The sequence below is a fragment of the Crenobacter oryzisoli genome (assembly GCF_030385785.1).
In the GTDB taxonomy this organism is placed as follows: Bacteria; Pseudomonadota; Gammaproteobacteria; order Burkholderiales; family Chromobacteriaceae; genus Crenobacter_A; species Crenobacter_A oryzisoli.
Genome location: NZ_JAUEDK010000012.1, coordinates 1 through 56594, shown reverse-complemented (window position 1 = coordinate 56594; position 56594 = coordinate 1). Strand labels below are relative to the sequence as shown.

Genomic DNA, 56594 nt, shown 5'->3' with positions numbered 1-56594 from the left:
CAGGTCAACCAGCTGATCATGGTGATCGCGCGGATGGCGACCGGCTCGGCCTTCGTCGGCTGGAGCTTCTTCCTGCCGCCGCTGGTCGGCGCGCTGCTATGGCCGCTGCTGACCAACCTGCTGGTGCTGCCGTACCGCCAACGTTCGCTGTAAGGCTGTCCGGATGCCGCGCCCTACCCGCCTGAAAAATACCCGTTCGGACGACGAACAGTTCGAGCTGCGCCTCATCGTCGCTTACGGCTTCATGATCCTGATGTTCATCGTGCTGGTGGGCCGCTTCGTCTACCTGCAAGTGATGCAGCACGATCACTACATGACATTGGCGCAGAACAACCGCATTTCTTTGGTGCCGACGCTGCCCAACCGCGGCCTGATCGTCGACCGCAACGGCGTGGTACTGGCGCAGAACTACTCGGCGTACACGCTGGAAGTGACGCCGTCCAAGACCGGTGGACTCGACAGCACCGTCGAGGCGCTCGGCAAGCTGGTCGACATCACCCCGCGCGACATGAAGCGCTTCAAGAAATTCCTGTCCGAGTCGCGCAACTTCGAGCCGGTGCCGCTGAAGATGAAGCTGACCGAGGAGGAGGCGGCGCGGGTCGCCGCCAACGGCTGGCGCTTCCCCGGCGTGGAGGTGAAGGCACGGCTGTTCCGCGACTACCCGTTCAAGGAGATGACCAGCCACGTGCTCGGCTACATCGGCCGGATCAACCAGAAGGATCAGGACCGGCTCGACGACGAAGGCAAGACCGCCAACTATCGCGGCACCGACTACATCGGCAAGACCGGCCTCGAAGCCGTGTACGAGGACGACCTGCACGGCACCTCGGGCTTCGAGGAGGTCGAGACCGATGCCGGCGGCCACGCGATTCGCACCTTGCGCCGCACCCCGCCGATCAACGGCAACACGCTGAAGCTGGCGCTGGATATCCGCCTGCAGGAAGTGGCCGACAAACTGTTCGGCCAGCGTCGCGGCGCGCTGGTGGCGATCGACCCGCAGACCGGCGGCGTGCTCGCCTTCCTGTCCAAGCCGGGCTTCGACCCGAGCCTGTTCATCGACGGCATCGACAGCGCTACCTGGAAAACCCTGAACGAAGACTGGCAAAAGCCGATGGTGAACCGTGCGCTGCGCGGTGTGTACCCGCCGGGCTCGACATTCAAGCCGTTCATGGCGATGGCCGCGCTCGAAACCGGCACGATCGGCTACAACGACGTGCGCGCGGCGCCGGCGTTCTTCACCCTGCCCGGCTCCAGCCACCAGTTCCGCGACTCGAACAAGCACGGTAACGGTTCGGCCAACCTCGCCCGAGCGATCCAGGTATCGAGCGACACCTTCTTCTACAAGCTTGCGTGGGACATGGGAATCGACAAGATCCACCCGGTGCTGTCGCAGTTCGGCCTGGGAAGCAGGACCGGCATCGATCTCGACGGCGAAGCCACCGGGGTACTGCCGTCCAAGGAATGGAAGGAAAAGCGCTTCGCCAAGTACAAGCCGGAGGTGCGACGCTGGTACCCGGCCGACGTGGTCAGCATCGGCATCGGCCAGGGCTTCAACGCGTACACGCCGCTGCAGATGGCGAATGCGGTGGCGATCATGGCCAACGACGGCAATGTGTTCAAGCCCCACCTGGTGCAGGAAGTGGTCGACGCAAAGAGCGGCAAGGAGCGTCGCATCGAGACGCAACCGACCCGCCAGCTGCCGTTCAAGGAAACCAACTTCGAGTACATCAAGCACGCGATGGAAACCGTGCTCAAGCCGGGCGGCACCGCTGCGCGCATCGGCGTCGGCCTGCAATACACGATGGCCGGCAAGACCGGTACCGCGCAGGTGGTCGCGATCAAGCAGGGGGCCAAGTACAACTCGGCGGCGATCTCCGAGCAGCAGCGCGACCACTCCTGGTTCGTCGCGTTCGCGCCGGTGGAGCAGCCGAAGATCGCGGTGGCGGTGATCGTCGAGAACGCCGGCTGGGGTGCCGCGGCTGCCGCGCCGATCGCCCGCGCACTGACCGACTTCTACATGCTCGGCAAGGTGCCGGCGGACCTGGTCGGCCAGCTGACCACCGTCAAGACCGGCACCGCCGACCCGAACGCCGCCGCCCGCGCCCAGGCCGAGCGTGCCGCCGCTGAACAGGAAACCCCCGATGCAACCCCATCCCCTTAAGCGCCTGTGGGACTTCATCAAGGAGCCGCTCGACGGCTGGCTGATGCTGTTCCTCGGCCTGATCTACGTGCTGAGCCTGTTTGTGCTGTTTTCAGCCGACAACCAGGAATGGGGACGGCTGACCGCCAAGTTCGGCTACACCGTGCTGGGGCTGGTAGTGCTGTGGAGCCTCGCCTACCTGCGCCCGCAGCTGGTGATGAACTTTGCGCCGCCGATCTACGTGACCGGCCTGCTGCTCTTGATCGGGGTAGCGCTGTTCGGTGTGGTGGTGAACGGCTCGCGACGCTGGCTGGAACTCGGCATCACCCGTATCCAGCCGTCCGAAATCATGAAGATCGCGATCCCGATGATGCTGGCGTGGTTCTTCCAGAAGTATGAACTGTCGCTGTCCTGGCGCCACTATCTGGTTGCCGGCCTGATGATCGTGGTACCGGGCGCACTGGTGCTCAAGCAGCCTGACCTCGGCACCGCCACGCTGATCATGGCTGCCGGCTTCTTCGTGATGTTCTTCGCCGGGCTGTCATGGAAGCTGATCATCGGTGGCCTGGTCACTTTCCTCGGCAGCCTGCCGGTGATCTGGAACTTCATGCACGACTACCAGAAGAAGCGCATCCTGACCCTGATCGACCCGATGCAGGACCCGCTCGGCGCCGGCTACCACATCATCCAGTCGATGATCGCGATCGGCTCGGGCGGGCCGTGGGGCAAGGGCTGGCTCAACGGCACGCAGACTCACCTCGACTACATCCCGGAGCGCACCACCGACTTCATCTTCGCGGTGTACTCGGAGGAGTTCGGCCTGGTCGGCAACGTGATCCTGGTGATCCTGTACCTGCTGGTGATCAGCCGCGGCATGATGATCACCGCGCGCGCGCCGACCTTGTACGGTCGTCTGATGGCCGGCGCGATCACGCTGACCTTCTTCGTGTATGCCTTCGTCAACATGGGCATGGTGTCGGGCATCCTGCCGGTGGTCGGCGTGCCGCTGCCGCTGGTTTCGTACGGTGGCACCGCGACCCTGTCCATCCTGGTCGGACAGGGCATGCTGATGGGCATCGCCAACCAGCGCAAGTAGCGCCCCGACGCGCACCCACCCCACACTCAGCCGTGCCTCCGGGCACGGCTTTTTTTGTACCCGGCGCCGATGCTGCGCTGCAACCGGGCGCAAATGCGACAACGTTGGCCGAATCACCCCGCGCCGTGCGATTCCGGTTGAATTCAAACAAGTGCTTGATTAGTATTCCCGGGCAACACAACAAGAGAGCCGGCAAACGGCCAACACGAGGAAGAGGGGCGATGGGGTTTGACGTAGAGCTGATCCTGTTGGCGCTTGCGCCGGTATTCGTCGGCTGCATCGCGTGGGAGTGCATCTGGTGGCGCCGTCGCGGCAACACCAGCGTGTACAGCTGGCGCGATACGCTGTGCAACACCGGCCTCGCCCTGCTGCACCAAGGCGCCGACAAGCTCGCCTGGCTGTTCGTCATCCCCGTCTACTCCTGGGTCTACACCCACTGGCGCATCCACACTTTCGACAGCTCCTGGACGAGTCTCGTCGCGCTGTTTCTCGCACAGGACTTTCTCTACTACGGGTTCCACCGCACCAGTCACCGGGTGCGCTGGCTATGGGCCGCACACAGCGTGCACCACAGCTCGGAGCGGATGAACCTGTCGACCGCGTTCCGCCAGAGCCTGATGTACCCGGTCGCCGGCATGTGGCTGTTCTGGCTGCCGATGGCCTGGCTCGGCTTCGAGCCGCGGCTGATCGTGGCGATCGTGCTGCTCAACCTCGCCTTCCAGTTTTTCGTGCACACCCAGGCCATCCCCAAGCTCGGCCCGCTCGAATGGGTGCTCAACACCCCGTCCGTCCACCGCATCCACCACGCGCGCAACCCGCGCTATATCGACCGCAACTACGCCGGCGTACTGGTGATCTGGGACCGGCTGTTCGGCAGCTACGTCAAGGAAGACCCAGCCGTGCCGTGCGACTACGGCACCATCAAGCGGGTCACATCGTTCAACCCGCTGACCGTGACGTTCTGCGAATGGCACGACATGCTGCGCGAGCTGTTGCGCGCCAGAACCTGGAAGGAACGCGGCACGCTGCTGTTCGCCCCACCCGAGGTCGCGGAATCGGTCGCCGCCCGGCAGGCCGCCGAGACCGAACCGCAACGGCCGGCCTCGTTCCGGCTCTAATCAGGGCGACGCCAACACCTCACGAGTGAGGCGCGCGAGCAGCTCTACCGCCGCCGGATCGGCATCCTCGCTCCGATGCAGCACCACTGCCATCGGCGGCAGCTCGGGCAGGCCGGAGAGCCTGGGCAGATTGCGCGGCGCCAGTCGGTCGGCCAGCACCGTCACCGCGAGGCCCGCACGCACGGCCTCTGCTTGTGGATCGTTGCCGACAATATCCGCAAGGGCGCGGCGCTGAACGCGGTGCAGATCGCCGAGGCGCTGATCGCCCGGCCGGACTTTGTCGCCGACCGCCAGGCGCGCCGGAGCGTCGTGGCCTGAATACGCACAGCCCCGCCTGTCATACAGGACGGGGCTGTGCGCGCTAGCGCCATACCATGCGACACGAAACGGCGGGAACGACAAGGGCCGACAAGCACAGCCCCGCGCCGACCACGCCAGTTGTCCAAAAGCCATAACCGGCGTCGGTCGGCCTGTGGATAAGCTTGTGGACAAGCTGTCAGCCCATGCTTGGCAAGCTGTGGGCTGCTGGCGGATTACAGCAGCCACTTCACCGCGCCGTAGGCGATGAAGCCGACCACGATCGCCGCCAGGGTGTTGCGGCTGAAGAACGCCACCGCGCCGGCCACCAGCGTGCCGATCAAGTAGGGATTGCTCGGTGCCAGCCAGATCTCGCCCTGCGGCGCCAGCGCCATCGGCACCACCAGCGCCGGCAGCACCGCCACCGGCACGTAGCGCAGCGCCCGCTTCACCAGCGGCGGGAAAGTCAGCCCCTGGCCGAACACCAGGAAGCTCGCGCGGATCAAAAAGGTCAGCACGGCCATGCCGATAATCGTCAGCCAGTGGTTCATGCGGCGACCTCCTCTTGCCGGCCCGACAGGCGCTCGGCCAACAGCCCGGCCACCACGCCGGCGGCGGCGGCCGCCATCAGGTCGAGCTTGTACGGCAAGTGGCGCGCCACGAGCGCCACCGTACCAGCCGTACAGGCAGCGGCCAGCGAAGGACGGTGCTTCAGCGCCGGAGCGACGATGGCGACGAAAGTCGCCACCATCGCGAAATCCAGCCCCCAGCCGGCCAGGCCCGGCACCGCCTCGCCGATCACCACGCCGACCACGGTCCACAGCAGCCAGTTGCTGTACATCGCCAGCGAGGAGCCGAGCCAGTAGGCGCGGCCGCCCTCGAGCAGGCCTTCGCGCAGCCGGTGCTCGACCACCGCGAAGGTTTCGTCGGTCAGCCAGAACGACAGCATGGCACGCCAGCCAAGCGGCCAGTCTCGTGCATAAGGCAATAGCGTGGCGCTATACAAAGCGTGGCGCAGATTGACAACAAAGGTGGTCAGCCAGATCACGGGCAGCGCCGCGCCACCGGCGAACAGCGTCGCGGCAACGAACTGCGAGGAGCCGGCGAACACGATCAGCGACATCGCCAGCGTCTGCGCCGAACTGAGGCCGGAACCGAGCGCCAGCGTACCGAAGATCACGCCGAACGGTGCGGCACCGACCAGCATCGGCACGCTGTCGCGAGCACCGGCGAGAAAAGGGGAGGAAGCAGCCATGACATCGAATCAAATGAGTGTTGAATAGATGTTGGCCGAAAGCGGCAGGCTTGTCTTGAACGATCTTGCGCCGTTCAGCTGCCGGCCTGGGCGCGCCTCGGCGCAACGCCCAAGCCCTGCTGATACGCCGCCGGCGTGATGCCGAGCGCCTGGCGGAACGCACGGGTGAAGTGCGGCTGGTCGGCGAAACCAAGCCGGCTCGCCACCTCGCCGGCCGGTACGCCCTGGCCCAACAGCGTCCGCCCTCGGACCAGCCGCAACTGGTTGCGCCACGCGATCGGCGGCAGGCCGTAGGCGGCACGGAAGCTGCGGTTGAGGTGATAGGGCGACAGGCCCACGACAGCAGCCAGTTCGGTTAGCGACAGGTTGTCGGCGAGCCGGTCGGCCAGCATCTGGCGCACCCGCTCGACGTTGTGACGTGCCTGTACCGCTTGCGGTGCATGGCCGAGCATATGGCGCGCCACCACGTCGCCGAGCACCGCGTGCAGCCAGGACTCGCGCAGCAGCCGGTCGTCGCTGTGGCGCAGCAGGTGGTGAAGCCGCGCCAGCCGCACCGACAGATCCGGGTCGACTACCACCGTGTGGCGGAAGAACGGCTCGGTGGGCCGGCCGGTCAGCTGTTCGGCCAACTGGCGCATCAGCGTCACCGAGGGGAAATAGCCGCAGTAGGCCCAGCCGCCGTCGCTACCAGCCTCGCCGGTGTGCACCGCGCCAGGGTTGACCAGCACCAGCGCGCCGCGCCCGGCCCGGTATTGGCCGCCCTGGTAAGCGTAGGACTGCACCCCGTCGAGCAGGGTGTTGACCACGTATTCCTCGTGGAAGTGCGGCGCGAAGCTGTAGTCGACATAGCGCGCCGCCTGGCACTCCAGCGCGCCGATGTCGTCGGCGCGGAAGAAGCGGGTGAACTCGGAGGCAGCAGGGGTGGGCATAACGGGAAGGACTGATGAACTCACCCCATTCTGCGCGGCCGTCGCAGCCTCGACAAGCTCGCCTGGCCAGGCACCGCTAGTCTGAAACGACAACGCCGCCCCGAAGGGCGGCGTAACGGAGAGCTGCGGGACAGGGGCTCAGGAGCCGGCCATGAAGGTCCGCACGCCGGATCCGACAAACTGCACACCGACGCAGATCAACAGGAAGCCCATCAAGCGCGTCATCACCTCGCGGCCGGAGCGGCCCATGCGCTGACTGATCATCGTCGCCGAGCGCAGCACCAGCCACATGCCGACCGAGGTGCCGGCGATCGCGAGAAAGGTCATGAAAAACGCCGCCGCACGGCCCGGCCAGGTCGGCTGTTCCATGATCTCGGTGGAGATGCCGATCACCACTGCAATCGTGCCTGGGCCGCTGATGCCCGGCATCGCCAGTGGAAAGAACGAATAGTCTTCGCGCTCGTTACTCGGCCGCGGCGTCATCTGCGGATCCTGGGTGAGGAACAGCATCCGGTAGCCGAGCACCGCCACCACGAAGCCACCGGCGATGCGCAGCGCGCCGTACGAGATGCCGAACACCGCCAGGATCAGGTTGCCGGCCATCAGGCACACCAGCATGATCGCCGCAGCGTAAATGCACGCCATCTTGGCCTGATGATCACGGCGGCGCTCGCTCATATGCTGCGTCAGCGACACGAACAGCGGGATCTTCGATAGCGGGTTAGTGATGGTGAGCAGGCTCACCAGGCCGCCGAACAGGAACTGCAAGGACAAATTGAGCATGAAAGGAAGGGGGAACGACCAACAGAGCTGCATTCTAGCGGCTTCTACCGCTGCAGCCATGACGCCGTCGTGTTCCGGTAAGCGAGTGTCTCCTCGGCGCAACCTTGCTGCGACATTCGGTCGCATTGTGCCGCACGGCTTTCGTGCTAGGCTCACGGCAACGCTGTTTCCGAAAGATCAAAGTCGCATGCTAAACCGCCTTCTCGCCACCGCCTGCCTCTGCCTCGCGTTACCTGCGCTTGCGCAAGACTTCCATGCCGGCAACATCGCGATCAGCCACCCGTGGAGCCGCAGTACCGCACCGACCGTCAACGTAGGCGGCGCCTATCTGGCGATCAGCAACCACGGCAAGCAGCCTGACACCCTGCTCTCGGCCAGCAGCCCCCGCGCCGGCATGGTCGAGCTGCACCAGAACCTCAACCAGAACGGCGTGTTGAAGATGCGCGAGCTGAAAGACGGCCTCGTGATCGCACCGGGCCAGACGGTGGCGCTGCAACCGGGTGGCGCCCACCTGATGCTGATGGAGCTCGCCAAGCCGTTGAAGAGCGGCGAGCACTTTCCGCTGACGCTCACCTTCAAGCGTGCCGGCAAAGTGACCGTCGAGGTATCGGTCGACGACGGTGCGGCAGCAGGCGACGCCCACCAGCATTGACCGCACGGCCAGGCCGGTTGAGAGCCCCCAACGCGGGGGCTTTTCTCAATTTTTAATTCATAAAACCTGTTAACTCATAAACCTGATGTCGTTTATTTTCTGTCGGGTCGGCTTATGATTCTGATACTCAATTTCTACGTTCATTTGTCAAAGAATGTGTCATTGGAATCGAACAACTCGTTACAAACCATTCATTGACCCTGGCACGCCGCACTACCTAAAATTCAAATGTTTCGTAAAAAGAGGTTTCACTGCCTTGGACAGTCATAGTCGTCAACAGGACATGCTTTTCCATTAAGTCTGGCAAGACCTCTGCTTTTCCCAAAGCCGCCGTCTTGCTCCAGGCAAGCGGTGCGCGCATCTCGTTTCTCCGTGCACTCCGTTTAGAACAAAGCCGAATCTAGGCTCGCCCTGTGATTCGTGGCTGCCGTGCGTGTTTTATCTGCCCGGCGGGCCAGGCTTTGCGCGTCCTCTTGCACGCCCTGCCCGTGGCAGTGATGTGAATGTCGTCCGCTCCTGCCCCAGGAGAAGGAGGTGTCATGTCATCCGATTGTTGTCGAAGTCGATCACCCCATCCGGAGTTTCCCGTTTCCTCGGGAGGCGCCTGATCGCGGCGGATTGTCCGTTTCGTCAGCCGGCAACGGCCCGATCGTGCGCTTCCCTCTGGCTTACCCAGAGGAGTTGAACCATGCACTACGGCATGCTGCTGGACGCGAACCCGCAGGCCCACCGGGACCTGCCCGACCATTTCGACGAGATGATTGACACCGCCAAGGTCAACCGCGGCGTCCTTTCACACGTTGTTGATTACTTGCGGCATAAGGCATTGGCCGCTTTCTTAACCAAGGAGCCATTAATCCATGGACCCCAGTCCTAGTTGGTCGGTCACGTCGGCCAGAGTGGCTCCACCGGATAGGAGCAGATAAAGACCGCGCGCTTTATCACCCTCCCATCCCTCCCGCCCTCTATCTGGCGTGACCGGCGATAACCCACCGGCACCGTTCTTAAATGGCTCGCCGGGCAATCGATTCACGCCGATAGAGTGACCACATGGCTATTTCGACCAAATAGCCATATTGTCCCCCCACCGGCCCGCGTTCACCCATCTTTATCAATGCGGGAGTATGTCCCATGGCCAATCAAAAAGTGGAAACCGCCGTTCTGGATACGGCCCACGTTGGCGATATTCGCGGTGCGCTCGGCACCATCCGCCACGACGACATCGAGTTGCGTCAAGGCTGGAAACAACGCTTCAAGACCCTTCTGGCGATCCTCGGCCCAGGCCTGATCGTGATGGTCGGCGACAACGACGCCGGCGCGTTCAGCACCTATGCGCAGGCCGGGCAGAACTACGGCACCTCGCTGTTGTGGACGCTGTGCCTGCTGATCCCGGTACTGTATGTGAACCAGGAAATGGTGCTGCGCCTCGGCGCGGTCACCGGCGTCGGCCACGCCCGGCTGATCCTGGAACGCTTCGGCAAGTTCTGGGGCGCGTTCAGCGCGATCGACCTGTTCATCCTGAACGCGCTAACCATCGTCACCGAGTTCATCGGCATCAGCCTCGGCATGGACTTCCTCGGCGTGCCCAAGGTGGCCGGCGTGTGCCTGGCCGCTGTGTTCATCATGCTGTCGGCCAGCACCGGCGATTTCCGCCGCTTCGAGCGCTTCTCGCTGATCCTGGTGGTCGGCAGCCTGGTGCTGGTGCCGATCTTCGTGATGGTGCACCCGCCGCTGACGCAGGTGTCGCATGACTTCCTGGTGCCGCAGATGCCGACCGGCGGCAAGCTGTCGGACGTAATGCTGGTGATCATCGGCATCGTCGGCACTACCGTGGCGCCGTGGCAGCTGTTCTTCCAGCAAAGCTACGTGATCGACAAGCGCATCACCCCGCGCTTCATCAAATACGAGCGCGCCGACCTGTGGCTGGGCATCGTGCTGGTGGTGATCGGCGCGGTGGCGATGATCTCCTTCACTGCCGCCTTGTTCGGCGGCCGACCGGAGCTGGGCCACTTCCAGGACGCCGGTGCCGTGGCAACGGGCTTCGCCAAGTACTACGGTCGCGTACCGGGCGTACTGTTCGCGATCGCGCTGATCGACGCCAGCATCATCGGCGCGATGGCGGTGTCGCTGTCGACCGCGTACGCCCTCGGCGACGTGCTGAGCCTGAAGCACTCGCTACACCGCAAGCCGGGCGACGCCAAGGGCTTCTACGCAATGTACTGCGGCCTGATCGCGCTGGCCGCCGCGCTGGTGCTGCTGCCTGGCGTGCCGCTGGGCCTGCTGACCAATGCCGTGCAGACGCTGGCCGGCGTGCTGTTGCCGAGCGCCACCGTGTTCCTGCTGATCCTGTGCAACGACAAGGACGTGCTGGGCCCGTGGGTGAACAACCGCGTGACCAATCTGTTGACCGCAGTGGTGGTCGCCGTGCTGGTGCTGCTGTCGATCATCCTGACCGCTGCCGTGGTATTCCCAGACATGTCCGGCGAAACCATCACCGACATCCTGATCAGCGGCGGTGTGGTGGGGCTCGTCATCGCGATCGCGGTGAACGTGCTGCACGCTCGCGAGGAAGCCGACCGCAGCATCCCGAAACAGGAGCGCAAGATCGACCTGAAGGCGCTGTACAGCTGGCGGATGGCCCCGCTGACGAAGCTGCCGACCATGGTGCTGTCGCAGCGTAACCGCCTGTGGATGGGCGTGCTGCGCGTCTATCTGGTGGTGGCGATGGGCATGGTGATCTACCGAGTGATCCAGGTAGCGCTGATCTGATGCACCGCTAAGAACCTGTTTACGATCTAGCGAACGAAGGGGCAGCCAAAGCGAAAGGGCGCGAAACAGCGGAATGTACATAGAGTACATGAGCATGTTGAGCGCCATTTCAACGCAGGATCACCCGAGTGCAGCAGATCGTAAACAGGTTCTAAGTACGGATACCGACACCGGGCAGCGCCCGGTGTCGGGCTGTTAAGCGAAGCCGTTCGGCCAAGGCCGGGCGGCTTCGCTTAACAGCCCGCCCCCCGGGGCCGAGCCATTCGGGCAAACTTGCCCACCCTCCATGAGACGACTATGGCTGCACCTCCGCGACCAGACGACCTTCCTGTCGCCCCGCCCGCGCTCCTTGGCGCGCTGCGTCGGCAGTTCGACTACTACCTGCAGCTCTTCGGCCTCCAGGGCCGGGGGCTGGCCCTGTTGTCGGGGCTGATCGTCGCAGCCTGGTTGATGGCCGGCGTGTACCGGGTGCAGCCGGACGAACAGGGGGTGGTGTTGCGCTTTGGCGCCTGGGTGGACACCACCGAGCCGGGCTTGCACTACCACTTGCCCTGGCCGATCGAGGCGGTGCTGCTGCCCAGGGTGACCCAGATCAATCTGATCCGGCTCGCCAACCTGTACGACGACATGCCGACCGACGTCACCGACCCGCGCGAGAAGCAGATGCTCACCGGCGACGAGAACATCGTCGAGGCCGATGCGGTGGTGTTTTGGCGCATCAAGGACGCCAGCCAGTTCCTGTTCAGGGTGAAGGACCCGGAAACCGCGCTGCGCATCGCCGCCGAGAGCGCGCTACGCGACGTGATCTCGCACACGCCGATCCAGGCCGCGATGTCCAACCGCCGCCAGCAGGTGGCCGACCAGACCCGCACGCTGTTGCAGCAGATGCTCGACGGCGAGCAGTCCGGCATCCTGGTCACCCAGGTGCAGCTGCAGCGGGTCGACCCGCCGTCGGCGGTGATCGATGCGTTCAACGACGTGCAGCGCGCCCGCGCCGACCAGGAGCGCGCCCGCAACGAGGCGCAGGCGTACAGCAACGACATCCTGCCCAAGGCGCAGGGTGAGGCGGCGCGTATCGAGCAGGAGGCCGAGGCGTACAAGAGCCAGGTGGTGAACCTGGCAGAAGGCGAGGCCAAACGCTTCGATTCGGTCTACCACAGCTACGCGCAGGCCAAGGACGTCATCGCCTGGCGGCTCTATCTCGACAGCATGGACGAGGTGCTGAAGAAGGCCAGCAAGGTGATCGTCACCGACTCGACCGGCAAGGGCGCCGGCGTGGTGCCCTACCTGCAGATGCAGGATAACCAGGCCAAGGCCGCCGCCAAGGGAGGCGCGAAATGAAGCGATCGTTGCGCGGCATCGGCGTGATCGGCGGCTTTGCGCTGCTGTGGCTCGTCAGCTCCACGCTGTACACGTTGCCCGAGGGGCAGAAGGCGCTGGTGATCCGGCTCGGCGCGCCGGTCGATGTCAACGAGCAGCCGGGCCTCAAGTGGAAGCTGCCCATCGTCGACTCGGTGCAGTTCTTCGACACCCGGCTGCAGACACTGGCGCCGGCGCCCGAACAGGTGATCCTCGGCGACGAGAAGCGCCTGGAGGTGGAGACCTATACCCGCTACCGCATCGTCGACCCGCTACGCTTCTACCAGTCGCTACACACCGACCTGCAGGCCCGCCCTCAGCTGAACCAGCTGGTCAGCACCTCGCTGCGCCGGGAGCTTGGCAAGGTGCAGCTGAAGGCCTTGCTGTCGACCGAGCGCAGCCAGATCGTCGCGCGCATCCAGGCGGAAGTGGCCGAACGCGCCCGACCGCTCGGCGTGGCGGTGACCGAGGTGCGGCTGCACCGCGCCGACCTGCCGCTGGAGACCAGCCAGGCGATCTACGACCGGATGAAATCGGCTCGCCAGCAGGAGGCGAAGGAGTTGCGCGCGCAGGGTGCCCAGTGGGCGCAGCAGATCCAGGCGAAGGCCGACCGCGACCGCACCGTGATCCTGTCCGAAGCAGAGCGCCAGAGCGCGATCACCCGCGGCGAGGGCGATGCCGAGGCCAACCAGATCCTGGCGCACGCGTTCAGCAAGGACCCGAAGTTCTACAAGTTCTACCGCTCGATGCAGACCTACCGCCAAGCACTGGCCGGGTCGGGCGCGACGCTGGTGCTGTCGCCCGACTCGGCGCTGCTGCACGACTTCCGGAGCGGCCCAGGAGGCCAGCGCTGAGATGAATCACAGCCATCCGCTGTCGCTTTCCCGTCTGAAGCACCTGGCTGCGGCGCTGGGACCGGGTCTGGTGGTGATGCTCGCCGACACCGACGCCGGCAGCGTGATCACCGCCTCGCAAAGCGGGGCGCAGTGGGGCTACCGCCTGCTGCTGCTGCAGTTTCTGATCATCCCGCTGTTGTTCGTGGCACAGGAACTGACGGTGCGCCTCGCTCTGTGCACCGGCAAGGGCTACGGCGAGCTGATCCTGCAGCGCTTCGGCAGCGCCGCGGCGCGGCTTGCCACCGCGACGCTGGTGGTCAGCTGCTTCGGCGCGCTGGTGACGCAGATGAGCGGTCTTGCCGGCGTCGGCCAGCTGTTCGGCGTGCCGGTGTGGCAGACGATCGCCGTGCTGGCACTGCTGATCTTCGCGATGGTTTGCACCGGCAGCTACCAGTCGGTGGAGCGGGTGGCGATTTGCCTGGGCGTGTTCGAGCTGGCTTTCCTGGTGGTGGCGTGGCGGGCCAATCCCGACTACGGTCAGCTGGTCGGCCAACTGCACCACATGCCGCTGGGCAACCGCGACTACCTCTACCTGCTGGCCGCCAACCTCGGCACCAGCATCATGCCGTGGACGGTGTTCTACCAGCAGTCGGCGCTGATCGACAAAGGCCTGGAACAGGCCGACCTGAGGGCGGCACGGCTCGATACCCTGATCGGCGCGGTGCTGTGCCAGGTGGTCACTGCTGCGGTGCTGGTAGCGGCGGCGGCGGCGTTCGAAGGCCGCGGCAGCATGGCGCTCGATAATATCCCGCAGATCGCCGAGGCGTTCACCGCCGTGCTCGGCCCGCATACCGGCCGGCTGCTGTTCGCGGTGGCATTGAGCGGCGGTGCGCTGGTCGCGACTATCGTCGTGTGCCTGACGACCGCTTGGGCGCTCGGCGAGGTCAGCGGCAAGCACCACTCGCTGGAGAACCATCCGCGCGAGGCGCCGTGGTTCTACACCGCGTTCGGGCTGATACTGGCGGCCGGTGGCATGCTGGTCTCGTCCGGCATCAACCTGGTGCGGCTGTCGATCGCCACCGGCGTGGTCAACGCGCTGCTGTTGCCGGTGGTACTGGGCTTCCTCTATTGGCTGGCTCACCGCGAGCTGCCCGAGGAACATCGCCTGAAAGGCTGGTACGGCGCGGCCGTCGCCACCGTGTTCACGCTGACCGCCGGCATCGGCCTTTATTCAGGCATCGCCGGAGCGCTGGGATGAACGGGCACGGCGGCGAGCATGGGAAAACATAATGGGTTTTGACAGTTTCGGCCACGCCATCGGCATGGCGTTTCAGGTGTTCTTCCTCGACCTGCTGCTCAGCGGAGACAACGCGCTGGTGATCGCGCTGGCCTGCCGCAGCCTGCCGCGGCCGCTGATGAAGCGCGCGGTGCTGATCGGCACCGGTTTCGCCATCCTGCTCCGCGTACTTCTGACCACCGTGGTCAGCTTCCTGCTGCAGGTGCCGCTGCTGCGGCTGATCGGCGCGGCACTACTGATCGCCATCGCGATCAAGCTGCTGCTCGGCGACCTGGAGCCCCCCACGGGCAAGGCGGACGACGCGTCTAGCGAGGTCGACCGGCTCTGGTCGGCGGTAGTGGTGGTGGTCAGCGCCGACCTGGTGCTGAGCCTCGACAACGTGGTGGCGCTCGCCGCCGCCGCGCAAGGCAGTGTGCTGTTCCTGGTGCTGGGCCTGCTGTTCAGCGTGCCGCTGTTGATGTACGGCAGCCTGTTCATCACCCGGCTGCTCGACGACAACCCCCTCTGGGTGCCGGCCGGCAGCGCGATGCTCGGCTGGATCGCCGGGCGCATCGGCGTGTCCGACCCGCTGGTCGCCCCGTGGATCGCCACTCAGGCCCCGGCGCTGTCGCTGGCGATCCCGCTGTTGTGCGTGGTGTTCGTGCTAGCGGAGAGCCGCATCATCCGCCAGCAGCGCCCGACGCTGATCGCGCCACCGCCGCTCGGCCTGGCTGCCGGGCTGATGAAACGGCTGGCAAGCTTCGGCGCGTCGGCCGAAGAAACGGAGGCAACAGCCAGGCTGGCGGTGCCGGCCGTGGCGCTGGCCCCCGCCAGCCCTGGGTTCGCCGCCCCGGTCGCGACGGTGGCACCAGCGGCCGAGGCGGAGGAGGAAGCGGTGGAGCAAGCCGACGTCGTGCCGGTCGAGCCGACGAGCATGCCGGCACCGGATCCCGACGCCGACCCGGTGCAGAGTTCGCGCCTGCTGTCCTTGTCGTTGCGCGTGCTGGTCGGCGCGGCGGCGCTGCTCGGCGTGCTGGCGATAGGCTGGCTGCTGTTCCACCTGGCAAGCCAGGGGGTGCTGCCGACGCCGGAACACGCGCACGGCTAGCCCTCCGTGAACGGGCGGCGGCGAGACACTGCGTTGTATCCTCGTCACAACGATAGGCCCCGATGAAAATAGGGCTTTACCGATCGCGAAACTCCGGGCAGACTGCGCAGCGGAGATGGCCGGATTGTCGGACAAAAAATGCATCGCCAAGTCTACAGCGATGGAGGAGACAAGCCGCACAACAAACTATCAAGACCGCACCGGCCATCCCACTTCCGCCCGTATCGGTTATGCTTGGCTTTTACGCATGACCCGCACCATGAACACCGCATCCCCCCGCATTACCATCCGCTACTGCACCGGCTGCCGCTGGCTGTTGCGTGCCGCCTGGTACGCACAGGAACTGCTCACCACCTTCGAGAAGGAGCTGGGTGAAGTCAGCCTGCAACCCGGCAGCGGCGGCATCTTTCAGGTCTGGCTCGACGGCGAACGGCTGTGGGACCGCAAGGAAGACGGCGGCTTCCCCGACATCAAGACGCTGAAGCAAGCGGTGCGCGACCGCGTCGCGCCGGACAAGACACTCGGCCACAGCGACACGCCGGCCTGACCCACGCCGCCCCTCAACGTTGACCGAATCGATGGACGCGCCGCAGCGCAAGATCATCCACATCGACTGCGACTGCTTCTACGCCGCGATCGAGATGCGCGACGACCCGTCGCTCGCCGACATCCCGCTCGCGGTCGGCGGCCGCCCCGACGCGCGCGGCGTGATCGCCACCTGCAACTACATCGCGCGCCGCTACGGAGTGCATAGCGCAATGGCATCGGCGACCGCGATCAAGCGCTGCCCCACGCTCAAGATCATCCCGCCCGACATGGCGCGCTACCGCGCCGCCAGCCAGCAGATCATGGAGATCTACCGCGACTACACCGAGCTGATCGAGCCGCTGTCGCTCGACGAGGCGTATCTGGACGTCACCGCTTCGCCGCACCACAAGGGCAGCGCCACCCGCATCGCCGAGGAGATCCGCGCGCGCATCCGCGCCGAGGTCGGCATCACCGCCAGCGCCGGGGTAGCGCCGAACAAGTTCCTCGCCAAGGTGGCGAGTGACTGGAACAAGCCGGATGGGCTGTGCGTGATCCGCCCTCAGGACGTCGCCTCCTTCGTTGCCACCCTGCCGGTGGCGAAGATTCACGGCGTCGGCCGCGTCACCGCCGAGCGGCTCGCCGCGCTCGGTATCAACAGCTGCGCAGATCTGGCCGCGTGGCCGATCGACAAGCTGGCCGAACAGTTCGGCCGCTTCGGCGAACGCCTCTACCAGATGGCGCGCGGCATCGACCCACGCCCGGTCGAGACCGAGCGCCCACGCAAGTCGCTGTCGGTCGAGGAAACGTTCGTGCATGACCTGCCGGATCTCGCCGCCTGCCACGCCGAGCTGCCGGCGCTCTTGACCCAGCTGGCCGAGCGCTGGCAGCGCGCCGGCTCCCCGCCGTTCAAGCAGCTGACCGTCAAGATCAAGTTCGCTGATTTCACGCAGACCACCGCCGAACACCTGGGCCACCGGCTCGACGCCGAAGGCTACGCGACACTGCTCGACGTCGCGTGGGCGCGCGGCGCGCGGCCGGTGCGGCTATTGGGGGTGGGGGTGAGGATGAGCGAGGACGGGCAGGTACAGCCCGAGCAATTGACGCTGTTCGGCAGCGGTGGCTGAAGAGCACGATCAAAGCCACCAGCGTCGCTAACCGCGCTCGCGCAGAAACGCCGGCAAATGCGTATCGATCACCACCGGCCGGTACGGCAGCTCGAGCCGGGTGACGAAGCTATCCTCGCTGCGCTCGGTCGACAGCGTTGCGTCGCCGTCGAACATCAGCGCCAGCCGCTCGGAGATATTGCCGAGCGCCATATGGTTGCCGGCCACCTTCAGCGCCGGCTCGTCGGCGACCGGGTTGTGGATGGTGATGGCCAACCGACGCCGATGCAGCGTCGCCTCGATACGGATCTCGCCCGGTACGATCAGCGTCTCGACGCCATGGCTGACCGCGTTCTCGACCAAGGGCTGCAGCAGCAATGGCGGCAGCAGCGCGTCGTCCGGCGCATCGAGCTGCCAACTTACCTTCAGCCGCTCGCCTAGCCGCTCCGCCTCGATCGCCAGATACAGCCGCGCGAGTTCCACCTCGCGCGCCAGCGTCGAGCTGCGCCCCGGGTCGGCCAGCTGCGCGCGAAACAGGTCGGCCAGGTTCTCCAGCACCATCTCGGCGCGCGCCGGCCGGCTACGGATCAGGCTGATCGCAGCGTTCAGGCTATTGAACAGGAAGTGCGGGCGAATCCGTGCGGTCAACGCCGCCAGCCGCGCCTCGGGCAGGGCCGGCGACAGCGCACGCTCGCGCAGCGAGAAATAGTGCATCAAGAGCGCGGTGGTCAGCGCCACCCAGCCGAGAAACGGCCAGCGAATGACGTGGCCAGCATTGTTCGACAATTCGACCAGCGCGAACACGACCACCGCCAGCGCCACGCTCCACGGCGCCGGATGACGCCGACGCGAGAGCCAGGGGCTCGCCAGCGCGAGGCCCGCCAGGGTCAGCACGAGGCCGGGCGCCACCATGCGCGCCAGGACGGCACCGCTCGCGACAAAGTCGTGCCCCGTCTCGGCTTTGCGCAGCGCCAGCGCGACCAAGAGCAGCCCGACTGCCGCGATCAGCCGGACGATCACTGCGGCGCGCCGGAAGTCGGGCAACGCAGTCAGCCCGAATGATTGACGTATAATGGCCATTTTCGGATCGCATACCTTGGGTGGACATTGTCATGCATGATAGCAAAGCCTGGTCCGGCCGGTTCTCGGAACCTGTCGCCGAACTCGTCAAGAAATACACCGCGTCCGTCACCTTCGATCAGCGCATGGCCGCGTTCGACATCGAGGGCTCGCTCGCCCACGCCGCGATGCTGAACAAGGCCGGCGTGCTGTCCGACGAGGACCTGGCCGCTATCCGTGGCGGCATGGCGGAGATTCTCGAAGACATCCGCGCCGGTCGCTTCGACTGGAGTCTCGATCTCGAAGACGTGCACATGAACGTCGAGAAGCGCCTGACCGACAAGATCGGCGATGCCGGCAAGCGCCTGCACACCGGCCGCTCGCGCAACGACCAGGTCGCCACCGACATCCGCCTGTGGCTGCGCAGCGCGATCGACGACATCGCCGGCCTGATCGCCGAACTGCAGACCTCGCTGCTGGATCTCGCTGAACAGCACGCCGACACGGTGATGCCGGGCTTCACCCACCTGCAGGTGGCGCAGCCGGTCACCTTCGGCCACCACATGCTCGCCTACGTCGAGATGCTGACCCGCGACGCCGAGCGCATGCAGGACGTGCGCAAGCGCGTCAACCGCCTGCCGCTGGGCGCCGCCGCGCTGGCCGGCACCACCTACCCGATCGACCGCCACTACACCGCGCAGCTGCTGGGCTTCGACGACGTGTGTCAGAACTCGCTCGACGCGGTGTCCGACCGCGACTTCGCGATCGAATTCACCGCCGCCGCGTCCCTGGTAATGATCCACCTGTCGCGCCTGTCCGAAGAGCTGATCATGTGGATGAGCCCGCGCGTCGGCTTCATCGACATCGCCGACCGCTTCTGCACCGGCTCGTCGATCATGCCGCAGAAGAAGAACCCGGACGTGCCGGAACTGGTGCGCGGCAAGTCGGGCCGCGTGGTCGGCCACCTGATCGCGCTGATCACGCTGATGAAGTCGCAGCCGCTCGCGTACAACAAGGACAACCAGGAAGACAAGGAGCCGCTGTTCGACACGGTGGACACCCTGGTCGACACGCTGCGCATCTACGCCGACATGATGCGTGGCATCACCGTGAAGCCGGAGCCGATGCGCTCCGCCGTGCTGCAGGGCTTCGCCACCGCGACCGACCTGGCTGACTACCTGGTGAAAAAGGGCCTGCCATTCCGCGACAGCCACGAAGTAGTGGCGCTGGCGGTACGCCATGCCGAGACCCAGGGCGTCGACATCGCCGACCTGAGCATCGACACGCTGCGCACCTTCAGCCCGCTGGTCGACGAGGACGTGTTCGCGGTGCTGACGCCGGAAGGCTCCCTGGCCCAGCGCGACCACGTCGGCGGCACCGCGCCGAACCAGGTGCGCGCGCAGATCGCCCGCCACCGCGCGCGGCTGGCCGGCTAAGCATTTAGAACCAGTTCACGATCTCGCGGACGAAGGGTCAGCCAAGGCGAAATGACGCGAAAAAGCGGAGTGGACAGGGAGTCCATGAGCATGTTGAGCGGCATTTCAATGCAGGATCACCCAAGGTCTAGAAGATAGAACGCAGCAAATCGTGGACAGGTTCTTAGCACCGTCACCGACAGGCCGGGCATGTCCCGGCCTTTTTCGTGCCCGCGTTGGCCGAACGGCCGCATAGCAGAAAACGACATTATCCAATCGCCAACAGATATTTCCGGTCGAAACGGTAGAACAGTAGACTGATCGGTCCCAATTCAGACTGGTGACCCCTAACATGCTGCGCTCTGCCGGCCGTCTCGCCCTGCCCGCCCTCGTTCTCGCTACTCTTTCCGTCTGCGTCGCCCACGCCGGCGGCACGCTGGTCTACTGCTCCGAAGGCAGCCCGGAGGGCTTCGATCCGGCGCAGTTCACCACCGGCACCACCTTCCACGCCTCGTCGGCGACGATCTACAACCGCCTGGTCGACTACGCGCCGGGCAGCACCCGGCTGATCCCGAGCCTCGCGACGCGCTGGCAGGTGTCGCAGGACGGCCTCACCTACACGTTCACGCTGCGCCCCGGCGTGAAGTACCAGACCATCCCCGGCTTCGCGCCGAGCCGCGACTTCAACGCCGACGACGTGCTATTCACCTTCAACCGCCTGCTCGACAAGAACCTGCCGTTCCGCAAGGCCTACCCGACCGAGTTCCCGTACGTGGCCGACGCCGGCCTCGACAAGAACCTCGACAAGGTCGAGAAGGTCGACGACCTGACGGTGCGCTTCGTGCTGAAGAAGCCGGACAGCGCCTTCCTGCCGAATCTCGCCACCGACTTCGCGTCCATCCTGTCGGCCGAATACGCCGCGCAGCTGTTGAAGCAGGGCCGCCCGCAGGACATCAACCTCAAGCCGGTCGGCACCGGCCCGTTCGTGCTGAAGAGCTACCAGAAGGACGCGACGATCCGCTACGCGCGTCACCCGGGCTACTGGCGCGCCAACCACGTGCAGATCGACAACCTGGTGTTCGCGATCACCCCCGATTCGGCGGTGCGCGCGCAGCGCTTGAAGGCCGGCGAGTGCCAACTGGCCGACAGTCTGAAGCCGGACGACATCGCCGAGCTGAAGAAGGTGCCGCAGGTGCAGCTGATCTCGCGCCCGGGGATGACGCTCGGCTTTCTCGCGTACAACACGCAGAAGAAATACCTCGACCAGGCGAACGTACGTCGCGCACTCGACATGGCGATCGACAAGCCGGCCATCCTCGCCAGCATCTACCAGGGCAGCGGCATCGCCGCCAGCAACCCGATCCCGCCGGGACAATGGGGTTACAAGGGTCTGAAGAGCACGCCGTACAACCCGGCCGAGGCGCAGAAGCTGCTGCACGCCGCCGGCGTGCCGCAGGGCTACGAGGTGGCGCTGTGGGCGATGCCGGTTCAGCGCCCGTACAACCCAAATGCCCGCCGCATGGCCGAGATGATCCAGTCCGACTGGGCCAAGGTGGGCATCAAGGCCAAGATCGTCAGCTACGAGTGGGGCGAATACAACAAGCGCATCAAGAAGGGCGAGCACGACGCGGCGCTGCTCGGCTGGTCGGCCGACAACGGCGACCCGGACAACTGGCTCGGCACGCTGTTGTCGTGCGACGCGATCGGCGGCAGCAACAGCGCGCGCTGGTGCAACAAGGACTACGACGCGCTGGTGACGCAGGCGCGCGGCCTGCCGTCGATGCAGGCGCGCAGCAATCTGTACGCGCGCGCGCAGCTCGTGTTCGGCCGCGAGCTGCCGTTCAGCCCGATCGCATACACGGTGGTGTACAAGGCGGCGCGCAAGAACGTGCAGGGCGTGGTGATCAGCCCGCTCAACACCAGCTTCGAGGACATCAGCGTACGCTGACACCATCACCGGTCGGTGCTCAGCTCGGGGCCGACCGGACTTCGCGCCCCCCTTGCAACGCGCCCACCTGTTGCAAGGGGGCATCAGTTTCCAGCAGGACGATTTACCCGCCCGGGCCATGCTGCCCGAGCAATGACGCAGTTATCTCGACTTCAAATAGTAAACTTGTTGATATTTGCACAGTAGAGCAAATTATTTAAATTCACTAATCCAGCCATTTGGTTAATAATTCAAAGGTCATTATTTACAAGCAAATGGAGATTCGGTCTGACTGTTCGACAGTCGACATGCCAAGCTCCGCGGTGCGGAATCGACGATGACCGGCTAGACGCAGGTCGGCATCATCCGCCAGCAGCCTAGGCATGCCAGGCTGAGAGGTCTTTCCTCTTGCCATGACGCCTCTCCCCATCCCCATACTGGCCACCCGGCATCGCCGGGACTGGCTGATCGCACTGGCGGCCGGCTTCTGCACGGTGCTGCTGACGGCATGGCTGTTCGGCCACCGCCTGCAGCGCGACGTGCAGCAGCAGGCCCGAGAGAGCGCCCAGCTCAGTCAGGAGGCGATCGACCGGCTGCTCGACGACGTCAACGCGACGCTGCGCCAGGTCGAGCCACTGATTGCGCTGCCCTGCCAAGAGCTGCGTGCCCGCCTCGGCCCGGTGGTGGCGCACAACCCCTACGTACGGGCGGTCGGCGTGGTGCACGGCCAACACCTGCACTGTCTGAGCACCTTCGGCCGGGTGGCCATCGACCTGCCGGGGGCAGCCCCGCAGCTGCAGCAGGTCGAACTGCAACTGAACAAAGACCCGCTGGCCGGCGCCGGCCTGATCAACCTGGACGTACGCCGCCAGTTGCCCGGTGGCGTCAGCATGCTCGCCTCGCTCGACATGCGGCTCTTACAGCCCTTCCTCAGGCGGGTCGTGCTCAACAAGCTGCAGGAATACGGCCTGGTGATCGACGGCCAGATGTTCCTGCGCGACCGGCTCGCCCCGACGCAGCCGGCGGTGGATGCGCTGAGCGTCAGCGTCGCGTCGGCTCGCTACCCATTCGGTGTGTTCGGCCAGACCGAGCAGGCGGAGTTGTGGGAGTATCTGCTGCGGGAGGAGCAGCTGAAGCTACCGCTGTTCCTGCTCGCCGGCGCGCTGGCCGGCATCGTCACTTACCTCGCGCTGAGGCGTTGGCGCTCGCTGAACGGCCGGCTCGAACAGGCGCTGCGCAACCAGGAATTCCTGCCCTACTACCAGCCCCTGATCGACAGCCGCAGCGGCCGCTGCGTCGGCGCCGAGGTGCTGATGCGCTGGCAGCCGCCAGGAGGAGCGCTGATTCCGCCCGACCGCTTCATCCCGCAGCTGGAGGAGAACGGCCAGATCGCCGCCGCCACCACGCTGTTGATGCGCCAGGTCGCCGCCGACCTCGCCGGCTTGTCGTTGCCGCCGGACTTCCACCTGAGCATCAATATCAGTCCCTGCCAACTCACCGATCCTGCGCTGGCGGCCGACTGCCGGCTGCTGCAGGACGCCGTCGCGGCGAACCAGGGACAGATCGTGCTCGAGTTGACCGAGCGGGTCGCGCTCGAATCGACCGGCGTCACCCAGGAGACGCTGCAACGGTTGCGCGACCAGGGGGTGAAGATCGCGATCGACGATTTCGGCACCGGCCACAGCAGCCTCGCCTACCTGACCGAGCTGAAGGTGGACTACCTGAAGATCGACCGGCGCTTCGTTTCGACAATCCGGGACGACGTGCCCAGCGCGGTGCTCGACGCGATCATCGCGCTCGGCCGGCAGCTGAATCTGGTCACGGTGGCCGAAGGGGTGGAAAACGAGCGCCAGCTGGCCTATTTGCGCACCCGCCGGGTGTCGCTGCTGCAAGGCTATCTGTATGCCCGCCCGATGGACTATCCCGCATTCGGCCGCTATCTCGCCGACCACACCGAGCAGCCCGCGCAAAGCGAGCCGGCCTTCAGCTACCACTGAGCACAACGCCCCCTTCGCACCACTCGGTGGAGCCGGGGTCAAGCCCCCCCCTCCTTCCGGAACCACGCAGGACACCGCCGGCGTCAAGCAGGCACGGCGGGTCAAGCGACGACCCGCTTCCACCCATCGAAATCGCCGACGGTGTATCGAAATTGAAGAAAGCACGCGCCGGGATTTGCTCACGTCACAACATCTATGTTAAAGACAGTGACGTAATTTTCGCTTTCGAACCATCATGAGCCGATCTCCCCGACACGACAGAATTTTGCAGCTGGTCCGCGACAACGGTTTCATGCCGATCGAGGAACTGGCCCGGCTGCTCGACGTTACCCCGCAGACCATCCGCCGTGACATCAACCAGCTGTGCGAAGCTAACCTGCTGCGCCGCTACCACGGCGGCGCCGCGCTCGGCAGCAGCGTGGAAAACGAGGACTACTTCGCACGCAAGGGGAAGTTCCAGAGCGAAAAGGCGCATATCGCCGACATGATCGCCGAGAGCATTCCCGACCATGCCTCGCTGTTCATGAGCATCGGCACCACGATCGAGGCGGTGGCGGTAGCGCTGACCAACACGCACAAGGGCCTGCGCGTCATCACCAACAACATCCACGTGGCGTCGATCATGTCGACCAACCCGGACTTCACCGTGATGATCACCTCGGGCGTGGTACGAGCCTCAGACGGTGGCATCACCGGTGTCGCGACGCTGGACTTCATCAACCAGTTCAAGGTCGACTACGCGATTCTCGGCGTGTCCGGCATCGAACCGGACGGCTCGCTGCTCGATTTCGACTATCGCGAGGTGCGCGTCGCGCAGGCGATGATGGCGAACGCGCGCCACCGTTATCTTGCCGCCGATCACAGCAAGTTCGGCCGCAACGCCTTGGTGCGGATGGGCCACATCAGCGAATTCCACGCGATCTACACCGACAACGAGCCGCCGGAGCCGCTGCAGAAGCTGCTCAACGAGCACAATGTGAAGGTGTTCCTGGCCGACCCGCTGTAAGCGCCGGCCGGCACTGCACCGAAGCCGCCGCCCGCCCCGCCCAGGGGACGCCGGCGGCTTCGTCGTTACCAGCACCCGTCGTCGCCCCACTGCCGGGTGGCTCCGTCCCGCTGGTATAATCGCTCCCTTCCCAGCCCCATCATTAGCTAGCGCGCGCATGAATATTTTTTACGAGGAAAGCGGTGCCTTCAAAGTCGGCACTGTGGTGACCAAGAACGACGCCTCGTTGCAGGTCGACACCCAGCACGGCAAGCGCGCCAAGATCAAAGCGGCCAACGTGATGATCGAATTCACCAGCCCCCTGGCCGACTTCCTGCCGGCCGCCGAGGCGCTGGCCGCCGACATCGACGTCGACTTCCTGTGGGAAGTGTGCGGCGAGGACGAGTTCGACTTCGACAGCATCGGCGCCGAGTACTTCGGCCACAAGCCGAATGCCATTGAGGGCGCCGCGATCCTGCTGACCATCTTCGGTGCGCCAATGTACTTCTATAAGAAGGGCAAGGGCCGCTTCAAGGCCGCGCCGGAAGAGTCGCTGAAGGCCGCGCTGGCCGGCATCGAGAAGAAGAAGCGCGAGCAGGAGCAGATCGACGCCTGGGTGGCCGACATGGTCGCAGGCACCCTGCCCGACGCGATCAAGAGTCAGCTGATGCTGCTGCTGCACCGTCCGGACAAGCAAACCCTCGAATTCAAGGCCTTTGACGCCGCCTGCCAGAAGAAGGCGCTGTCGCCGCTGAAGCTGGCCGCCCAGCTCGGCGGCATCCCGTCGGTGCCGGATTACCTCTTGGCCGGCTTTCTGATGGAACACTTCCCGAAGGGCCGCGGCTTCGGCCAACTGCCGGCGCCGACCCCCGAGAACGATCTGCCCACCGCCGACGTGGCCGCGTTCTCGATCGACGACGCCGCCACCACCGAGATCGACGATGCGCTGTCGGTCACCGACCTGCCCAACGGCAACAAGCGCGTCGGCATCCACATCGCCGCGCCGACGCTCGGCATCGCGGTCGGCTCCGAGATCGAGCGCGTGGTGTTCCAGCGCCTGTCGACGGTGTATTTCCCGGGCGACAAGATCACCATGCTGCCGGACGAGCTGGTGCAGGCGTTCACGCTGCAGGAAGGCTTGGACTGCCCGGCGCTGAGCCTGTACGTCGAGGTCACCCCCGAGTTCGAACCGGTGTCGTACGAGAACCGCATCGAGAAGGTGCGCATCGCCGCCAACCTGCGCCACGACCAGCTGGAACAGGTGTTCAACGAACAAACCCTGGCCGAACCGGGCTTCGGCCCCGACTACCCGTTCAAGAACGAGCTGGTCTGGCTGTGGCAGTTCGCGGTGGCGCGCGAGAAGTTCCGCGGCAAGTACGACCCGACCCGCCCGGTGCAGAGCGACTACAACTTCGCGATCGAAGACGGCAAGGTGCTGATCACCACCCGCAAGCGCGGCGCGCCGATGGACAAGCTGGTCTCCGAGCTGATGATCCTCGCCAACAGCGAGTGGGGCCGCATGCTGGCCGAAGCCGGCATCCCGGCGCTGTACCGCGCGCAGACCATGGGCAAGGTGCGCATGACCACCAAGGCCGAGCCGCACGTCGGCTTGGGCGTCGCCCAGTACGCCTGGAGCACCTCGCCGCTGCGCCGCGCCGCCGACTTCGTCAACCAGCGCCAGCTCACCGCGATGATCCGTGGCGAGAAGCCGCAGTTCGAGCAGGGCGACGCGATGCTGTTCGCGGTGCTGCGCGACTTCGACGCGGCCTACAGCGCCTACCTCGGCTTTCAGGACAAGCTGGAATACTTCTGGTGCCTGCGCTGGTTCACGCAGGAAGGCGTCAGCGAGATCACCGCCAACTTCATCAAGGAAGATCTACTGCGCCTGAACGGCCTGCCGATGCGGGTGCGCGTGCCGGGTCTGCCGACGCTGGCGTCGGGCGACACGGTGCGCCTCGGCGTGGTGCGCATCGACGAACTGGAGCTGACCATCGAGTTCCGTTTCCTCGGCGTGGAGGGTCATCAGGACCTGGCTCAGGAGAGCGAAGACGAGGTGGGTGCAGGTGGCACCGTCGAGGTGGAAGTGAGCGCCGAGGGCGCGTTGGCGGGCTGAGCGATCAGCTGCTACATGCCGTTTCGTGCCGTGAAAAAGCCGACCCGTTGGGTCGGCTTTTTTGTTGGCCGGGCAGATAAGAACGGGGGCGTTCGGCCAACCTTTTCTGGTGAACTGTCGGCCGCATTGGCGCGGCATGTTGCTTTTGTCGGTCTCGCCCGACCGGCGAGGTACTTTCTTTGCTTCGTCAAAGAAAGTACCCAAAGAAAGACGACCCCCACGACGCCGGCCCGCTACGCGGGCTGCCCTGCGAGCGCTACGGCCAACGGGCGGCTGCGCAACTCGCACCGACTACATCGGCACTCGGACAGTGCTCGCCGACTTCCCCCGTTGCCCGCGCCGTCCTCGGCGGTGTCGAAGGGGAGATAGACTGCTCGTTGGTAACAATCGCGCAATTTGTCCGGAAAAACAGTGGATTGCTTGGCTTGGCGTCAGCTGCGGACAAAATGGTTCGTCGCCCACTTTCTGTGGATAACCACAAAGGTTCCGAACAACACTGATGCAATGAACGAACCGATTCGGCCAACAGTGGATCTCTCACCCAAACCTACCACGGTTTTAAGCCTTACAAATCCACATCTGCCGCAATCATCCTGCCCATCCCCCTTCGCGCTGCCGAGCGATCGTCAAGCGACCAGGTCTTAAGCCGCCGCATGTTCGAGCACCGCGACGTTAGCGCGGGGCGAGTTCGGCGGCGCCTGGCCGCTTGGCAGGCGCGAGGGAAGCCGTAGGCCAGCGTGCTGGGGTCGCCTTTCTTTGCCTACTTTCTTTGGCGAAGCAAAGAAAGTAGGTCGCCGGTCGGGCGAGACCGACAAGGCCGCAACCCTCACCAACGTTGGCCGAAGAAGCCCACTCTGCCAACAAAGCCCCCTTCGGCCAGCCTCCCCCCCATTTCCCTAGTCAAAACCAGACAAAAAAGAGGGCGACACGCGGTCGCCCTTGGGAGAGAAAATGCAACAAAAACAAGAGGAGAAATCGTTAGGCTCAGCGTTCGCGCAAGGCGCGCGCACCGCGTGCCAGCTCAGTAATACGCGCCCAGTCGCGCGCCGCGATCGCATCGTCCGGCGTCAGCCAGGAGCCGCCCACCGCCAGCACATTCGGCAGCGCCAAGTAGTCGACGGCATTCTTTTCATTGATGCCGCCGGTCGGGCAGTAGCGCAGCTCCGACAGCGGGCCGGCCAGCGACTTGAGCAGCTTCACGCCGCCCACCGCCTCGGCCGGGAACAGTTTCTGGATCAGGAAACCCTCGTCGGCGGCACGCATCGCCTCGGACGGAGTAGCCACACCGGGGATGAACGGCACGTTGCTTGAGCGCGCGGCCGCAGCCAGCTCGCCGGTCAGGCCCGGGCTGACGCCGAACTGCGCGCCGGCTTCCAGCGCCGCCTCCCACTGCGCGCGGGTGCGCACCGTGCCGGCGCCGACGATGGCGTCGGGCACTTCCTCGCGCAGCCGGGTGATCGCGGCCAGCGCGCCTTTGGTGCGCAGCGTCACTTCCAGCACGCGGATGCCGCCATCGACCAGTGCGCGGCCGAGCTCAGGCGCCAGGCCTGGGTCGGACAGCACGATCACCGGCATCACCGGACCGTCTTGCAGGAGGGAAAGCGCGTCGATCGTCATCTCATCAATCCTTGTTCGTGTGCCACAGCGGGTGGCGGAAACTCATCGCGCCGGCCTCAGCCCGGTCGGCGGTGTGGCGGAAGCCGGCGAACAGTTCGCGGCCCACGCCGAAATCATTGCCGGACAGGTCGGCCGAAGCCAGCGGCCGGGCGGCCCATTCGGCGGCATCGACCAGCACTTCCAGCTTGCCAGCATCGGCATCCAGGCGCAGCAGGTCGCCGTCGCACACCTTACCGATCGCGCCGCCGTCCAGCGCCTCGGGGCTGACGTGGATCGCCGCCGGCACCTTGCCTGACGCACCGGACATGCGGCCGTCGGTGACCAGCGCCACCTTGAAGCCGCGGCCCATCAGCACCGCCAGCGTCGGGGTCAGCTTGTGCAGTTCCGGCATGCCGTTGGCGCGCGGGCCCTGGAAGCGGATCACCGCGATGAAGTCGCGTTCCAGCTCGCCGCGCTTGAAGGCGTCGAGCAGCTCATCCTGGCTGTCGAACACCAGCGCTGGCGCTTCGACCAGGCGGTGTTCTGGCTTCACCGCCGACACCTTGATCACCGCGCGACCCAGCGGGCCGGTGACCAGCTTCAGGCCGCCATCGGCCGAGAACGGCTGGCTGGCCGGACGCAGCACGTCCAGGTCGCCGGACTCGGTCGGCGCCGGGCGCCAGGCGAGTTCGCCGTTGTCGAGCCACGGCTCGTTCGTGTAATGCGTCAGTCCCTTGCCCGCGACGGTGGAGACGTCGTCGTGCAGCAGACCCGCGGCCAGCAGCTCGCGGATCACGAAACCGATGCCGCCGGCGGCGTGAAAATGGTTCACGTCGGCGCCACCGTTGGGATAGACGCGTGCCAGCAACGGCACGACGCTCGACAGCTCGTCAAAATCGTCCCATGAGATGTCGAGGCCGGCCGCGCGGGCAATCGCGACCAGGTGCAGGGTGTGGTTGGTCGAGCCACCGGTGGCCAGCAGGCCGACGATGCCGTTGACCACGGCCTTCTCGTCGATCACGTGGCCGATTGGGGTCGGGGTCTCACCCTGGTTGGAAATCTGTACGGCGCGGCGCGCGGCGGCACGGGTCAGCGCCTCGCGCAGCGGGGTGTTCGGGTTGACGAAGGCGGTGCCCGGCAGGTGCAGGCCCATGATCTCCATCAGCATCTGGTTGGAATTGGCCGTACCGTAAAAGGTGCAAGTGCCAGCGCCGTGGTAGCTCTGCGACTCCGATTCGAGCAGTTCGGCGCGGCCGACCTTGCCCTCGGCGTAGAGCTGGCGGATATGCGCCTTCTCGTCGTTGGACATGCCGGTGGTCATCGGGCCGGCCGGCACGAAGAGCGCCGGCAGATGGCCGAAGGTCAGCGCGCCGATCATCAGGCCCGGCACGATCTTGTCGCACACGCCCAGATACAGCGCGGCGTCGAACATCTGGTGCGACAGCGCCACCGCGGTGCTCATCGCGATCACGTCGCGCGAGAACAGGCTCAATTCCATGCCGGCCTGGCCTTGGGTCACGCCGTCGCACATCGCCGGCACGCCGCCGGCGAACTGGGCGGTCGCGCCCGCTTTCAGCGCCTCCTGCTTGATCCAGGCCGGGAAGGCCTCGAGCGGCTGGTGCGCCGACAACATATCGTTGTACGCGGACACGATGGCGAGGTTCGGCTTTTCCACCGCCTTCAGCCGGAACTTGGCATCGTCCGGCATTGCCGCAAACGCGTGCGCCAGGTTGGTACAGGACAGCTGGCTGCGCTCCACCTTGCCGCGCTTCAGGGCGGCGTCCACGTGCGCAAGATAGGCAGCACGCGTGGGCCGGCTGCGCTCGGTGATGCGACGGGTAACCTCGGCGACGACAGGATGCAGTGGCATGGCAACGGTCCAGTGCTTGAAAAACGATAATCGGATGGTAGTTTTACTACAAATAAAATGCAAGCCGGAATGGCTACCCCATTGTTCCGACGTCGCAAAAATACCAAACAACTCCCTTCCCTATAAGGAATAACGCCAATATTGCACACCACTCACTAAACTGGCTGGACAAGCCCCTAGTCTTTGGTAGTATTACTACATCACCACTACCTAGCACGGAGACCCGGCGTGAACCCTACCCCCGCTTTCGACATGGTGCTGTTCGGCGGCACCGGTGATCTGGTCATGCGCAAACTGCTGCCGGCGCTGTATCAGGCGCACGCCGCAGGCTCGTTGAACAACAACGGCCGTGTGCTGGCGCTCGGTCGGAAAGACTGGTCGCGTGAGCAATACCTCGCATTCGTCGAGGAACACGCCCGGGTTCACATCAAGGAATACTTCGACGTCGGCCAATGGCAGCATTTCTGCGAGCGCATCGACTATTACCGTCTCGACGCGTCCGATGCCGCCGGCTACCCAGGACTCGCCGAGAAGCTGGCCGGTCACCCGCAGCGGGTGGTGGTCTGCTATCTCGCCACCGCACCCGACCTGTTCGCCGGCATCTGCGAGAACCTCGCCGCCGTCGGCCTGAACGACAAGCATGTGCGCGTGGTGCTGGAGAAGCCGCTCGGCCACGACCTGGCCTCGTCCAACGCGATCAACGACGCGGTCGCGAAGCATTTCGCCGAAGACCAGCTGTACCGGATCGACCACTACCTGGGCAAGGAATCGGTGCAGAACCTGTTGGCGATCCGTTTCGGCAACTCGCTGTTCGAGCCGCTGTGGCGGCGCGAGTGGGTGCGCGACGTACAGATCACCATCGCCGAGGACCTCGGCGTGGAAAGCCGTGGCGACTTCTACGACGGCACCGGCGCGCTGCGCGACATGGTGCAGAACCATTTGCTGCAACTGCTCTGTTTCGTCGCGATGGAGCCGCCGGCCAGCCTCGACGCCGACGCGATCCGCGACGAGAAGCTGAAGGTGGTCAAGTCGCTGCGCCCGTTCACCCCGGACGACGTGCTCAACAAGACGGTGCGCGGCCAGTACAAGTCCGGCGCGGTCGGCGGCCGCCCGGTGAAGGGCTATCTTGAGGAAGACCACATCCCGGCCGGCAGCCGCACCGAGACCTTCGTCGCGATCAAGGCCGAGATCGACAACTGGCGCTGGGCCGGCGTGCCATTCTTCCTGCGCACCGGCAAGCGGCTGCAGGAGCGCGTCGCCGAGATCGTGATCAACTTCCGCGACGTGCCGCACAAGCTGGTGCCGGGCCCGTCGGGCCTTCCGGCCAACCAGCTGGTGATCCGCCTGCAGCCCGAGGAGAGCATCCGCCTGCACTTCATGGCCAAGGCGCCGGGCGACTCGCTGGTGCTGCAGCCTACCTATCTGAACCTCGATTTCCACGAGATGTCGCGCTCGCGCCGCGCCGACGCATACGAGCGGCTGCTGCTCGACGTGATCCGTGGCAGCCTCGCACTGTTCATGCGTCGCGACGAACTGGTCGAGGCCTGGCGTTGGGTCGAACCCATCCTCGACACCTGGGAGACGGCCACTACGCCGCCCAAGCAATACACCGCCGGCAGCTGGGGACCGGCCGCGTCGAGCGCGCTATTGTCGCGCAACGGCGTCGCCTGGCACGAGGAAAGCTGATACGGTTCGGCCATCATCACAGCGGGATTTCGCATGAGCCCTATTTGGCATACCTTCGATACCGCGGCCGCGCAGGCCACCGCCCTGGCCGACGCGATCGCCGGCTGGCTGCAGACGGCGATCGAGCGCGACGGCACGGCCGCCCTGGCGGTCTCCGGCGGCAAATCGCCGATCGCCCTGTTTGAGGCACTGGCGCAGACCGACCTCGACTGGTCGCGCGTCACCGTCACCCTGGTCGACGAACGCATCGTCCCTGCCGGCCATCCTGACAGCAATGCAAGGCTGGTGCGCGAGCACCTGCTGGTCGGCCGTGCCGCCGCGGCGCGCTTCGTGCCGCTCGTCACCGACCCGGCCGACCCGGAATCCGACCTCGAACGCCTCGAGCATGCCCTGCCCAAGCTCACCGTCGCGGTGCTCGGCATGGGCGAGGACGGCCACACCGCGTCGCTGTTCCCCGATGCGGCAGGCCTGGCCGAGGGACTGGCCCCGGACAGCCGGCACCGCATCATCGCGATCACGCCGCCGAACGCGCCGCATCGCCGGCTGACACTGACCTTGGCGGAACTCGCACGCGCCGAGGCGCGCCTCCTCGCGATCGCCGGCCAGGCCAAGCGCGCGGTCGCCACGATCGCCGAATCGGATGCGCAGCGCTATCCGGTCGGCGCGTTCTTCGCGCTGCCGCTCACCGTGTACTGGTCGCCATGAGCAGCCATCCCGATACCCCGCTGCTCGAAACCGGCAACCTGCTCGAGCGGGTACGCCTAGAGCTGGCCAACCTGTCCGCCGCCGAGCACAAGGTCGCCGAGCTGGTGCTGGCGCAGCCGTACACGGTAATGCAAGAGGCGGTCGGCGAGATCGCCCGCCGCGCCGGCGTCAGCCAGCCGACCGTCATCCGCTTCTGCCGCTCGCTCGGCGTGTCCGGCCTGTCCGAATTCAAGCTCAAGCTCGCCGCCAGCCTGATGCCCGGCGTGCCGTACGTGCACGCCACGGTGCGCCCCGACGACGCGATGACCGACATCGCCGCCAAGGTGTTCGACAACACCGTCGCCGCGCTGATCGGCTGCCGCAACCAGGTCGACCCGGCCTCGGTGGAGGCCGCGGTCGAGGTGCTCAACGGCGCGCGCCGCGTCGAGTTCTACGGCCTCGGCAACTCTGGCATCACCGCCGCCGATGCCCAGCACAAATTCTTCCGCTTCGGCCTGCCCACCGTGTCATACAACGACCCTCACGTGCAGGCGATGGCCGCCACCCTGCTCGGCGAGGGAGACGTGGTGGTAGCGATCTCCAACACCGGCCGCACCGTCGACCTGATCGAGGCGGTGTCGCTGGCGCACGCCAACGGCGCCACCGTGATCGCGATCACCAAGCCGCACTCGCCGTTGGCCGAACGCGCCGACCTGGTGCTGGCCGCCGACGTACCCGAGGACGCCGACACCTACAGCCCGATGCTGTCGCGCTTGGTGCACCTGGTGTTGATCGACGTGCTGGCGGTCGGCGTCGCGCTCAAGCGCGGCCCGGCGCTGATCCCGCAGCTGGAAAGAGTCAAACGCAGCCTGACCCGCAAGCGGCTTCGCCAGCCGCCCCTGAACGATCGAGGAGAATCATGAGCCAGCTCACCGACCTGCCCGCCTGGAAAGCGCTGTGGGACCACTTCGAGGCCGCCAAGGACGTGCACATGCGCGACCTGTTCGCCAACGACCCGGAGCGCGCCGAGCGCTACTCGCTGGAGGTCGACGGGCTGTTCCTCGACTACTCCAAAAACCGCCTCGCCGACGACACGCTGGCGCTCTTGATGGAACTGGCGCACCAGGTCGGCCTGCCGGCCAAGATCAAGGCGATGTTCAAGGGTGAAAAGCTCAACACCACCGAGCAGCGCGCGGTGCTGCACGTGGCGCTGCGCAATCGCACCAACGCGCCGATCAAGGTCGACGGCGAGGACGTGATGCCCAAGGTCAACGCGGTACTGGAGCGCATGGGCCGCTTCGCCCACGCGGTGCGCTCGGGCGAGTGGCTGGGCTACACCAACCAGCCGATCACCGACATCGTCAGCATCGGCATCGGCGGCTCCGACCTGGGCCCCCTGATGGTCTGTAGCGCGCTCAAGCCCTACGGCCACCCGCGCCTCAATATGCACTTCGTCTCCAACGTCGACGGCGCGCAGCTGAAGGAAACGCTGAAGAAGGTGCACGCCGAGACCACGCTGTTCGTGGTCGAGTCGAAGACCTTCACCACCCAGGAAACGCTGACCAACGCGATCACCGCGCGCGAGTGGTTCCTCTCCCGCGCCCGCGACGAGAAGGCGGTCGCCAAGCACTTCGTCGCGGTATCGACCAACAAGAAGGCCGTCGGCGATTTCGGCATCGACCCGGCAAACATGTTCGAATTCTGGGACTGGGTCGGCGGCCGCTACAGCCTGTGGTCGGCGATCGGCCTGCCGATCATGCTCTATCTGGGCGAGGAGAACTTCTCCGAGCTCTTGAACGGCGCCCACATCATGGACCAGCACTTCCGCAACGCCCCGCTCGAGGCGAACATGCCGGTGCTCTTGGCGATGATCGGCGTCTGGTACATCAACTTTTACGGCGGCGGCTCGCACGTGATCGCGCCGTACGATCAGTACTTGCACCGGCTGCCGGCGTTCATCCAGCAGCTCGACATGGAGTCAAACGGCAAGCAGGTGATGCTGGACGGCAGCCCGGTCGACTTCGAAACCGCGCCGATCATCTGGGGCGAGACCGGCATCAACGGCCAGCATGCGTTCTTCCAGCTCTTGCACCAGGGCACCCACATCTCGCCGATTGACCTGATCGCCTCGCTGGAGAACCGCTCCAGCCTGCCCGGCCACCACGAGATCCTGCTCGCCAACGTGTTCGCCCAGGCCGAGGCGTTCATGCGCGGCAAGACCGCCGACGAGGTGCGCGTCGAATTGGCCGAGCAAGGCCTCACGGGCGAGGCGCTGGAGCGGCTGGTGCCGCACAAGGTGTTCGGCGGCAACCGCCCGACCAACACCCTGCTGATGACCCGCCTCGACCCACGCAACCTCGGCGCGCTGATCGCGCTCTACGAGCACAAGATCTTCGTGCAGGGGGTGATCTGGCACATCAACTCGTTCGACCAGTGGGGGGTGGAGCTGGGCAAGCAGCTCGCCAAGACCATCCACGCCGAGCTGACCGGCAAGCTCGTCGACGCACCGCACGACAGCTCGACTTCGCGGCTGATCCAGCTGTACCGCCAAGCCAACGGCAGAGCCTAGCCCAGCACCGGAGCCCGCCCCATGGCGGGCTCCGTCGCTTTGTGAACTGGGGGAAGCCGCCCCCAGCGATCCCGAATCGGTGATGCATGGTAATTCGCGCTATCATCCGCCCCTTTCCCGCTTTTTCGAGACCACGCCGATGACCAACAACGACATCCTGCGCAGCCTGCGTTACCTGCTCGACAGCAGCGAGCCCAAGATGCTCGAGGTGATCGGCCTGACCGGCCAGACCCTCGCCCGCGACCAGCTCGCCACCTACCTCAAGAAGGACGACGAGGAAGGCTTCGCCGAATGCCCGGCCGCAGTGCTGTCCGCCTACCTCGACGGCCTGATCATCGAACGCCGCGGCCCGAGCGACCGCCAGCCGGCCCCCGAGCCGATGTCGCACAATCTGGTGCTGAAGAAGCTGCGCGTCGCCTTCGAGCTGCGCGAGGACGACGTGATCGAAATCCTGAAGCAGGCCAACTTCCGCGTCTCCAAGCCCGAGCTGACCGCGCTGTTCCGCAAGCCCGACCACAAGAACTACCGCCCCTGCGGCGACCAGTTCCTGCGCAATTTCCTCAAGGGCCTGACGCTGCGGCTGCGCGGCTGATCACCGCCTAGCCCGCTGTTCGCCTTTCATTCGCCCCCACCGGCCCGCGTCTCTGGCGCGGCCGGCGCGCCAAGCCGCACGGGCATGCATTGAGCCCTCCTGCCCCACCCATTGCCTTCCCCGCTGACCGGACTGTCACCGCCAATACGTCGCGACTCCCAAAGCCATTAATCATCCAGTCGAAAAAATTTCGACTTCTGTATAAACATTTTCTGAAAAATGGCGATAGAAACTTTAGCTAGACGCTGAAGCTGGTCACGCTCCACCGTTCTGGAGGAATCAGCGTGGCAAAGCGGTTTCTTGTCAGTCTCATCCTTTCTCGCCACCGCGACGCGGTGGCATTTTTTTTGCCGAGACCCACCAGAAAAAATGCCACCGGTGGTGGTGGCACTGCCTGCACCTTCGCCGAACGCCCCTGCCAGACAGAGCATTGCGTAGCAGACCACATTGTTGCCGGCATTCGCCGACCACCGTGGGCGATCAGCGGAAACGGTCGTCCGGCCAACCGTAGCGGCGCAGGTCGACCCGACCGTTTCCCGTCACCTCGATGCCCTCGGCATCGAGCAGCAGGCGCTGGTAGTCTGCCCCCGGCGTGCCCGGCCTGGCGATGTGCCCTCCGCTGCCGACCACGCGCTGCCACGGCACCACCGCCCAGTCCGGCAGATGGCCGAGCAGGCGACCGACATGGCGGGCATGGCGCGGGTAGCCGGCGAGTTCCGCCAGCGTGCCGTAGGTGGTGACGCGCCCCGGCGGCACGCTGGCCAGGATCGCCAGCACGGCGCGGTCGAACTCGGGGCCCATCAACGGTAGCGAGGGTCGGCGACGAAGGGGTTGTGGCGCTTCTCGGCACCGATGGTGGTAAGCGGGCCGTGGCCGGGGATCACCGTGGTGTCGTCGGGCAGCAGGAACAGCTTCTGTCGGATCGCGTCGAGCAGCTGCTGATGGTTGCCCATCGGGAAGTCGGTGCGGCCGATCGAGCCCTGGAACAGCACGTCGCCGGCAACGAGCAGCTTCGCCGCAGCGCTATAGAACACCACGTGGCCGGGGGTATGGCCCGGACAGTGGATCACGCTGAGCGTCTCCTCGCCGATGCTGACCGTGTCGCCCTCCTCCAGCCAGCGGTCCGGGGTCAGCGGCTCGCTCCTGGGGAAGCCGAACATCTGGCCCTGGCTCGGCAGTTGATCGAGCCAGAAGCTTTCGGCCGACTGTGGCCCCTCGATCGGCACCCCCAGATCGGCCGCCAGCGCGGCCGCGCCGCCGGCGTGGTCGATGTGGCCGTGCGTCAGCAGCAGCTTCTCGACGCTCAGCCCATGGGCGTCGACCCACGCCTTGATGCGCGCGATATCGCCACCGGCGTCGACCACTGCGGCGCGATGGGTAACGTCGCACCACAGCACCGAGCAGTTCTGCGCGAACGGGGTGACCGGGATCAGATGGTAATGCAGGCTCATGACAAGGCTCCGGCAAATAGTCCCATTTTGGCATGCCGTCCGGCTGTCACCAACCGTCACCGAATCGCCACACGGCTGACCTGTCCCCATGCACCGACCTGGCCGAAGATAAGGCTTGCCATTCCCCCGAGATCCGAAAGGACGTCGCATGAAGCCCCTGCTGTTCGCCGTCTGCCTGAGCCTGGCGGCCGGCATCGCCCACGCCGCCCCGCCCGCCAGGCCGGACGTCGTGCCGCTGAAGGTCCACAAACTGGAGGAACCGGAGCCGGGCAAGGTGATCGTCCATATCGTGCTGATCAACACCGCCAGCCAACCGCGTTCGCTCGACAAGCTCAAGCTGTATGGCCGTGACGACCTGGGCCGTCGGCTGACCCCGGGGCAGATGGACCGCGAGCTGACCCAAGGCACGCTGGCGCCAGGTGCCAGGCTCAGCGGCGAGGTCGGCTTCGTGCTGGAGCGCGGCCGGCGCCTCGACAGCGTCGAGATCGGCGCCTGGCCGGCGGCCAGCTAATCAGGCCACACCGTACCGCGCACAAAACGCCCGCTTCTCGGTCGCGGGCAGCTGCTTGAATGCGTATTCGGCCTTCAACGCACTCGAGCGATCAACATACTCGACCGTCAGCAGCAAGCGCTCCGGCGAGTTCAGCCTGGTATAACGAGCGCCCTTGCCGGCAGCGTGCTGCGCATAGCGGCGTGCCACGTCGGTGCTGATACCGGTATAGAGCCGACCACCGGCGCATTCGATCACGTAGAGAAACCAGGGCATCGCGGGAAGGAAAGGCAGTCTCGGCCCGCCATGCTGCCCAATCCCGGCCGCACGGTCAAAGCCGACCGCTCTCCCATCCCTCTCCGTCACTACCAGCACACTCAAGCGCGGGCACTGCGCCAGTCCTGCCACTGGTACCAGGTAGTGCCGAGCCTAATCGCCAGCGGCCGCATTGCAGGTGGTAGACGATGCTGCGGCAGCTTGGCGAACAGTGCGAAGCGCTCCGGGGAGCCAGTCAGCGCCTCGGCAATCAGCTGGCCGGCCAGGCCGGTTAGCGCCAGACCGTGACCGGAGAAGCCCTGGGCGAACAGGATGTTCGGCGTCAGCCAACCGAAATGCGGCAGCTTGTTCAGCGTCACATCGACATAGCCGCCCCACGCATAGTCGATGCGCACGTCGGCAAGCTGCGGGAACACCTTCAGCATCCGCTCGCGTGCATGTTCGGCACGCTGCGTCACCAGCGGGCCGGCACGGCCGCCGAACAGCAATCGGCCGTCGTGCGAGCAGCGATAGTAGTCGAGCACATGGTTGCAGTCGGACACCGCCACCCCGGTCGGCAGGATATCGCATACCCGCCCGCCGAGCGGCTCGGTGGCGATGATGTGGCTCTCCACCGGCAGGATAGTGCGAGCGAGCTCGGGCACCTGCTCGAGGTAGGCGTTGCCGGCCAACACCAGGCTGCGGCAGCGCAGGCTGCCTCGCGCAGTGACGAGACGCGGCATTACGCCGCGTTCGATCGACGACACCGGGCTGTGTTCGTAGACGCACACACCGGCGGCCAGCGCCGCATCGGCGAGCGCCAGCGTATATTTGAGCGGATTCAGGTGCACCTCGTTGGCGTCGTACGCGCCACCGACGTAGCGCTCGCTGCCAATGTGCCCCCGGATGCCGGCCGCATCGAGCAGGCTCAGCCCGTCATAGCCGTAGTCACGCTCGGCCTTGCGCTGCCAGGCGGCGAGGCCGGCGAGCTGGGGCGGGTTCAGCGCCGCATACACATAGCCGTGTTCGGCCAGCCCGCAGTCGATGCCGAATTCGCCGACCTGGCGCTTCAGCCGCGCCAGGCCCTCCAGCGTCATCGCCCAGATCCGGCGGGCCGCGTCGAGGCCCAGTGCCGCCTCGACTCCGTCCATGCTCGCCGCCAGGCCCGCCAGTGCCTGGCCGCCGTTACGCCCGGACGCCCCCCAGCCGCAGCGGTGCCCCTCGACCAGCGCCACATCGACGCCGGCGCGCGCCAGCTCCAGCGCCGCGGTCAGGCCGGTCAGGCCGCCGCCCAGCACCGCAACCTCGCAGTGCTGCTCACCCGCGAGCACCGCCTGCACCGGGCGCACCGGCAGGCCCACGGCGTACGCCGCATCGGCCGAAAACTGTCTGATCATCGCCACCTCCCTTGGTCGTCCCCAGTCTGGCGTTGACAGCCCCGGCCGGGAAGCCGCAAATAGGCAATACAGAATTCCGGAGCCTGCAATAATGGCCGACCTCGCCGCCCTGCGCCTCTTGCTGCACATCGCCGACTACGGCTCCTTCGCCGGCGCCGCCGCGGCGCATGGGCTGACCCCGTCGAGCGTCACCCGCCAGATTCGGCAGCTGGAAGCGGAGCTGGGCGCGGCGCTGTTTCACCGCACCACCCGCCGCGTCGCGCTAAGCGAGGCCGGGCAACGCTACCTGCCGCACGCCCGAGCCATCGTCGCCGCCGACGACGCCGGCCGCGCCGCGCTCGCCACGGTCCAGCAGGAGCCGGCCGGACTGCTGCGCATCACCGCACCGCTGCTGCTCGGCAATCTGTTCGTGGTGCCAGCATTGGCCGGTTTTCTCGCCCGCTACCCGGCGATCCGGGTCGAGCTGACCATCTCCGACGAGCGCTTCGACCTGATCGAGCGCGGCTTCGACCTGGGCATTCGCGAGGGGCCGCAGGCCGACTCCAGCATGCGGGTGCGGCGGCTGTTCCGCTACCAGCGCCTGCTGTGCGCGAGCCCCGCCTATCTCGCCGCGCACGGCACCCCGGCTCACCCCACCGAACTGGCCGGACACGCCTGCCTGCGCTACCGCGGCGGCACCCACGCCGAACCCTGGCAGCTGGAGCGGGCCGGCGAGCGCCTGCTGCTCGACCCGCCGGCTAGGCTGGCCGCCAACGACCTGCAGTCGCTCTATCAGGCGGCGCTGGCCGGCTGCGGCATCGCGCGGCTGCCGCTCGAACGGGTGCGCGACGACCTCGCCGCCGGCCAGCTCATCGCGGTACTGCCCGACTGGCGCTGCGGCGGTGCCGACGGCGAGGCGGTGCTGTGGGCGGTGTTCCCGGAGCGGCTGCAGAAATCGGCGCGGCTCGCCGCGCTGCTCGACTGGCTGGCAACCCACCCGCCAGCCTGAAACGACAAACCCCGGCGCGTCGAAACGCAGCCGGGGTTCGGGGAAGGCCCAAGATTGGCCTAAAGGCCGGCTTACAGGCCGCCGTACGAGTGCAGGCCCGACAGGAACATGTTCACGCCGAGGAAGGCGAAGCTGGTGACGACAATGCCGATCACCGCCCACCACGCCAGCGGCTCACCGCGCCAGCCCTTCACCAGGCGAATGTGCAGCCACGCCGCGTAGTTCAGCCACACGATCAGCGCCCAGGTCTCCTTCGGGTCCCAGCTCCAGTAACCGCCCCAGGCATCGGCCGCCCACATCGCGCCGAGGATGGTCGCGATGGTGAAGAACAGGAAGCCGACCGTGATCGCCTTGTACATCATCTCGTCAATCACGTCGGCGGCCGGCAGGCGGCGGGCGAACCAGCCCGGCTGCGCCTCGCCGCCGGCAAGCTCAGCCCGCTTCGCGTCGCGCAGCACCAGGAGCTCGGCGATGCCCAACATCGCCGACAGCGCGAACGAACCGTAGCCGACGAAGTTGGCCGGCACGTGGATCTTCATCCACCACGACTGCAGCGCCGGGATCAGCGGCTGGATCTCGTGCGCCTGGCGGTCGAACGAATACCACAGGATGAAGCCGACGGCGGCCGTGATCACCAAGAGCACGAAGGCACCGACCTGGCGGGCGGCGAACTTGGCCTCGTAGTACAGGTACATCAGCGCGGTGATCAGGCAGAACAGCACGAACACCTCGTATAGGTTCGACACCGGGATGTGGCCGACGTCGCTGCCGATCAGGTAGCTCTCGTACCAGCGCACGAACATCCCGGTCAGCCCCATCAGCGCCGCCGACCAGGTTAGGCCGCTGCCCAGCTTCTGCAGCGTATCGGAACGGCGGATCAACCCCGCCCAGAACATCGCCGTGGCGAGGAAGAACAGCGTGCACATCCACATGATCGCCGACTGGCTCGACAGGGCGTACTTGAGCCAGAATGCGCTCTGCCCGCGCGCCAGATCGCCGTGATACAGGCTGATGCCGCCAAGCGCCAACAGGCCCGACGCAGGGAAGAACGCCCGCCAGGGCTTCCAGAACCAGCCCATGGCCACCAGGCCCAGCGAGGCGCCGGCGAGGATCGCCTTCTCGTAGTAATCGAGCATCTCGCCGTACAGCACGTAGGTGTACGCCGCGGCGGCCAGCACCAACAGCGCATAGCCCCAGTCGACGGCCGACAGCCGCTTCAGGAGCGAGGGGTTTTCATAAGAGTGGACCAATTCCATCAGGCGTCTCGCACTAACTGATTCAAAGATTCGGTATGGCGCGCAAAATCGCTATCCAGGTCGCGGCTGTGCCGGTTCGAGCTCATCGCCACGCGCATCCGGTCACCGTAGCACAGCACCCACAGGCGCACTTCGCGCACGTAGAACATCAAGATGATGCCGATCACCAGCATCAGCGAGCCGAAATAGACCAGATTCTTGCCCGGGCTGCGGGTCATCTGCAGGCCGGACGCCTGCACCTGCTCGAAACCGGTCAGCTGCAGGAACACCGGCGCGCCGTAGTCGTTCAAGGCGCTGACACCGACCAGACCATCGAGCAGGAAGCGGTAATGCTTACCGTCTTCCGGCAGCGGTGCCAAGCCCGCCTTCGCCTGCGCCACGTCCATCACGTCGACCACTGCGCCCTGCAGGATCTTCACATAGGTCTGCGCCACCGCCTGGCGCTTGTCGGCCGGCACCCGCTCGTCGAGGAACTGCTCGAGCGCGCTGAAGCCGCCCTGCGCGAAGCGCGCCAGCACCCATTTCACGCTGCTCTGGAACTGCTGCTGCATCGCCGGGCTGATCGCTTGGCCCTGCAGCGCCTTGGCGGTGGTGCGCGCGGCGATCTCGTCGTACAGCGCCGAGTTGAGCAACGCGGCGCGCAGCCGCATGAAGGTGTCGATCTTGCCGTCGTCGTCGAGCGGCAGGCGCAGGAACTGGAACGGCTTGGCGACCTCGCTGCGCACCCCGCTGATCAGGTAGCTCGCGCCCTCCTGCGTGATCGGCGCCATGTACTGCTGGTATTCGCGCGCCTGGCCCTGCGCATCGCGCAACTTGAAGGAGATGCTCGGGCCGACGTTCTTCAGCGCCTTCTCGTGCTTCACCTCGCGCGCGTCGTGCATCCGTTCGGAGAAGGTCTTGGCATCACCCTGCGCGCCGCCCATGTTCTCGATATTAAAGACGCGCAACTCACCGAATTCCAGCTGGTAGTCACGGCCATTCGCCTTCAAGGGCTGGGTGGCGAGCGAGGTGCCGCGCAAGGTCACCGGCGCCATCGCCGGCTGTGCCAGGTTCCAGCCCTTCAGTTCGAGCGGCGAGCCGCCGTCACCGAAGCTCGCCTGGTAGATCGCCACGCCGTCGACGATCAGCGGGTGGTTCACCTTCACCGTCGCCGGCGTCTCCTTGCCGGTGCGCTTGTCGGTCACGATGATGTCGCTGGCAAACAGTTTCGGCATGCCGTTGTTGTAGTAGTCGACGTAGAACTTCTTCAGCGTGATGATGAACGGCAACTCCTGCACCAGGTAGCCATTGCCCGCATTCTGGAAGATCACGTCGGCGCTCTTGTTCTCGGCAATGGTAACGTTACCGCGAAATGACAGGTTGCCGGCCGACAGACGGCTCTGTTCGGGAATCTGGCTTTGCGGGATGTCGCGTGTCTCCGGCACGACCCTGCCGACCAGTTCGCCGAGCTTCAGCGGCAGGTTGCCGTCGATCAGGCCGCCGATGCAGATCACCACCAGCGCAATATGCGCGAAGAAATAGCCGAGCTTGTTGGCCACCCCCTTCTTGGCGGCGAACAGCGTCGCCCCGTCCTCGCGCTCGCGCACCTTGAAACGGAAGCCCTCTCGGCCCAGGTAGCCGGCAACCGCCTCGGGGGCGATGCGGCCCTCCAGCTCGATACTGTGCTTCATCGCCGCGAGCGACACATTGCTCGCCTTGTCGCGGAAGGCCCTCATGTCCTTCACGAAACCCGGACCATTGCGCGTGATGCACAGCGAGGTCGACAGCACCAGAAAGGCCAGGATCACCAAGAACCAGCCGGAATGGTAGACGTCGTACAGCCCCAACGTTTCGAAGACGCGGAACCAGAACGGCCCGAACTCGAAAGCGTAGTTCGGATACGGTTCGTTCTGCTTGAGCACCGTGCCCACCACCGAGGCGATCGCCAGGATGGTCAACAGGCCGATGGCAAAGCGCATCGAGCTCAACAGCTCGAACAGGGAGGAGCCAAAACCGGCCTGGCGTTTGCTAGTTTTCATTGATCGATACGGCACAAAAAAAGGGAAGCCCCGGGCGGGCTCCCCTTTTGAGTAACACGGGGTATGAAAGTTGCGTCCGGCACCGCGCCAGAAGGCGCAGGCAGTCGGCTCGCCGTCCCGGGCCGGCTTAGCGCAGACCGGAGATGTATTCGGCCACCGCCTTCATCTCGGCATCGCTCATCCGCGACGCGATATCGGACATGACCGGATTCTTGCGATCGGTCCCCACCTTGAAGTTGTTCAACTGGGTGAGCACGTACGCAGCGTGCTGGCTGGAAAGGCGAGGGAACTTGTCCGGAATGCCGGAGCCGGCCGGGCCGTGACAGGCCATACAGGCCGGCACGCGGGTCACCGGATTGCCGACGCGGTAGACCTGCTTGCCGAGCACCATCTGCGTCTTGTCGTTGGCCTCGCGCGGCTTGATCTTCTGCGAACTGAAGTACGCAGACACATTCCACATATCATCGTCCGACAGCGGCGCGGCCATCCCCATCATGACCGGGTTCTTGCGGACACCGCCTTTGAAAGCCTGAAGCTGATCGTGGATGTACTTCTGATGCTGACCGGCCAGCGAAGGGTAGTTCGACCCCGCGCTATTACCATCTACACCGTGGCAGGCGGCACACACCTGGTCCACGATCACTTTGCCCTTTGCCGGGTCGCCCTTGTATACCGGGCTGGCTGCGAAGGCGCTGCCGGCTACGGCGGCTGCAACAGCAGCCAACGCCAAGAGCATCTTAGGTTTCATGGTCGCTCCTTTAGGAGAATGCGGAAACTGTCTGCAAGAGTGGCAATTCTAAACCTGCTATTCTATACCAACTGATTTCTGCCTTACTACTATGTCTATCTTTCAGAACGCCACATTTTATACCACTGTCAACCACCTGAAAGATCTGCCGCCGACCCGCGTCGAGGTGGCATTCGTCGGGCGCTCCAACGCGGGCAAGTCCAGCGCGATCAACACGCTGACCAACCGCACCCGGCTCGCCTACGTATCCAAGACCCCCGGTCGCACCCAGCACATCAACTTCTTCGATCTGGGCGGCGAGCGTTTCATGGTCGACCTGCCCGGCTACGGCTACGCCCAGGTGCCGGAGCCGGTGCGCGCGCACTGGGTGCAGCTGCTCGGCCGCTACCTGCAGACTCGCCAGAGCTTGGTCGGGCTGATCCTGATCATGGATGCGCGCCACCCGCTCAAGGACCTGGACCTGCAGATGCTCGACTTCTTCGGCGACACCGGCCGCCCGGTGCACATCCTGCTCTCCAAGGCCGACAAGCTCTCGCGCCAGGAGCAGACCAAGACCCTTGCCAAGGTGAAGCAGGCGCTGGCCGAGCGCGCCGAGCGCCAGCCGGTCAGCGTGCAGTTGTTCTCCAGCCTGAAGAAACAGGGTATGGACTCGGTGGAAAAGGTGGTCGCCGACTGGTTCGCCCTCGCCGAAGAGACACAGGCGCCGCACGACACCGCAGACGAGCCCACTGATGACGGCCAAACCGGCTAAGGGCTGCGCGACCGCAGACAGCAGCACGACCGAGCGGCCAACAACGTATAGCGAGCCTTGTTAGCGACACCAAATCCCATCCGGGAACTTTTGCACACTGTACCCCACTAAAACGCAGACGTCATTGATGGCGTCTCCCGCCAACCTCCCTGAGCGGGTGCCTCGCTCTAAACATCGAGGCGCTTTCTAACCCCGGCCCGCCCCAGCGGCGCCGGGGTTTTTTACAACCACTGCGCAGGCATAAAAAAAGCGAGGAACCAATGTTCCTCGCTTTTTTACGTTCCGGTCGGGTCTCGCTCAGCTAGCACTCACCTGGGCGGTCACGTTAAGCCCGGCGGCGGTCTTCTGTGCCTCCGCCTGGCTGCCGAACGGCCCCATGCGCACGCGGTAGTTGCCCTCTTGATTCACGATGCCAAGCTTGGCGTCCTTCTGGCTGTCGAACCGGGCGACCAGCTCCTTCAGCCGCGCCTCGGCGCTGGCGAGCTGGGAAAAGCTGCCCAGCTGCAGGTAGACCGGCTTGGCCTCGCTGGCTTCGGCCGAGTGCTCGTTGTTGGCCACCGCTTCGCCCCCGGCCGCCGGCCAGACGCGCTCGATACGAACCTTGGCGCTGCCGTTCTTGACGAAGCCCAGCTTGTAGGCCGCCGCGTACGACATGTCCATGATGCGATGCGGGTGGAACGGCCCGCGGTCGTTGATCTTCACGATCACTTCCTTACCGTTCACCAGATTGGTGACCCGCACATAACTCGGGATCGGCAGCGTCGGATGCGCCGCGGTCATCGCGAACATATCGTAGCGTTCGCCCGAGGTGGTCTTGCGACCGTGGAACTGCTTGCCGTACCACGAAGCCAGGCCCACCACAGTGTAGGGTCTGGAACTGGTATCGGGGTGAAAGCTCATGCCCATTGCGGTATACGGGCGATTGGCAGACGGGATCAGCCGCTCATTCTGAGGAACCGCATCGGGCACTAGCTCCAGGTTCACTGGAATGTGCGCGGCCGGGCCGTCTTTCTGGAAATAGCCGCCTCTATTGGCGACCTTCTTGGTCTGTTGACTGGTGGCACTGGCGGGCTTTACGGTGGAGCACGCTACCAGTACCAGACTGATAAAAGCTAGCCACAGCCATCGGAGAACAGGTTGCATATACCTCCCTTATGCTGTTGTGCCAACCGTGAGCCTTAACTTCCTCCCTCGAAACCCGTCTGACGCCAGGCTTCGAACACTGTCACCGCCACGGCGTTGGACAGATTCATGCTGCGGGAACCCGGCCGCATCGGCAGCCGGATCCGTCGCTCGGCCGGAAAGCGTGCAAGCACGTCTTCCGGCAGACCGCGCGACTCGGGGCCGAACAGCAATACATCCCCGGGGAGGAAAGCCACCTGGTCATGTCGGGTGGCACCCTTGGTGGTGGCTGCGAAGATCCGTCGCCCCGACAACGCGGTCAGACAGGCATCGAAATCTTCATGAACCACCAGCCGGGCATACTCGTGATAGTCGAGTCCGGCTCGACGCAATTTGGCGTCGTCGAGCGGAAAGCCCAGCGGTTTGACCAGGTGCAGCTCACAGCCGGTGTTGGCACATAAACGAATCACATTGCCCGTGTTGGGCGGGATTTCCGGCTGGTAAAGAACTACGGTAAACATTGATAGCGAGGCGGATTGTTCCAAGGAATCAAACGCTTGGTCAAGTTTTAGAAAAAATGGCCCGTGCCAGCACCTTGGCGTCGACCCGTTTTGCCCCCTGTTTTTTCAACGCAAAAGCCAGCGCCGACAGGGTCGATCCGGAGGTGGCGACATCGTCCACCAACAGCACGTGAAGCCCTTTCACAGCAGGATTTACGCCAAAAGCATCATGCAAATTTCGACGCCGTTCGGCCAGCGTCAAACTGGCCTGAGACGGGGTGTTGCGTTTTCTCCACAAGTGCGTCGTCGAAAACGGGCAGGCAAGTGTATCAGCGAACGCCCGCGCCAGCACCTCGCTCTGGTTGAAGCCCCGTTCGGCCAACCTGGCCGGCGCCAATGGAACCGGCAGCACTAGATCCGGTTTTTCGCCGAAGTTAACCGAATTTCGTGTAAATATTTGCGCCATCACACCCGACAATTCATAGCGCCGACCGTATTTCCAAGCATGCAGCAGTCCGGCAAGTGGGAAATCGAAGCGCAAGACCGCGTCCAGCCGGTCGAAAAACGGCGGCAACCGCTGGCATTGGCCACATAAAGGCGCGGCCGCAGCAAGGGGCAAAGCACAGCGGGAGCAGTTTTCCCCACTAAACCAGGGCAAACCATCTTGACATGAATTGCAAATTCCGCTATGCGGCGAGGCGTCACCACATAGCGCGCACTTCTGTTCAAAAAACGGGCAGTTGTCAATAAATAGGCTTAGTAGGTTTGACAGCGTAGAGGTCATCGCGCAGCATGGCTCGCAGTATGGATTCCTAAACGTCTTAGCCGACAAACATCGCTATGTCATCCAATCAGATCATTTTCCAGCGCCCCGCCACCCCTCACCACGAATCCGGCCAGTGGTCGGTTGCCGAAGTCGAGGCGCTGTACGCGCTACCGTTCATGGAACTGGTATTCCGCGCCGCCGAGGTTCATCGCCAGTATTTCGACCCGACCCGTGTGCAGCTGTCGACGCTGCTGTCGATCAAGACTGGCGGCTGTCCGGAGGACTGCGGCTACTGCCCGCAATCGGTGCACCACGACACCCCGGTACCGAATCAGCCGATGATGACCGTCGACGAGGTGGTCGCCGCCGCGCGCGCCGCCAAGGCCAACGGCGCCGGGCGCTTCTGCATGGGTGCTGCCTGGCGCGGCCCGAAAGACGCCGACCTCGAGCAGACGCTGGACATGGTGCGCCAGGTGAAGGAACTGGGCCTTGAGACCTGTGCCACCTTCGGCCTCTTGAAGGACGGCCAGGCCGAGAAGCTGAAGGGCGCCGGCCTCGATTACTACAACCACAACCTCGACACCGCGCCGGACAAATACGCCGACATCATCCAGACCCGCGAGTATGAAGACCGCCTCGACACGCTCGGCAAGGTGCGCGGCGCCGGCCTGTCGGTGTGCTGCGGCGGCATCGTCGGCCTGAACGAGACGCGCGAGGACCGCGCCGGCCTGATCACCCAGCTGGCCAACCTCGACCCGCAGCCGGAATCGGTACCGATCAACAGCCTGGTCAAGGTGGAAGGCACCCCACTCGAGGGCGCCGAGGAGATCGACTGGACCGAGTTCGTGCGCACCATTGCGGTGGCGCGGCTGACGATGCCGGCAAGCTACGTACGCCTGTCGGCCGGTCGGCGCGGCATGCCCGAGGCGATGCAGGCGCTGTGCTTCCTCGCCGGCGCCAACTCGATCTTCTACGGCGACAAGCTGTTGACCACCGGCAACCCGGACGTGGAAGCCGACCGCGCCCTGTTGACCAAGCTCGACCTCGCGCCGCTTTAAACTACCACCCCGACTACTGCCAGGCTGGCCGAAACACCCTCTATATAATGAGTGCGTTTCGGCCACATTTTTTTGTGGAGAATGTCATGCGTCCGAATCAACTGGCCGACGCGCTGGCAGCGCTGTCCGGCGCACACCGTTACCGCCAGCGCACCTTGCTCGACAGCCCACAGGGCCCCCGTCTCGTCATCGACGGCCGCGAGTTCGTCTCATTCGCCAGCAACGACTATCTCGGCCTCGCCAACCACCCCCGACTGATCGAAGCGGTCCAGCAGGGCGTGGCGCGCTGGGGAGTCGGCGGCGGCGCCTCGCACTTGGTCGCCGGCCACTTCGCGGCCCACGAGGCGGCCGAGGAAGCACTCGCCGATTTCGTCGGCGCCGAGGCGGCGCTGCTGTTCTCATCCGGCTACGCTGCCAACCTCGGCGTGCTCACCGCACTGCTCGACCGCCGTGCGACCGTCTTCGCCGACAAGCTCAATCATGCCTCTTTGAATGACGCATGCGTATTATCGCGTGCGACTTTTAAGCGATTTAAGCATAATGACCTAGAGCAGCTTGCAGAGCAGCTCGAACAGAGCCCCACCGGCACCCGGCTGATCGCGGTCGACGCGGTTTACAGCATGGACGGGGACGAGGCACCGCTGGCCCGACTGCTCGCACTGGCCGAACGCTACGACGCCTGGCTATACCTAGACGATGCGCACAGCTTCGGCGTGCTTGGCGACGGCCGCGGCAGCCTGGGCGAGTGTCCGGCGCTGGCCGGCTCGGAACGAGTGATCGTGATGGCGACGCTCGGCAAGGCAGCCGGCGTGGCCGGTGCCGCGGTGCTCGGCTCGCGTCGGCTGATCGACTGGCTGGTGAACAAGGCTCGCAGCTATATCTACACGACGGCGCAACCGCCAGCACTGGCCTGCGCGGTGATGGAAAGTGTGGCATTGATGCAAGCGGAAAGCTGGCGACGCGAACGTTTGTTCGAACGCGTGCGACAATGTCGTGTCATGCTGGGCGCCGGAAGGTTTATGCTAGGAGAGTCACGCACACCGATACAGCCCTTGCTGATCGGCAGCGATGCCGACGCCTTGCGGGTTGCGGCCACGTTGCGCGACGCTGGCCTGTGGGTGCCAGCAATCCGCCCACCGACGGTGCCGGAAGGCAGCGCACGACTGCGCATTGCGCTGTCGGCGGCACACAGCGAGGCGGATTGCCTGAAGCTCGCCGAAGTACTGCAGCAAATAGAATAAGAGGCCCCGTCGGCCGTGCGCCGTACTCGGCACCGATCGGGGAATGTCAGACGAGTGCTGAGATGCGCACGACGGCCGGGCTAGCGATGATGCCCCGTCCGCTGCGCTAAAGAAAACGCCCGGTCTGTCGTAGTGTGTATATATGCGGAAAGCGCCACGATCATTCGATGACAAGCTCGGCTGACAATCTGATAGCGCCGCCGGCTGCGCTCGACAAGGCCCTGGCCCTGCTGGCCCGTCACGGTTCGCTGTCCGCCCTCGCCATCTGGGCGCGCCGCGGCAACCGCTGGCAGCAGTTGGCTGCGCTCGGCCATGCCGACAGCTTGCCCAGCGCCGATGTGCTAGAGGCAGGCCTCGCCGCGCCGGCCGATGGTGGCGCACTGCCCTTGCGCGATGCAGGCCAGGCGATAGGCTGGCTGATCTGGCGCGGCCACGCCGGCCCCGACCTCGACGCACTCGCCGAACTCGTGACCGGCCACCTGCTGTGCGTCCGCCTACGCGACGCACTGAACGTCTCCCAGCTGTCCCACGAAATTCTGCTCGACATCAGCCAGCTCGGCCATCAATGCGGTCACGCCGACGAACTGGCACAGCAGTTCCTGCGCCGGCTCGAGCGACTGATGGACGCGCAGCACTGCTACATCGCGCTGCTTGATGAAGAACACGCCGCACTGCGCTTCCCGCTGTACCGCGATGATCGCCATCCGCTTGACCCGATGCATCCGGCCGCCGACGCGCTGCCACCACGGCTGGTCGGCTACCTTATGCAATCGGGCCAGCCCCTTCACTACAGCCGCGATGCATTGCAACGGCTGATCCAGGAACAGCGTTGGCCATGCCCGCCACATCTGTCGCTGCCCACTAGCGGCATGGCGGTACCGCTGATCAACGCGCTCGGTCAGCCGATCGGCGCGCTCGTGCTGCAACGCTATCAGGACATGCCGCTGTCCACCGCCGAGCAGGCCAGCCTGCTGCTGTTGGCGCGCCATCTCGGCTTCGCGCTCGACACGCTGCGCTATCCGAGCCAGCTCGAGCGTCAAGTGCAGTACCGCACCAACGAGCTGGAGGGCATCAACGCCCGATTGCGTGCCGAGGTCGCCGACCGTCAGCACCACGAGCGGCTGCACGGCGTGCTGTACCGCATCGCCGAGCTGACCAACACCAGCCTGTCGCTCGGCGCCTTCCTCGCCGGCCTGCACCGGCTGCTGGCTGAGCTGATGCCGGCCGACCATTGCCAGGTGGCCCTGTACGACGCCGGTCAGGACCTGTTGAGCTTCCCGTACAATTCGGGGGCCGGCAGCCCCTCGCCGCGTCGCCCGGGACGCGGCCCGATCGAGCAGGTGCTGCACAGCGGCCGTCCGCTGTTGAGTACCGGCAACACGCAGGGCGATGGCAAGCAGGGTAGCTGGCTGGGCGTGCCGCTGTTCAGCGAGCACAATCTCTTGGGCGTGCTGGCAGTGTCGAGCGAGGACAGCGCGGCGCGCTTCAGCCTGCGCGAGCAGGAAATCCTCGAGTTCGTCGCCAACCACATCGGTGCCGCCCTGTCGCGGCTGCGCGCGCTCGAAGCACTGCAAGGCAGCTACGCGGCGCTCGAGGCGCGGGTGCGCGAGCGCACCAGCGAACTCGACGCGGTCAACGCACAGCTCAAGTACGACAGCCTGCATGACCCGCTCACCAACCTGCCCAACCGCTCCCACTTCGCGCGCACGCTACGCGAGAGCTGGGAACAGTTCGTCAGTGGCGGGCACCGCTTCGCGGTACTGTTCATCGATCTGGACCGCTTCAAGCGCGTCAACGACACGCTCGGCCACCTGGCCGGCGACCACCTGCTATTCGAGGTCGGCGCGCGGCTGCACCGCTGCCTCCGCCAGACCGACTTCCTCGCCCGGATCGGCGGCGACGAATTCGCGGTGCTGCTGTCCAACGTGAAGAGCTTCGACGACTGCGAGCCGATCGCGCGACGCATCGTCGCCGAATTCGAGCACCCGGTGATCCTGCATGGCCGCGAGGTGTTCACCTCGGCCAGCGTCGGCGTGGTGCTGGCCGACCGCGACCTCTACCATCAGGCCGACGACCTGCTGCGCGACGCCGACCATGCGATGTACCGCACCAAGCAGCAGGGCCGCCACGGTTACACACTGTTCAACCACGCGCTGCGCCGCGACCAGGCCGACCAGCTGGCGCTGGAGTCGGAGCTGCGCCGCGCGCTTGAGGAACAGGACCAGCTGATCCCGTATTACCAGCCGTTCGTCCACGCGATCACCGGCGAGTTGGTGGGCTTGGAGACGCTGGTACGCTGGCGCCACCCTGAGCGCGGCATGCTGGCACCGGCCACTTTCCTGCCCGTGGCCGAGGAAAGCGGGTTGATCGTGCGGCTTGACCGTTACATGATCGAAGCGGCCTGCCGCCAGCTGACCCGCTGGCAACTGAGCGGCCAGGTGACGACGCCACTGGCACTGCACATCAACCTGTCCTCGTCCAACTTCCATGACCCGGGTTTCGTCGCCTGGCTGACTCAGCTGGTGCGTCAGCACGACCTCCAGCCCGGCACGCTGTATCTGGAGATCACCGAGAGCGCGCTGATCGACGAGCCGGATACCGCGGCGATGGTGATGGCGGCGCTGCGCAAGCTTGGGGTTCGCCTGGCGCTGGACGATTTCGGCACCGGCTATTCGGCGCTGTCCTACCTGCACCGCTACCGCTTCGACAAGCTGAAGATCGACCGCGCCTTCGTCAGCGAGGTCGACAGCAAGGGCGAGGCCGACGCGATCGTGCGCGCCATCCTGGCCTTGGCCGAGGCGCTGGGGCTCGAGGTGGTCGCCGAGGGGGTGGAAACCGAGGGGCAATTGCGCCGTCTAAGCGAAATGGGTTGTCATACGCTGCAGGGCTTCTATTTCGCGGCGCCGGCGCCGGCCGAACAACTGGACTGGTCGCGCCTGGCCCTGCCGCTCGCCAAGGTGGCCGATCATGTCTCACCCGCTTGTCAGCCAGTTTAATCGCTTACGCTACAACTTCTACGCGCCGTTCTACGACCGGCTGGCCGGCGTGTTCGCCGGTCAACGCCGCCGCGCGATCAACCTGCTTGAGCCGCTGCCCGACGAGCGCATCCTGATCGTCGGCGCCGGCACCGGTCTCGACCTCGACTTCCTGATGCCATGCCGGCGGCTGACCGCCATCGACATCTCGCCCGGCATGCTCGCCAAGCTGCAGCAGCGCGCCCGTTCCCTCGGCCTCGCTGTCGAGGCACGAGTGATGGACGGCGAGAAGCTGGCTTTCGTCGACGGCGAATTCGACGCGGTGGTGCTACATCTGGTCCTGGCGGTCATCCCCGATCCGGTCGCCTGTCTGCGAGAGGTCGAGCGGGTGCTGAAGCCGGGCGGCCGCGTCGTGGTGTTCGACAAATTCCTGCCAGATGCCGGTCATGCCAGTTTGTTACGTCGTTCAGTCAACCTGATGACAAGGCTGATCGCCACCGACATCAATCGACGGCTCGGCGAGATCGTCGCCGCCACCGGCCTCACCAAGACTCACGACGAGCCCGCCGGTTTCGGCGGCTTCTTTCGCATCGCACTCTTGCGCAAATAGCGTTTTACCCGCATCTTGCCCCGATGAATTGCTTTGTTGAGACGCTGGGCCACGGCCCGGACGTAGTGCTGCTGCACGGCTGGGGTCTTCACGGTGGTGTGTTCGCCCGCATAGCCGAACAGCTGGCCGATCGCTACACGCTGCACTTGGTCGACCTGCCCGGCCACGGCGCAAGCCCGCTGCCGACCGGCCCGTATACCGCTGAAGCGATCGCGGATAGTCTGGCCGAACAGTTCCCGCTGCCACTACAGCTGGTCGGCTGGTCGCTCGGCGGACTAATCGCCCAGCATTGGGCGCACCGCTCTCCCGGTACGGTCAAGAGCCTGACCCTAGTCGCCACCAGCCCGCTCTTCGTCCGCGACGACGGCTGGGACCACGCTCAGCCGCGCGCGCAGATCGAGGCGGTCGGCGCCAATCTCGACACCTCGTTCGAGTTGACGCTGGAACGCTTCCTCGCGCTGCAGACGCTCGGTGCACCGGCCGCACGCGACACGTTGAAGGCGCTGCGCGAACTGCTGTTTGCACACGGTAGCCCGCAGGGACTGTCACCTGCGTTACAATTACTGCTCGACGCCGACGCGCGCGCGATCGCCCCCGAGATCGGCAGCCCGACCGCGCTGTTGTTCGGCGCGCGCGACATGATCACCCCGATCGGTGCCGGGCGCTGGCTGGCCGAGACGCTGCCGGACGCCACCCTGACCGAGTTTCCGCAGGCCTCGCACGCGCCTTTCCTGTCGCACGAGACCGACTTTGTGGCGGCGCTGCGCCGCCATCTGGACCAACACGCATGAGTGAAGCCTTTTACACCGACAAGGCGCGGGTACGCGCCGCCTTCGAGCGCGCCGCCACCAGCTACGATTCCGCCGCCGTGCTGCAGCGCGAAGTGTCCGACCGCATGGCCGAACGGCTCACTTATATCAAGCACGAGCCGGCGGTGATCCTCGACGCTGGCAGCGGCACCGGCTATGGCGCCGCGCAACTGCGCGAACGCTACCCGAATGCGCGGGTAATCGAACTCGACCTGGCCGCCGCGATGCTGAAAGCCTCGCGCACCAAGCAGCAGGACGACGCAGGCTTCTTCGGGCGACTCCTGGGCAAGGCGCGTTCGTCATGGCAGGTATGCGGCGATCTCGAAGCGTTGCCGCTGGCGGATCAGAGCGTCGACATGATCTGGTCGAACCTGGCGATCCAGTGGGTGAACGTGCCCGACAGCGTGTTCGCCGAGTTCCGCCGCATCCTCAAGCCCGACGGTCTGGTGATGTTCTCGACGCTCGGCCCGGACACGCTGCAGGAACTGCGCACCTCGTTCGCCGGCGTCGATGGCGCCACCCACGTCAACCAGTTCATCGACATGCATGACCTGGGCGATGCGCTGGTGCGCACCGGCTTCGGTGAGCCGGTGATGGACATGGACAAGATCGTGCTGACCTACGATGACGCCCGGGGCGTGATGCAGGATCTGAAGGCGATCGGTGCACACAACGCCACCGGCGGACGGGGCCGCGGCCTGATGGGCAAGCATGCCTGGCAGCAGGTGTGCGCCGCGTACGAGCTTCGTCGCCGCGATGGGAAACTCCCGGCCACTTACGAAGTCGTATATGGGCATGCCTGGTTCGGCCGCCCCAAGCAAAAGGCCGATCTGCTGCCCGATGGCCGCCAGGTGATCGAATTCAAGAAGCCCGGCCAAGTGCCGCGTTGAACCCCATCCCGAGAGAACAAGCCCAGGCCGGCGACCCCGGCCTTTTTCAATGATGAAATCGCTGTTACGTCCTATCGCCCTGCTGGCCGCGCTGACGCTGGCCGCCTGTACCACCTCCACCGCGCCGGTCGCTCCGCCTGCCGAAGTGAAGCCGCCTCCGAAGCTGAAGATCGCGCTGGCGCTCGGCGGCGGCGCCGCCAAGGGCTTTGCCCACATCGGCGTGATCAAGGTGCTGGAAAACGCCGGCATCAAGGCCGACATCGTCACCGGCACCAGCGCAGGCGCCTTGGTCGGCAGCCTGTACGCCTCCGGTCTGAACGGCTTCCAGCTGCAGCAGAAGGCGGTGCAACTTGACGAGACCAACCTGACCGACCTCAGCCTGTCGAGCAATGGCGTGATCAAGGGCGAGGCGCTGGCCGACTACGTGAACCGCCAGGTCGGCAACCGCCCGATCGAGAAGCTCGCCAAGCCGTTCGCTGCAGTAGCGACCGACTTCGACAGCGGCGCGCGGATGGTCTTCCGCACCGGCAACACCGGCCAAGCGGTGCGCGCGTCGGCCAGCATCCCGAACGTGTTCCAGCCGACCGTGATCAACGGCCGCCGCTACGTTGATGGCGGACTGACCAGCCCGGTACCGGTAACCGCGGCGCGCGAAATGGGCGCCAACTTCGTGATCGCCGTCGACATCTCGGCGCGGCCCCGAGCCGGCAGCGGCGGCGGCTTCCTGTCCATCCTGGACCAGAGCCTCAACATCATGAGCGTGCCGATGCTGCAGCACGAGCTGAAGCAGGCCGACGTGATCATCCGCCCGCAGGTACAGAACATCGGCACCACCGGCTTCGCCCAGCGCAACCAGGCGATTCTCGAGGGCGAAAAGGCCGCCGCGCAGGCAGTGCCTATCATCAAGAAGCTCTTGGCGCAGAAGACTCAGCAGATGACGCTGGTCGCCGCACAGACGCACTGATCCGCCCAAGTGCTCCACAAGAATGCCGCCCACCCGGGCTAATGCCGTTCACTTAGCGGATCGAACCTGTTTGATTGGGTAACGGGACGGCAGCTTTTTCACCACGCGGGGGCATTCACGCCCCCGCCGTTGTTTCGGTAGCAACAACTCCCCGAGGCGTTCCCGCAGACGCAGCAAGCGCGCCGGCAAGGTGCCGGGGCTGCTGATCGCCAGCCAGCTCCACTCATAGCGCAAATAATGCAGCGCTGTCGTAAAGCTAAGATCGGTCGGCGCAACCCCCACTTCCCGCGCGATCTCAGCCATCTCCAGTCGGACCAGGTTGTAGGCCAAGAGCGTCCCCCACACTTCCTGTCGGACGGTCTCCGGAGTGCCACTGCGTAACGTCAATTCGTCCCCCAACATGTCCTGCTTCAGCTCGCGGTAGCTGGTCTCGATGTGCCAGCGTTCCTGGTATTGCGCCGCGATCTCCTTGGCCGGCCACGCCTTGGTATCCAGCAAGGAGGTCAACAAGATGCGCCGGCGCCCATGCCGAGACACCGTTTCGATGGCCCGCGCTTCCCAGT

The 56594-nt window shown here is 65.4% G+C and carries 55 protein-coding genes (1 of these 55 running past the window's edge); 34 read left to right on the top strand and 21 right to left on the bottom strand.

Annotated elements, in window-relative coordinates:
• The 4 genes from mreD to QU481_RS08915 form a co-directional block, all read left to right on the top strand.
• A protein-coding gene (gene mreD, locus QU481_RS08930) for a rod shape-determining protein MreD (RefSeq protein ID WP_289829609.1) crosses the window boundary here: on the top strand, positions 1-153 show its 3' portion. It extends 345 nt beyond the left edge of the window; the window shows 153 of its 498 coding nt (coding positions 346-498); the start codon falls outside the window, past its left edge; the stop codon is at positions 151-153.
• 10 nt (positions 154-163) lie between these two features.
• Positions 164-2161, top strand: coding sequence for a penicillin-binding protein 2 (gene mrdA / locus QU481_RS08925; RefSeq protein ID WP_289829608.1), 1998 nt, complete (start codon positions 164-166; stop codon positions 2159-2161).
• On the top strand, positions 2142-3236 hold the full coding sequence (gene rodA / locus QU481_RS08920; RefSeq protein WP_289829607.1) for a rod shape-determining protein RodA: 1095 nt from the start codon (positions 2142-2144) through the stop codon (positions 3234-3236). The genes mrdA and rodA overlap by 20 nt, the downstream gene beginning before the upstream one ends.
• Before the next feature lie 221 nt (positions 3237-3457).
• Complete coding sequence (locus QU481_RS08915) at positions 3458-4354, top strand: sterol desaturase family protein (protein ID WP_289829606.1); 897 nt, start codon at positions 3458-3460, stop codon at positions 4352-4354.
• Here the strand turns inward: QU481_RS08915 and QU481_RS08910 are convergent, their stop codons facing one another.
• Entirely contained in the window at positions 4355-4537 is a 183-nt protein-coding gene (locus QU481_RS08910) for a hypothetical protein (RefSeq protein WP_289829605.1), read from the bottom strand.
• A 9-nt stretch (positions 4538-4546) separates the two neighbouring features.
• Here QU481_RS08910 and QU481_RS08905 point away from each other — a divergent pair, with 9 nt between their 5' ends.
• Positions 4547-4672, top strand: a complete 126-nt coding sequence (locus tag QU481_RS08905) for a hypothetical protein (protein WP_289829604.1) — start codon at positions 4547-4549, stop codon at positions 4670-4672.
• A 215-nt stretch (positions 4673-4887) separates the two neighbouring features.
• Here the strand turns inward: QU481_RS08905 and QU481_RS08900 are convergent, their stop codons facing one another.
• The 4 genes from QU481_RS08900 to QU481_RS08885 all read right to left on the bottom strand — a co-directional run bounded on the left by QU481_RS08900 (position 4888) and on the right by QU481_RS08885 (position 7618).
• Positions 4888-5202: an AzlD domain-containing protein gene (locus QU481_RS08900; protein WP_289829603.1), complete on the bottom strand. Its 315-nt coding sequence runs from the start codon at positions 5200-5202 to the stop codon at positions 4888-4890.
• Complete coding sequence (locus QU481_RS08895) at positions 5199-5906, bottom strand: AzlC family ABC transporter permease (RefSeq protein ID WP_289829602.1); 708 nt, start codon at positions 5904-5906, stop codon at positions 5199-5201. The genes QU481_RS08900 and QU481_RS08895 overlap by 4 nt, the downstream gene beginning before the upstream one ends.
• A gap of 74 nt (positions 5907-5980) precedes the next feature.
• Positions 5981-6835, bottom strand: coding sequence for a helix-turn-helix domain-containing protein (locus tag QU481_RS08890; RefSeq protein ID WP_289829601.1), 855 nt, complete (start codon positions 6833-6835; stop codon positions 5981-5983).
• Positions 6836-6973: 138 nt separating this feature from the next.
• Positions 6974-7618, bottom strand: coding sequence for a MarC family NAAT transporter (locus QU481_RS08885; RefSeq protein WP_289829600.1), 645 nt, complete (start codon positions 7616-7618; stop codon positions 6974-6976).
• A gap of 187 nt (positions 7619-7805) precedes the next feature.
• Here QU481_RS08885 and QU481_RS08880 point away from each other — a divergent pair, with 187 nt between their 5' ends.
• Entirely contained in the window at positions 7806-8270 is a 465-nt protein-coding gene (locus tag QU481_RS08880; RefSeq protein WP_289829599.1) for a copper chaperone PCu(A)C, read from the top strand.
• A gap of 217 nt (positions 8271-8487) precedes the next feature.
• Here QU481_RS08880 and QU481_RS08875 read toward each other — a convergent pair whose 3' ends face one another.
• Positions 8488-8631: a hypothetical protein gene (locus tag QU481_RS08875; RefSeq protein WP_289829598.1), complete on the bottom strand. Its 144-nt coding sequence runs from the start codon at positions 8629-8631 to the stop codon at positions 8488-8490.
• Between the two features lie 327 nt (positions 8632-8958).
• Here QU481_RS08875 and QU481_RS08870 point away from each other — a divergent pair, with 327 nt between their 5' ends.
• The 8 genes from QU481_RS08870 to dinB all read left to right on the top strand — a co-directional run bounded on the left by QU481_RS08870 (position 8959) and on the right by dinB (position 17270).
• A complete protein-coding gene (locus QU481_RS08870; RefSeq protein WP_289829597.1) occupies positions 8959-9147 on the top strand; it encodes a hypothetical protein in 189 nt (62 codons plus the stop codon).
• A gap of 254 nt (positions 9148-9401) precedes the next feature.
• Positions 9402-11039, top strand: a complete 1638-nt coding sequence (locus QU481_RS08865) for an Nramp family divalent metal transporter (protein ID WP_289829596.1) — start codon at positions 9402-9404, stop codon at positions 11037-11039.
• A gap of 297 nt (positions 11040-11336) precedes the next feature.
• Positions 11337-12380 carry an FtsH protease activity modulator HflK gene (gene hflK / locus QU481_RS08860; RefSeq protein WP_289829595.1) on the top strand — a complete coding sequence of 348 codons (1044 nt, stop codon included), beginning with the start codon at positions 11337-11339 and terminating at the stop codon, positions 12378-12380.
• The gene (hflC, locus tag QU481_RS08855; RefSeq protein ID WP_289829594.1) at positions 12377-13252 is read left to right on the top strand and encodes a protease modulator HflC; all 876 of its coding nucleotides are present in this window, start codon (positions 12377-12379) and stop codon (positions 13250-13252) included. The genes hflK and hflC overlap by 4 nt, the downstream gene beginning before the upstream one ends.
• Before the next feature lies 1 nt (position 13253).
• Complete coding sequence (locus QU481_RS08850; RefSeq protein WP_289829593.1) at positions 13254-14492, top strand: NRAMP family divalent metal transporter; 1239 nt, start codon at positions 13254-13256, stop codon at positions 14490-14492.
• A 31-nt stretch (positions 14493-14523) separates the two neighbouring features.
• Positions 14524-15618: a YjbE family putative metal transport protein gene (locus QU481_RS08845; protein WP_289829591.1), complete on the top strand. Its 1095-nt coding sequence runs from the start codon at positions 14524-14526 to the stop codon at positions 15616-15618.
• Positions 15619-15877: 259 nt separating this feature from the next.
• Positions 15878-16165 carry an Rdx family protein gene (locus tag QU481_RS08840; protein WP_289829590.1) on the top strand — a complete coding sequence of 96 codons (288 nt, stop codon included), beginning with the start codon at positions 15878-15880 and terminating at the stop codon, positions 16163-16165.
• Positions 16166-16196: 31 nt separating this feature from the next.
• Complete coding sequence (gene dinB, locus QU481_RS08835) at positions 16197-17270, top strand: DNA polymerase IV (RefSeq protein WP_289829589.1); 1074 nt, start codon at positions 16197-16199, stop codon at positions 17268-17270.
• Between the two features lie 27 nt (positions 17271-17297).
• On the opposite strand, the gene QU481_RS08830 is transcribed toward dinB, so the two are convergent.
• Positions 17298-18329 carry a sensor histidine kinase gene (locus QU481_RS08830; protein WP_289829588.1) on the bottom strand — a complete coding sequence of 344 codons (1032 nt, stop codon included), beginning with the start codon at positions 18327-18329 and terminating at the stop codon, positions 17298-17300.
• A gap of 32 nt (positions 18330-18361) precedes the next feature.
• Here QU481_RS08830 and argH point away from each other — a divergent pair, with 32 nt between their 5' ends.
• The 5 genes from argH to QU481_RS08805 all read left to right on the top strand — a co-directional run bounded on the left by argH (position 18362) and on the right by QU481_RS08805 (position 26745).
• Positions 18362-19744 carry an argininosuccinate lyase gene (gene argH / locus QU481_RS08825; RefSeq protein WP_289829587.1) on the top strand — a complete coding sequence of 461 codons (1383 nt, stop codon included), beginning with the start codon at positions 18362-18364 and terminating at the stop codon, positions 19742-19744.
• 331 nt (positions 19745-20075) lie between these two features.
• Positions 20076-21671 carry an ABC transporter substrate-binding protein gene (locus QU481_RS08820; protein ID WP_289829586.1) on the top strand — a complete coding sequence of 532 codons (1596 nt, stop codon included), beginning with the start codon at positions 20076-20078 and terminating at the stop codon, positions 21669-21671.
• Between the two features lie 392 nt (positions 21672-22063).
• A complete protein-coding gene (locus QU481_RS08815) occupies positions 22064-23647 on the top strand; it encodes an EAL domain-containing protein (protein ID WP_289829585.1) in 1584 nt (527 codons plus the stop codon).
• Positions 23648-23882: 235 nt separating this feature from the next.
• Positions 23883-24653, top strand: coding sequence for a DeoR/GlpR family DNA-binding transcription regulator (locus tag QU481_RS08810; protein ID WP_289829584.1), 771 nt, complete (start codon positions 23883-23885; stop codon positions 24651-24653).
• 157 nt (positions 24654-24810) lie between these two features.
• Positions 24811-26745: a ribonuclease catalytic domain-containing protein gene (locus QU481_RS08805; RefSeq protein ID WP_289829583.1), complete on the top strand. Its 1935-nt coding sequence runs from the start codon at positions 24811-24813 to the stop codon at positions 26743-26745.
• A gap of 984 nt (positions 26746-27729) precedes the next feature.
• On the opposite strand, the gene eda is transcribed toward QU481_RS08805, so the two are convergent.
• Both eda and edd read right to left on the bottom strand, forming a co-directional pair.
• The gene (eda, locus tag QU481_RS08800; protein ID WP_289829582.1) at positions 27730-28362 is read right to left on the bottom strand and encodes a bifunctional 4-hydroxy-2-oxoglutarate aldolase/2-dehydro-3-deoxy-phosphogluconate aldolase; all 633 of its coding nucleotides are present in this window, start codon (positions 28360-28362) and stop codon (positions 27730-27732) included.
• 4 nt (positions 28363-28366) lie between these two features.
• The gene (gene edd / locus QU481_RS08795; RefSeq protein WP_289829581.1) at positions 28367-30211 is read right to left on the bottom strand and encodes a phosphogluconate dehydratase; all 1845 of its coding nucleotides are present in this window, start codon (positions 30209-30211) and stop codon (positions 28367-28369) included.
• 228 nt (positions 30212-30439) lie between these two features.
• Between edd and zwf the strand changes: the two genes are divergently transcribed.
• From zwf to QU481_RS08770, 5 genes are all read left to right on the top strand, one after another.
• A complete protein-coding gene (zwf, locus tag QU481_RS08790; protein WP_435382728.1) occupies positions 30440-31897 on the top strand; it encodes a glucose-6-phosphate dehydrogenase in 1458 nt (485 codons plus the stop codon).
• Positions 31898-31930: 33 nt separating this feature from the next.
• Positions 31931-32602, top strand: coding sequence for a 6-phosphogluconolactonase (gene pgl / locus QU481_RS08785; RefSeq protein WP_289829580.1), 672 nt, complete (start codon positions 31931-31933; stop codon positions 32600-32602).
• A 38-nt stretch (positions 32603-32640) separates the two neighbouring features.
• Entirely contained in the window at positions 32641-33504 is an 864-nt protein-coding gene (gene hexR / locus QU481_RS08780) for a transcriptional regulator HexR (RefSeq protein ID WP_289829652.1), read from the top strand.
• Entirely contained in the window at positions 33501-35150 is a 1650-nt protein-coding gene (pgi, locus tag QU481_RS08775) for a glucose-6-phosphate isomerase (RefSeq protein WP_289829579.1), read from the top strand. Before hexR ends, pgi begins: the two co-directional genes overlap by 4 nt.
• 139 nt (positions 35151-35289) lie before the next feature.
• Positions 35290-35742 (top strand): YehS family protein, encoded by a 453-nt coding sequence (locus tag QU481_RS08770; RefSeq protein ID WP_289829578.1) that lies wholly within the window; start codon positions 35290-35292, stop codon positions 35740-35742.
• Positions 35743-35909: 167 nt separating this feature from the next.
• On the opposite strand, the gene QU481_RS08765 is transcribed toward QU481_RS08770, so the two are convergent.
• From QU481_RS08765 to QU481_RS08755, 3 genes are read right to left on the bottom strand one after another with little or no spacing between them, the layout of a single operon-like run.
• On the bottom strand, positions 35910-36173 hold the full coding sequence (locus QU481_RS08765; protein WP_289829577.1) for a hypothetical protein: 264 nt from the start codon (positions 36171-36173) through the stop codon (positions 35910-35912).
• Positions 36174-36222: 49 nt separating this feature from the next.
• The gene (locus QU481_RS08760) at positions 36223-36543 is read right to left on the bottom strand and encodes an MGMT family protein (protein WP_289829576.1); all 321 of its coding nucleotides are present in this window, start codon (positions 36541-36543) and stop codon (positions 36223-36225) included.
• Complete coding sequence (locus QU481_RS08755; protein ID WP_289829575.1) at positions 36543-37193, bottom strand: MBL fold metallo-hydrolase; 651 nt, start codon at positions 37191-37193, stop codon at positions 36543-36545. Before QU481_RS08755 ends, QU481_RS08760 begins: the two co-directional genes overlap by 1 nt.
• Before the next feature lie 148 nt (positions 37194-37341).
• Here QU481_RS08755 and QU481_RS08750 point away from each other — a divergent pair, with 148 nt between their 5' ends.
• On the top strand, positions 37342-37704 hold the full coding sequence (locus QU481_RS08750) for a DUF4352 domain-containing protein (protein ID WP_289829574.1): 363 nt from the start codon (positions 37342-37344) through the stop codon (positions 37702-37704).
• On the opposite strand, the gene QU481_RS08745 is transcribed toward QU481_RS08750, so the two are convergent.
• Positions 37705-37959 (bottom strand): GIY-YIG nuclease family protein, encoded by a 255-nt coding sequence (locus QU481_RS08745; protein WP_289829573.1) that lies wholly within the window; start codon positions 37957-37959, stop codon positions 37705-37707.
• Between the two features lie 101 nt (positions 37960-38060).
• Positions 38061-39335, bottom strand: coding sequence for an NAD(P)/FAD-dependent oxidoreductase (locus QU481_RS08740; RefSeq protein ID WP_289829571.1), 1275 nt, complete (start codon positions 39333-39335; stop codon positions 38061-38063).
• A gap of 91 nt (positions 39336-39426) precedes the next feature.
• On the opposite strand from QU481_RS08740, the gene QU481_RS08735 reads away from it, so the two are divergent.
• Positions 39427-40323, top strand: a complete 897-nt coding sequence (locus QU481_RS08735) for a LysR family transcriptional regulator (RefSeq protein WP_289829570.1) — start codon at positions 39427-39429, stop codon at positions 40321-40323.
• 71 nt (positions 40324-40394) lie between these two features.
• Here the strand turns inward: QU481_RS08735 and ccsB are convergent, their stop codons facing one another.
• From ccsB to QU481_RS08720, 3 genes are all read right to left on the bottom strand, one after another.
• Entirely contained in the window at positions 40395-41579 is a 1185-nt protein-coding gene (gene ccsB / locus QU481_RS08730; RefSeq protein WP_289829569.1) for a c-type cytochrome biogenesis protein CcsB, read from the bottom strand.
• Positions 41579-43597, bottom strand: coding sequence for a cytochrome c biogenesis protein ResB (locus QU481_RS08725; protein ID WP_289829568.1), 2019 nt, complete (start codon positions 43595-43597; stop codon positions 41579-41581). Before QU481_RS08725 ends, ccsB begins: the two co-directional genes overlap by 1 nt.
• A gap of 127 nt (positions 43598-43724) precedes the next feature.
• Positions 43725-44345 (bottom strand): c-type cytochrome, encoded by a 621-nt coding sequence (locus QU481_RS08720; RefSeq protein ID WP_289829567.1) that lies wholly within the window; start codon positions 44343-44345, stop codon positions 43725-43727.
• A gap of 91 nt (positions 44346-44436) precedes the next feature.
• Here QU481_RS08720 and yihA point away from each other — a divergent pair, with 91 nt between their 5' ends.
• Positions 44437-45096 (top strand): ribosome biogenesis GTP-binding protein YihA/YsxC, encoded by a 660-nt coding sequence (gene yihA / locus QU481_RS08715; protein WP_289829566.1) that lies wholly within the window; start codon positions 44437-44439, stop codon positions 45094-45096.
• 297 nt (positions 45097-45393) lie between these two features.
• On the opposite strand, the gene QU481_RS08710 is transcribed toward yihA, so the two are convergent.
• From QU481_RS08710 to QU481_RS08700, 3 genes are read right to left on the bottom strand one after another with little or no spacing between them, the layout of a single operon-like run.
• Positions 45394-46239 (bottom strand): septal ring lytic transglycosylase RlpA family protein, encoded by an 846-nt coding sequence (locus tag QU481_RS08710; protein WP_289829565.1) that lies wholly within the window; start codon positions 46237-46239, stop codon positions 45394-45396.
• A 35-nt stretch (positions 46240-46274) separates the two neighbouring features.
• A complete protein-coding gene (locus tag QU481_RS08705; protein WP_289829651.1) occupies positions 46275-46739 on the bottom strand; it encodes a tRNA (cytidine(34)-2'-O)-methyltransferase in 465 nt (154 codons plus the stop codon).
• Between the two features lie 40 nt (positions 46740-46779).
• On the bottom strand, positions 46780-47502 hold the full coding sequence (locus tag QU481_RS08700) for a ComF family protein (protein WP_289829564.1): 723 nt from the start codon (positions 47500-47502) through the stop codon (positions 46780-46782).
• 56 nt (positions 47503-47558) lie between these two features.
• On the opposite strand from QU481_RS08700, the gene bioB reads away from it, so the two are divergent.
• The 7 genes from bioB (at position 47559) to QU481_RS08665 (ending at position 56031) form a co-directional block, all read left to right on the top strand.
• Positions 47559-48542 (top strand): biotin synthase BioB, encoded by a 984-nt coding sequence (gene bioB / locus QU481_RS08695; protein WP_289829563.1) that lies wholly within the window; start codon positions 47559-47561, stop codon positions 48540-48542.
• 86 nt (positions 48543-48628) lie between these two features.
• Positions 48629-49783, top strand: a complete 1155-nt coding sequence (gene bioF, locus QU481_RS08690) for an 8-amino-7-oxononanoate synthase (protein WP_289829562.1) — start codon at positions 48629-48631, stop codon at positions 49781-49783.
• A 167-nt stretch (positions 49784-49950) separates the two neighbouring features.
• Positions 49951-52779: a bifunctional diguanylate cyclase/phosphodiesterase gene (locus tag QU481_RS08685; protein ID WP_289829561.1), complete on the top strand. Its 2829-nt coding sequence runs from the start codon at positions 49951-49953 to the stop codon at positions 52777-52779.
• A complete protein-coding gene (locus QU481_RS08680) occupies positions 52751-53368 on the top strand; it encodes a class I SAM-dependent methyltransferase (protein ID WP_289829559.1) in 618 nt (205 codons plus the stop codon). Before QU481_RS08685 ends, QU481_RS08680 begins: the two co-directional genes overlap by 29 nt.
• A 23-nt stretch (positions 53369-53391) precedes the next feature.
• The gene (bioH, locus tag QU481_RS08675; RefSeq protein ID WP_289829558.1) at positions 53392-54159 is read left to right on the top strand and encodes a pimeloyl-ACP methyl ester esterase BioH; all 768 of its coding nucleotides are present in this window, start codon (positions 53392-53394) and stop codon (positions 54157-54159) included.
• On the top strand, positions 54156-55067 hold the full coding sequence (gene bioC, locus QU481_RS08670; RefSeq protein ID WP_289829557.1) for a malonyl-ACP O-methyltransferase BioC: 912 nt from the start codon (positions 54156-54158) through the stop codon (positions 55065-55067). The genes bioH and bioC overlap by 4 nt, the downstream gene beginning before the upstream one ends.
• Positions 55068-55119: 52 nt before the next feature.
• Positions 55120-56031, top strand: a complete 912-nt coding sequence (locus QU481_RS08665; RefSeq protein ID WP_289829650.1) for a patatin-like phospholipase family protein — start codon at positions 55120-55122, stop codon at positions 56029-56031.
• Between the two features lie 48 nt (positions 56032-56079).
• On the opposite strand, the gene QU481_RS08660 is transcribed toward QU481_RS08665, so the two are convergent.
• Positions 56080-56594: transposase (locus QU481_RS08660; protein ID WP_289829323.1), on the bottom strand; the 515-nt coding region annotated here is incomplete at its 5' end.

Coding starts and splice junctions, on each gene's coding strand:
- mrdA (WP_289829608.1), top strand. CDS start 164: ATGCCGCGCCCTACCCGCCTGAAAAATACCCGTTCGGACGACGAACAG.
- rodA (WP_289829607.1), top strand. CDS start 2,142: ATGCAACCCCATCCCCTTAAGCGCCTGTGGGACTTCATCAAGGAGCCG.
- QU481_RS08915 (WP_289829606.1), top strand. CDS start 3,458: ATGGGGTTTGACGTAGAGCTGATCCTGTTGGCGCTTGCGCCGGTATTC.
- QU481_RS08900 (WP_289829603.1), bottom strand. CDS start 5,202: ATGAACCACTGGCTGACGATTATCGGCATGGCCGTGCTGACCTTTTTG.
- QU481_RS08895 (WP_289829602.1), bottom strand. CDS start 5,906: ATGGCTGCTTCCTCCCCTTTTCTCGCCGGTGCTCGCGACAGCGTGCCG.
- QU481_RS08890 (WP_289829601.1), bottom strand. CDS start 6,835: ATGCCCACCCCTGCTGCCTCCGAGTTCACCCGCTTCTTCCGCGCCGAC.
- QU481_RS08885 (WP_289829600.1), bottom strand. CDS start 7,618: ATGCTCAATTTGTCCTTGCAGTTCCTGTTCGGCGGCCTGGTGAGCCTG.
- QU481_RS08880 (WP_289829599.1), top strand. CDS start 7,806: ATGCTAAACCGCCTTCTCGCCACCGCCTGCCTCTGCCTCGCGTTACCT.
- QU481_RS08875 (WP_289829598.1), bottom strand. CDS start 8,631: ATGCGCGCACCGCTTGCCTGGAGCAAGACGGCGGCTTTGGGAAAAGCA.
- QU481_RS08870 (WP_289829597.1), top strand. CDS start 8,959: ATGCACTACGGCATGCTGCTGGACGCGAACCCGCAGGCCCACCGGGAC.
- QU481_RS08865 (WP_289829596.1), top strand. CDS start 9,402: ATGGCCAATCAAAAAGTGGAAACCGCCGTTCTGGATACGGCCCACGTT.
- hflK (WP_289829595.1), top strand. CDS start 11,337: ATGGCTGCACCTCCGCGACCAGACGACCTTCCTGTCGCCCCGCCCGCG.
- hflC (WP_289829594.1), top strand. CDS start 12,377: ATGAAGCGATCGTTGCGCGGCATCGGCGTGATCGGCGGCTTTGCGCTG.
- QU481_RS08850 (WP_289829593.1), top strand. CDS start 13,254: ATGAATCACAGCCATCCGCTGTCGCTTTCCCGTCTGAAGCACCTGGCT.
- QU481_RS08845 (WP_289829591.1), top strand. CDS start 14,524: ATGGGTTTTGACAGTTTCGGCCACGCCATCGGCATGGCGTTTCAGGTG.
- QU481_RS08840 (WP_289829590.1), top strand. CDS start 15,878: ATGAACACCGCATCCCCCCGCATTACCATCCGCTACTGCACCGGCTGC.
- dinB (WP_289829589.1), top strand. CDS start 16,197: ATGGACGCGCCGCAGCGCAAGATCATCCACATCGACTGCGACTGCTTC.
- QU481_RS08830 (WP_289829588.1), bottom strand. CDS start 18,329: ATGGCCATTATACGTCAATCATTCGGGCTGACTGCGTTGCCCGACTTC.
- argH (WP_289829587.1), top strand. CDS start 18,362: ATGCATGATAGCAAAGCCTGGTCCGGCCGGTTCTCGGAACCTGTCGCC.
- QU481_RS08820 (WP_289829586.1), top strand. CDS start 20,076: ATGCTGCGCTCTGCCGGCCGTCTCGCCCTGCCCGCCCTCGTTCTCGCT.
- QU481_RS08815 (WP_289829585.1), top strand. CDS start 22,064: ATGACGCCTCTCCCCATCCCCATACTGGCCACCCGGCATCGCCGGGAC.
- QU481_RS08810 (WP_289829584.1), top strand. CDS start 23,883: ATGAGCCGATCTCCCCGACACGACAGAATTTTGCAGCTGGTCCGCGAC.
- QU481_RS08805 (WP_289829583.1), top strand. CDS start 24,811: ATGAATATTTTTTACGAGGAAAGCGGTGCCTTCAAAGTCGGCACTGTG.
- eda (WP_289829582.1), bottom strand. CDS start 28,362: ATGACGATCGACGCGCTTTCCCTCCTGCAAGACGGTCCGGTGATGCCG.
- edd (WP_289829581.1), bottom strand. CDS start 30,211: ATGCCACTGCATCCTGTCGTCGCCGAGGTTACCCGTCGCATCACCGAG.
- pgl (WP_289829580.1), top strand. CDS start 31,931: ATGAGCCCTATTTGGCATACCTTCGATACCGCGGCCGCGCAGGCCACC.
- pgi (WP_289829579.1), top strand. CDS start 33,501: ATGAGCCAGCTCACCGACCTGCCCGCCTGGAAAGCGCTGTGGGACCAC.
- QU481_RS08770 (WP_289829578.1), top strand. CDS start 35,290: ATGACCAACAACGACATCCTGCGCAGCCTGCGTTACCTGCTCGACAGC.
- QU481_RS08765 (WP_289829577.1), bottom strand. CDS start 36,173: ATGCTCTGTCTGGCAGGGGCGTTCGGCGAAGGTGCAGGCAGTGCCACC.
- QU481_RS08760 (WP_289829576.1), bottom strand. CDS start 36,543: ATGGGCCCCGAGTTCGACCGCGCCGTGCTGGCGATCCTGGCCAGCGTG.
- QU481_RS08755 (WP_289829575.1), bottom strand. CDS start 37,193: ATGAGCCTGCATTACCATCTGATCCCGGTCACCCCGTTCGCGCAGAAC.
- QU481_RS08750 (WP_289829574.1), top strand. CDS start 37,342: ATGAAGCCCCTGCTGTTCGCCGTCTGCCTGAGCCTGGCGGCCGGCATC.
- QU481_RS08745 (WP_289829573.1), bottom strand. CDS start 37,959: ATGCCCTGGTTTCTCTACGTGATCGAATGCGCCGGTGGTCGGCTCTAT.
- QU481_RS08740 (WP_289829571.1), bottom strand. CDS start 39,335: ATGATCAGACAGTTTTCGGCCGATGCGGCGTACGCCGTGGGCCTGCCG.
- QU481_RS08735 (WP_289829570.1), top strand. CDS start 39,427: ATGGCCGACCTCGCCGCCCTGCGCCTCTTGCTGCACATCGCCGACTAC.
- ccsB (WP_289829569.1), bottom strand. CDS start 41,579: ATGGAATTGGTCCACTCTTATGAAAACCCCTCGCTCCTGAAGCGGCTG.
- QU481_RS08725 (WP_289829568.1), bottom strand. CDS start 43,597: ATGAAAACTAGCAAACGCCAGGCCGGTTTTGGCTCCTCCCTGTTCGAG.
- QU481_RS08720 (WP_289829567.1), bottom strand. CDS start 44,345: ATGAAACCTAAGATGCTCTTGGCGTTGGCTGCTGTTGCAGCCGCCGTA.
- yihA (WP_289829566.1), top strand. CDS start 44,437: ATGTCTATCTTTCAGAACGCCACATTTTATACCACTGTCAACCACCTG.
- QU481_RS08710 (WP_289829565.1), bottom strand. CDS start 46,239: ATGCAACCTGTTCTCCGATGGCTGTGGCTAGCTTTTATCAGTCTGGTA.
- QU481_RS08705 (WP_289829651.1), bottom strand. CDS start 46,739: ATGTTTACCGTAGTTCTTTACCAGCCGGAAATCCCGCCCAACACGGGC.
- QU481_RS08700 (WP_289829564.1), bottom strand. CDS start 47,502: ATGACCTCTACGCTGTCAAACCTACTAAGCCTATTTATTGACAACTGC.
- bioB (WP_289829563.1), top strand. CDS start 47,559: ATGTCATCCAATCAGATCATTTTCCAGCGCCCCGCCACCCCTCACCAC.
- bioF (WP_289829562.1), top strand. CDS start 48,629: ATGCGTCCGAATCAACTGGCCGACGCGCTGGCAGCGCTGTCCGGCGCA.
- QU481_RS08685 (WP_289829561.1), top strand. CDS start 49,951: ATGACAAGCTCGGCTGACAATCTGATAGCGCCGCCGGCTGCGCTCGAC.
- QU481_RS08680 (WP_289829559.1), top strand. CDS start 52,751: ATGTCTCACCCGCTTGTCAGCCAGTTTAATCGCTTACGCTACAACTTC.
- bioH (WP_289829558.1), top strand. CDS start 53,392: ATGAATTGCTTTGTTGAGACGCTGGGCCACGGCCCGGACGTAGTGCTG.
- bioC (WP_289829557.1), top strand. CDS start 54,156: ATGAGTGAAGCCTTTTACACCGACAAGGCGCGGGTACGCGCCGCCTTC.
- QU481_RS08665 (WP_289829650.1), top strand. CDS start 55,120: ATGAAATCGCTGTTACGTCCTATCGCCCTGCTGGCCGCGCTGACGCTG.